This window comes from Acidovorax sp. BL-A-41-H1 (assembly GCF_051942715.1).
In genome coordinates this window covers 1,253,596-1,309,598 of the sequence record NZ_JBPVJQ010000003.1, presented here as the reverse complement: position 1 = coordinate 1,309,598, position 56,003 = coordinate 1,253,596, and the positions used below count along the sequence as shown (strand labels likewise).

Here is a 56,003-nt window from a genome sequence, read left to right as displayed (position 1 = left end):
GCCAAAGATCGTGCGCACCAGCTGCATCAGCACCAGGCTGATACCCCAGGTGGCCAGCAGCGTCTCCAGCGGGCGGCCATACAGGAAACGCAGCACGCTGCGCTCCAGCACGGCACCCACGCTGGCTGACGCAGCAAAGGCCAGAGGAACTGCGGCAACCAGGTACCAGTCAAACGCGCCCGGAAAATACTTCTGGAAGATGCCCTGCACTACATACGTGGCGTAGGCGCCGATCATCATCAGCTCGCCATGCGCCATGTTGATCACGCCCATCAGGCCATAGGTGATCGCCAGGCCCAGCGCCACCAGCAGCAGGATGGAGCCCAGGCTGATGCCCGAGAACGCAGCGCCCAGGCGCTCGCCCCAGGCCAGCTTGCCGTCGATGGCGCGCAGGGCCGACTGCAGCGCGGCCTTGACCTTGGCGTCTTCCTCGACCGTGGCGCGCTCGTTGAGAAGCAGGCGCGTGTCGGGCGTGGCGCTGAGCGACAGGGCCTGTGCGGCTGCAATGCGTTGCGCAGCGTCATCGCTGCCCAGCAGCGTGGCGGCACGCGCCAGCTCCAGCTGGGTCTTGATGCGGTCGCTGGTCTCCTGCGCCAGGGCCTTGTCCAGCAGGGGCAGCCGGCCGGCATCAGGCTCACGGGTCAGGGCCTTGGCAGCCGCCATGCGCTGGGCTTCATCCTTGCCAAACAGCGCCAGGCCCGCCAGGGCCGTATCGATCTCGCCGCGCATGCGGTTGTTGTTGATGATGTCTTCGGCATCCGCGGGTACCGGCACCTCGGCGCCCGTCACCGGGTCCTGGCCCTTGTCTTCACGCACGATGAGAGCCTTGCCACCGGCGATCTTCACTGCGTCATCGGCCAGCGCCTGCAAAAACGCTGCGGTGCGCTCGCCGGGCTCCGCCACGGCCTGCTGCACGGCAGTCACCCGGTCATCGGTCTCGCCAGCGGCCATGGCCATGGCCTGCTCGGCGGTCAACGCATGTGCCTGCGCTGTGGCGCACAGCAAGAGGCAGGCGAGCAGGCGAGAAAAAAAGGAGGAATACATGACGGAGGCTCTTGGAAGTCGCAGTGGGCCGCAGCACGAGCGCGGTGCGAAGGCGAGAGCCGCCGCGCAAGGGCCGCCCCGCCGCGCTGGCGGCGTCCCCCCTTCCACGCGCAGCGTGAGAGAGGGGGTGAAGGCGCGCTAGCGCCTCAGGGGGGTGTCACTTCTTTTCAGGCTCGTCCTTCTTCTTGTCATTGCCTTCGATGTACGGGCTCCATGGCTTGGCCTTCACGGGGCCAGGCGTCTTCCACACCACGTTGAACTGGCCGTCGGCCTTGATCTCGCCGATGAACACGCTCTTGTGGAGGTGGTGATTCTTCTCGTCCATCTTGCTCACGATGCCCGAGGGTGCCTTGAAGGTCTGTCCGGCCATGGCAGCAATCACCTTGTCGACATCGGTGCTCTTGGCCTTCTCGACCGCCTGCTTCCACATGTTGATGCCGATGTAGGTGGCTTCCATCGGGTCGTTGGTGAGCGGCTTGTCCTTGTGGCCGGCAATGCCCTTGGCCTTGGCGTAGTCGCTCCACTTCTTGATGAAGGCGGTGTTCTCGGGGTTCTTGATGGACTGGAAGTAGTTCCAGGCAGCCAGGTGGCCCACCAGCGGCTTGGTGTCCACGCCGCGCAGTTCTTCTTCACCCACGCTGAAGGCGACCACAGGCACGTCCTTGGCCTTCAGGCCGGCGTTGCCCAGTTCCTTGTAAAAGGGCACGTTGGAGTCACCGTTGATGGTGGACACTACGGCTGTCTTGCCGCCCTGGCTGAACTTCTTGATGTCGGCCACGATGGTCTGGTAGTCGGAGTGGCCGAACGGTGTGTACTTCTCGTCGATGTCGCTGTCCTTCACGCCCTTCGACTTCAGGTAGGCGCGCAGGATCTTGTTGGTGGTGCGGGGGTATACGTAGTCGGTACCCAGCAGCACCCAGCGCTTGGCGCCGCCGCCGTCCTTGCTCATCAGGTAGTCCACCGCAGGAATAGCCTGCTGGTTGGGCGCGGCACCGGTGTAGAACACGTTCTTGGACAGCTCTTCGCCTTCGTACTGCACGGGGTAGAACAGCAGGCCGTTGAGTTCCTCGACCACAGGCAGTACCGACTTGCGGCTCACCGAGGTCCAGCATCCGAAGATCACCGAGACCTTGTCCTGCGTGAGCAGCTGCTTGGTCTTTTCGGCAAACAGCGGCCAGTTGGAGGCGGGGTCCACGATCACGGGTTCGAGCTTCTTGCCCAACACGCCGCCCTTGGCATTGATCTCGTCGATGGCCATCAGCACCGTGTCTTTGAGCACGGTCTCGGAAATGGCCATGGTGCCCGACAGGCTGTGCAGGATGCCGACCTTGATCGTGTCCTGCGCATGGGCGGGCAGTGCAGACAGGCCAGCGAGTGCTGCGGCGGCCGCAAGGGCCTTGAGGGAATAACGACGTTGCATGTGCTTCTCCAGTGGGGTGGTCAAACCGTTTCGCCTGAAGGCCCTGTGGGCCGTGGTCTCAGGCGATGGAATGGATTCTGGAGAGAGGCACCGTTTACGGAAATACGCCGGGTGGCGTACACGGCGGCCGCCCGGGGCTGGCCAGCCGGTGCCGCCGACGGCCAGCGTACGTGCCGGCTTACGCGGGTGGGCTGGCGCTGTGGGCTGCCGTGCCGTCGCTGCCGACCCCGGGTGAGGCGCACATGCGGGGCAGATACATGCAGAACTCGGTCAGATCGACCGTCGAGGTGACTTCGGCCGTACCTCCGTGGGCCGTTGCAATCTCGCGCACCACATACAGGCCCAGGCCCAGGTTGGCCCCGGCCACCTGCGAGCCGGTTTCATCGTCTTCGCGCTCCTCGCGCACCAACGGATCAAACAGCCGCGGCAGCAGATGCGGCGCAATGGGCTTGCCCGTGTTGCGCACACCCACGCGCACATGGCTGGCCGTTCCATCGATCGCCACGACGATGGGCGAATCCGCAAAGCCGTACTTCAGTGCGTTGAATACCAGGTTGGACAAGGCCTGATGAATGCGCCGCTGATCCCATTCCACCGCCATGTCGCCGTGGCATTCAAGCCGCAGAGTGCGGCCCTTGGAGACCGTCTCGATCTCGTCCAGCGTTTCGCGGGCGAACTGGTCGAGCTGCATGTGCACGGGCGAAAGACTCAATCCGTTGCCCAGGCGATACGTGGTGAACTCCATGAGGTCGTCGAGCAATGCCTTCATCTGCCGCACGCTGCGCAGGATGAGCGGGGCAAACCGCACGTCATCTGGCCACTTGCGCATCTCGACGGAAGCGGCGCTTGCGATGGAGCTCAGGGGACCGCGCAGGTCATGACCCATCACGCCCAGAAACAGGTCGCGCGCACGGTCCAGCTCGGCAATGAAGACCTCTACCGACTCTGCCAGCGCCTGGTCCACGGCTTCGTTGAAGCGCATCATGTCGTCCAGGTCCTGCGGGGCCATCTGCCTGCCGGAATCCCGCCACAGGCGCAATACGGTAGCGCGCAACGCGCGATACTCTGCCACCATCTGCCCTACCTCGAAACCCTGCCGCTCGCGCTGGCGCGCGTGGCTGCGTGACGGAACCTGTGCCGATGTGGAGGCCAGCAGACTCTGCCCTTCGGACTTCGCCTTGCTCTCGCTTTCATCCTCTTTCACGGCCATGTTGCGCACGATTTCCTCGAGGATCTTCGTGCCGTGGTCCTCGAGTCCCATTGCGTCCAGGTTGCGGGCAGCCGGCAGTTGGTTCTTGGCGAAAGCCACCCATGCATGAAGGATGGATTCATGGTGCGCGGCGATGAAGGCGGCTAGTCTCATCGGCGCATTGTGCACGGCTGTGGCATGGCTCATCCGCCCGGATCGCTGTAGTAGCGCGGGCGCGGGGCCGGGCCACCGCAAAAACCCGGTGGCCCGGGCCAGCGCGTTCGCCTATGCTCTGCACATCGCTTCCTGATTTTCCTGACCTCGATTGCGGCGGCATGCCTGCCGCCGCCACAGCACCATGAGCACTACCCAAACGCCCGCCGTCTACGGCACCGAAGACCTGCTGATCAGCCTGTGCAACTCCGTCACGCGCGTATTGAACGTGGCCACGCACAGCCAGATCCACTACTCGGGCATGGTCCAGCGCATCAGCAAGACCTGCCTGAAGCCCGACATCGGCTGCTTTGTGCTGTTTGACGGCGGCTTCTCGGGCCTGGTCATCATCAACTTCTCGGCCCCGGCCGCGATGGAGCTGTATTCGAACTACCTGCTGAACATGGGCATGTCGCAAGACGACCTGGTGACCTCGTTCACGTCAGACGAAGTGAGCAACGTGATGGGCGAGCTGATGAACCAGGTGGTGGGCGACTTCACCGGCAAGGTGCGCCGCGAGCTGCAAACGCACATCACCCAGAACCAGCCCAAGATGCTGGTGCTGAACAAGCAGGTGATGCTGAGCGTGGACGCCAACCTCGACAAGCCCGAAGCCCGGCGCGTGACCTTCTACACCAGCAACAACAATATCTTCTACCTGGAACTGGCCATCGACCGCACCGAGTTCATCAAGCTCTACGACTTTGATGCACAGGAAACGCCCGATGTCGACGCGCTGATGGCCCAGTCGCAAGCGCCCGCTGCAGCACCCGAGCCGGCCCCGCAGGCTGGGCCATCAGATACGGACGAGCTGCTCAAGTCACTGGGCATGTGAGGATCGCAACCCGGGTGGCCGGCTTACAACGCAGCAGCCGGCTGCATGCGACGTGGGAAAATGCTATATAAGTAATAGCTGCCAGCCATTGATTTGCAAGCACTACAGCCTGTTTTGATCATTATTTAGCCGTGAAACGGCTGCCGCGGCCTGCGACAGCCCGGCACGGCACGGCACCGGTACGGCCCTCCTGCCGCCCGGTAGGGCAACTGCCGGCGGCCAGAAGCCGCGGCGCAACTCAGCCTTCAAACTGCGGATGCAGCTGCCGGATGCGGTTCATCGCCATGGCCGCCGCTGCCGTGCGCGTCTCCACCCCCAGCTTGGCAAACACGCGCTCCAGGTGCTTCTTCACTGTGGCTGGGCTGGCGCCCAGGATGTCGCCGATGTCGCGGTTGATCTTGCCCTTGACCACCCAGTACAGCACCTCGGCCTCGCGCGCCGTGAGCTTGAACGACAGGCTCATGGATTCGATGATCTTGGCGTCCGACACCTCGCGCATCACGATCAGCCAGTCGCCCCCCCCTGCGCTGTCACCGGCCTGCTGATGCAGCCGGAAGGTCAAGCGCCGTGCGCCCTGCTCCACAGCCAGGCGCGGCGGCTCGGCCAGCGATGCCGCCAGCAGCTCGGCTGCGTTGTCGGCCAGCACGTGGCGGCGCAGCCAGGCCTGCACGGGCTCGGGAGCCCATTGGCCAAATGCGGTGGGCGCACCGTCGGGCCCCACTTCGCCAAAGTAGCTTTGCAGCAGCTCCCGCGCCAGCGGGGTCTGCCACACGATACGCCCGTCCGACGCGCGTACGGTGATGCTGGCATAGCCAAAGGCATCGAGCGCATTGCGGGCTTCGCGCGCCTGGCGGGCGTCCTGCCGGGCCTTGCGGGCAGCGCCCAGATGCACCCCCATACGGGCCATCACCTCGCGCGGCTTGATGGGTTTGGTCACGTAGTCGATGCCACCGGCCTCCAGTGCGGCCACCAGGTGCTCCGTCTCGGTCAGCCCCGTCATGAAGATGATGGGGATGTGCGCGGTGGCGGGGTTGGCCTTGAGGCGCCGGGCGACTTCAAAGCCGTCCATGCCGGGCATCATGGCGTCGAGCAGCACGATGTCGGGCAGTGCCTGCGCGGCGCGCTGCAGGGCCGCCTCGCCGTGCATGGCCACCAGCACGGTGTAGCCCGACTCGTCGAGCGCGTCGTGCAGCACGGCAAGGTTGTCGGGCACGTCGTCCACGATCAGGACGACATCGCTGTCGGCGCGGTCAAGCATGTGGGAAGCCCCGGAGGCGGTTGCGGAGGAAACGTTCATGGGGTGGCGTCTTGCGCAAGGATCTGGCCCATGGCATCAAACTGGAACTGCTGGGCCAGCGCCCGCATGCGCTGCACAAAGGCCGCGTGTTCGGGGTGCTGGCGCTCGATGTCGGCCAGTGCATTGAGGATGCCCCGGTAGTAGCCCAGCGAGACCGACTGCGCCAGCTCCACCAGCGCTGCGGGAGGCGGGTATGCGGCCGATGCTTCGGAAGCGGCGGCGGGCAGTGCCACGGGCTGCATGGGCGCGGCGGTAGCCAGGCCCACCGGTTGCGCAGCGGCCGCGGTGCCTTCGGTCCACACCAGCTCCAGCCGCTGCTCCAGCCAGTCCAGCAGCTCGCTGTGGCGCATGGGCTTGACGATGAAATCCTCGGGGCGGATGCCCACGTCGTTGTCGAGCGCCTTGTCAAACGCGTTGGCCGACACGATGGCCATACGCGGGCCGGTGCCATCGGCTGCCGGGCCCCAGCCCTGCGCATGGATGCGGCGCAGGGTCTCCCACCCGTCGATGCCGGGCATGGCCAGGTCCATGAAGATGGCGTGCGGGCGGTAGCCGGTGGCCAGCAGGTCCAGCGCGTCATGCCCGCTGGCGGCTTGCCGCAGCTCAAAGCCCAGGGGCTCCAGCAGCTGGCGCAGCAGTTCGCGGTCGGGCTCTTCGTTGTCCACCACCAGGATGCGGCGGCGCTCGCCCGCGTAGCCGGTGCGCAGCCGCGGCGGCCGCACGGCGGGCAATGCGCTGTGCGGCAGCTTGCCCAGCGCGTCGGCATGCACCTCGGGCAAGAACAGCTTGACGTGGAAAATCGAGCCCGTACCCGGCGTGCTGGTCACCGTGAGCTCGCCGCCCATCAGCGCCGTGAGCATGCGGGCAATGGTGAGCCCCAGCCCAGCCCCGGGCGCGCCCGTGTTGCTGCTTTCGCCGCCCGCGCCCCCGCGCGTGAAGGGTTCGAAGATGCGTTCGATCTCGTCGGCCGTGAGGCCAGGCCCTGTGTCCTGCACATCGATGCGCGCCATCTCCCGGGCGTAGCGCACGCGCAGCGTGACGGTACCCTGCGCCGTGAACTTGATGGCGTTGCCCAGCAGGTTGATGAGTATCTGCCGCAGGCGCTTGTCGTCGGCCCGCACCACCTCGGGGATGACACCCTGCACGTCAAACTGGAAGGCCAGCCCCTTTGCCGCCGCCTGCAGCTCGAACAGGGCCGCCATCTCGTGCAGGCCGTCGGCAAAGCGCATGGGCGCCACATCCAGCGTGAGCTTGCCCGACTCGATGCGCGCGATGTCGAGCGTGCCCTCGATGAGCGACAGCAGGTGCTCGCCGCCGCGCTTGATCACATGCACTGCCTGCTTGCGGTGCGGTGGCACGCCCGCGTCTTCGCCCATCAGTTGCGCGTAGCCCAGGATGGAGTTGAGCGGCGTGCGGATCTCGTGGCTGATGGCGCTGATGTAGCGGCTCTTGGCCTGGTTGGCCTGGTCGGCCGCACGCTTGGCTTCCTCAGCCACCTGGCGCGCCTGCTCGGCCACGCTGCGGGCAGTCTGCAGGGCTTCGTCGGTCTGGCGGTGCAGTTCGATCTCGCGCATGAGCAGGCCGGTCTGGCGGTTGGATTCCTCTTGCGCCACCTGGCGGCTCTTGTGCGCCAGCACCAGCCACCACGCCACGATGCCCGAGATGACCAGCAGCGCCAGGTACGCCTTGAGCAGGCCCGAGCGCAAGGCCCCCTCCGGCGCAGCCAGCACTTCGGTGTCGGTCATGGCATGCGCGATGGTGTTGAGCTCCTGGTGGTACAGCAGGCCCATCACCGCCGCCAGCAGCGGCGCAATCACGAGCATCAGCAGCAGGAAGTGGCCCAGCCCGGTGTCGAGGTAGCGCCACACCGCCCGTGGCAGTACCCAGCGCAGCGCGGCAGACCACTGCACCGCCATGCTGGCGTGCGGCTTGCACAGGTCGCCGCAGCGCGCATCCAGCGTGCAGCACAGCGAGCAGATGGCGCCCCGGTAGGCGGGGCACTGGGCCATGTCGGGGCCCTCGTATTCGCGCTCGCAGACCACGCAGCGCTGCACAACCAGCCGCTGGTAGCTGTCGATGTCGGAAGCCCGCGCGCCGGGCACAGGCCCTGCCATGGGCACAGCCACCGGCGCGCTCTGCCGCGCGATGTAGTACTTGCCGCGCGTGGCCCAGGCGATCAGCGGCGCCGTCACAAAGGCCACCGCCATCGCAATCACAGCCGAGAACGCCTGCGGCAGCGGACCAAAAACGCCCAGGTGCGCGCTGATGGACACCACCGAGGCCAGCGCCATCGCGCCCACGCCCACGGGGTTGATGTCGTACAGATGGGCGCGCTTGAACTCGATGCCCTTGGGCGACAGGCCCAGCGGCTTGTTGACCACCAGATCGGCCACCACGGCCATCATCCAGGCGATGGCGATGTTGGAATACAGCCCCAGTACCTCGCCCATGGCGCGGAACACGTTCATCTCCATCAGCATGAAGGCAATGAGCGTGTTGAACACCACCCACACCACGCGCCCCGGGTGGCTGTGCGTAAGGCGCGAGAAAAAGTTGGACCACGCCAGCGAGCCCGCATAGGCATTGGTCACGTTGATCTTCATCTGCGAGATCACCACGAACAGCGCCGTGGCGGCCACTGCCCAGCCGTAGTCGGAAAACACATAGCCATAGGCCACCAGGTACATCTGGTTGGGGTCCACCGCCCGGTCGGCAGGCACCATCTGCGTGAGCGCCAGCCAGGCCAGCAGCACGCCACCCAGCATCTTGAGCACGCCCAGCACCACCCAGCCGGGCCCGCCTACCAGCACACCCAGCCACCAGCGCCCGCGCCTGCCCGGCGCTGGTGCAGGCATGAAGCGCAGGTAGTCGGCCTGCTCACCCATCTGCGTGATCAGCGCAATGCCCACGGTGAGTGCCGCACCAAACAAGGGCAAATCAAAACCAGCCCCCCGGCCAGATTCCCCACCGTAGTGCACCACACCCGCAAACGCACCAGGATCGCGCGCGAGTACGTAGCCGAACGGCACCACCAGCATCAGCAGCCACAGCGGCTGCGTCCACATCTGCAACCGGCTGATGACCGACACCCCGTGCGTGACCAGCGGTATCACCACGATGGAGCAGATCAGGTAACCCCAGGTGGGCGGGATGTCGAGCGCCAGCTCCAGCGCGTAGGCCATCACGGCCGCTTCGAGCGCAAAGAAGATGAAGGTGAAGCTGGCGTAGATGAGCGACGTGAGCGTGGAGCCGATGTAGCCAAAACCCGCGCCGCGCGTGAGCAGGTCCATGTCCACCCCGTAGCGCGCCGCATAGATGCTGATCGGCAGGCCCGCGATGAAGATGATGAGCCCCGTGGCCACGATGGCCCAGAAGGCGTTGATGAAGCCGTACTGCACCAGCAGCGTGGCACCCACGGCCTCCAGGATCAGGAACGACGCTGCGCCAAAGGCGGTGTTGGCCACCCGCCATTCAGACCACTTGCGAAAGCGCTGCGGCGTGTAGCGCAGCGCGTAGTCCTCCATGGTTTCGGTGGCCACCCAGCTGTTGTAGTCGCGCCGTACCTTCACCACCTGCTGGGGCGGCTGGGCTGCGGGCTCCTGCCCCTGCGCGGCCGGCCATGCGGCAGCTGGCGGCGCAGCGGCGGGGGTTTGCAAGGCGGTGGGGTCGGGGGTCATGGGCGGGCGGGCAAGCCCTGTTCCGTGCAGGTTCCATGCCACCGGTGGGGCCCGTGTGCGCCATGTGGCGTATGGCCGGGCATGGCGCTTGCTGCGTACGATGCCAAAGCGCTGGAAATGCGGCCGCGGTTTGCGGCTGCACGGACCATCGATCCACAGTGAGTGAAACGAAATGGAACTGACCCCCCGTGAGAAAGACAAGCTGCTGATCTTCACTGCAGCCCTGCTGGCCGAGCGGCGCAAGGCGCGGGGCCTGAAGCTCAACTACCCCGAAGCCGTGGCCCTGATCAGCGCCGCCGTGATGGAGGGCGCGCGCGACGGCAAGACCGTGGCGCAGCTCATGAGCGAGGGGCGCACCGTGCTCACCCGCGCCGATGTGATGGACGGCATCGCCGAGATGATTCCGGACATCCAGATCGAAGCCACCTTCCCGGACGGCACCAAGCTCGTCACCGTGCACCAGCCCATCGTCTGAACCGACACCCCACAGGACTGCCCCATGCTGCGCATCACCCCCACCCGCATCCGATCCACACTGGCAGCCGGCGCGCTGTGCCTGAGCACGGCCGCCGCCTTTGCCCACGAGGGCCATGCCCAGCACGGCAGCCACTGGCATGCCACCGACCTGTGGGGCTTTGTGGTGGTGGGCGTGCTGCTGGTCGCAGCCGCATGGCGCGGCCGCAAGTGATGGCACCGCACGGAGGCACACCATGATTCCAGGCGAACTGATCACCGAACCCGGCGAGCACCCGCTCAACACCGGCCGCCGCACCCTCACGCTGGTGGTGCGCAACACCGGCGAACGCCCCATCCAGGTGGGCTCGCATTACCACTTTGCCGAAACCAACAACGCCCTGGGCTTTGACCGCACGACCGCGCGCGGCATGCGGCTGAACATTGCGTCGGGCACCGCCGTGCGCTTTGAGCCGGGCCAAGAACGCACGGTGGAGCTGGTGGACTACGCAGGCGAGCGCCAGGTGTACGGCTTTCGCGGCCTCGTCCACGGCGCGCTGTAGCGTTTTCAGGCCGAATTGGCCTGTAGCGCTTGATTCATATGCACCTATTGCTATCAAAAGCATAGTAAACAAGTTTTCGCGGAGCACCCCCCATGGCAACCATTGGACGACGCGCCTATGCCGAAATGTTCGGCCCCACCGTGGGCGACCGCGTGCGCCTGGCCGACACCGAGCTGATCCTGGAGGTGGAGGGAGACCACACCCTGCGCGCAGGCAGCTACGGTGAAGAGGTGAAGTTTGGCGGCGGCAAGACTATCCGCGACGGCATGGCGCAAAGCCAGCGGACCAACGCACAAGGTGCAGCCGACACGGTGCTGACCAACGCCCTCATCGTCGACCACACCGGCATCTTCAAGGCCGACATCGGCCTCAAGGCCGGGCGCATTGCCGCCATCGGCAAGGCCGGCAACCCCGACACCCAGCCGGGCGTGGACATCATCATCGGCCCCGGCACCGAAATCATCAGCTGCGAAGGCAACATCGTCACCGCCGGCGGCATCGACAGCCACATCCACTTCATCTGCCCGCAGCAGATCGAAGAAGCGTTGGCCAGCGGCATCACCACCATGCTGGGCGGCGGCACCGGCCCCGCCACGGGCACGCTGGCCACCACCTGCACCTCGGGCCCCTTCAACATGGAGCGCATGCTGCAGGCGGCCGATGCCTTCCCGATGAACCTGGGCTTTCTGGGCAAGGGCAACGCCAGCCTGCCCGATGCGCTGCACGAGCAGATCGACGCAGGTGCGATTGGCCTCAAGCTGCACGAAGACTGGGGCACCACGCCCTCGGCCATCAGCAACTGCCTGGACGTGGCCGACGAGACCGACACGCAGGTGGCCATTCACAGCGACACACTCAACGAATCGGGCTTTGTGGAAGACACCATTGCGGCCGTGGCGGGCCGCGGCATCTGCGCCTTCCATACCGAAGGCGCGGGCGGCGGGCACGCACCCGACATCCTGCGTGTGGTGGGCGAAGACAACTTTTTGCCATCTTCCACCAACCCCACCATGCCGTACACGCACAACACGCTGGACGAGCATGTGGACATGCTGATGGTGTGCCACCACCTGGATGCCAGCATTGCCGAAGACCTGGCCTTTGCCGAAAGCCGCATCCGCAAGGAGACCATTGCGGCCGAAGACATCCTGCACGACCTGGGCGCCATCAGCATGATGAGCAGCGACAGCCAGGCCATGGGCCGCGTGGGCGAAGTCATCCTGCGCACCTGGCAGACGGCGCACAAGATGAAGGTGCAGCGCGGCAGCCTGCAGGGCGACAGCAGCCGCAACGACAACACGCGCATCAAGCGCTACGTGGCCAAGTACACGGTGAACCCCGCCATTGCCCATGGCATCAGCCATGAGGTGGGCTCGCTCGAAGTCGGCAAATGGGCCGACATCGTGATCTGGAAGCCCGCGTTCTTTGGCGTCAAGCCCGCGCTCATCCTCAAGGGCGGCCTGATCGCCATGGCCGCCATGGGCGACCCCAATGCGTCCATCCCCACGCCGCAGCCGGTGCACTACCGGCCCATGTTCGGCGCGTTCGGTGGGGCCATTGCCAAGACCTCGATCACCTTCGTGTCGCAGGCCGGGCTGGCCGCAGGGATTGGCGAGCGCTTTGGGCTGGCCAAGCAGCTCAGCGCCGTGCGCAACATCCGCAGCGTGCGCAAGCAGCACATGGTGCACAACAGCTACACGCCCAAAATGGAAATCGACGCGCAGACCTACACCGTGCGCGCCGACGGCCAGTTGCTGACCTGCGAGCCGGCCACGGTGCTGCCCATGGCGCAGCGGTACTTTTTGTTCTGAAGGCGGGGGTATGAGCGCCGTGCTGCAAGGCTTGCAGATCCGCCTCGATGACCTGCGCGACCCGCGCATCGAGGCATTCATGCAGGAGCACCTGCAAGACATGCACGCCACGTCGCCCCCCGAGAGCGTGCATGCCCTGGACATGGCCCAACTGCGCCAGCCCGAGATCCGGTTCTGGACGGCATGGATGCCGTCCGATACCGCGCCTGCACCCGGCGCGCTGGCGGGCACGGGCGCCCTCAAGCATCTGAGCGCAGGGCATGCCGAACTCAAATCCATGCGCACTGCCGCAGCAGCGCGCGGCCAGGGCGTGGGCCAGGCCGTGCTGGAGCACATCCTGGCGCAGGCAGCAAGCCTGGGCTACCAGCGCATCAGCCTTGAGACCGGCACACAGCCCTTCTTCGAGCCCGCATGGCAGCTGTACCTGCGCTACGGTTTCGCGGACTGCGCACCGTTCGGCGCCTACCAGCCCGACCCGAACAGCCGCTACATGACGCGCCTTCTGTAGGGCCAGGGCATCCACGCCACAATGCCCGCCTCGCCTTCAAGGCTCTGCAACACGCTCTTCACCATGATCCAGGTTTCCAAACTCCTTCCCCAAGGCCAGGGCCTCGCCCCGGTGCTGCTCAAGCGCGCCACCACGGTTGAACTGGACTGGGACGTCCGCCAGAAAAGCCGATTTGCCGCCACCGATTCGGCCGGGCGCGAGCTGGGCATCTTCCTGCCCCGCGGCACGCTGGTGCGCGGCGGCGATGTGCTGGTGGCCGAAGACGGCTCCATGGTCCGCGTGGTCGCAGCCCCGCAGCCCGTACTGGTCATCACGCACTGCCAGAACCACGGCACGCCGTTTGACCTGACGCGCGCGGCCTACCACCTGGGCAACCGGCACGTACCCATCGAGTTGCAGCCCGACCACCTCAAGATCGAACCCGACCATGTGCTGGCCGACATGCTGCGCGCCATGCACCTGATCGTGAAGGAACAGAACCTGGCGTTCGAGCCCGAAGGCGGCGCATATGCAGCCGGGCATGGCGGCGGGCACCACCACGGGGAGCACGGTCACGACCATGACCATTCGCACGACCCCGCGCACGATCACGGCCACAACCATGCATCCCCCGCAAAGGGCCACGCGGACGGGCACGCGCATGGCGATGCACCCTCAGCCGCCACGCCCCCGGCCCGTGGCCGCACCCTGTCCATCCCGGTGGTCGCCAGCGGGGGGCATGTGCACGGCCCGCACTGCAACCACGACCACTGAACGCCATGCAGATGTGCATTTCGCCCCCGTCCGTTCGGGCTGAGCTTGTCGAACCCGGGGCACGCACAGTGGCCACCCCAGCCGCCCGCCCTCAGCGACCCGCCTGACGAGACTTGCCCTGTGCGCCCAGACCGCCCCACCCCTCTGCCTGCAGCCAGCCTGCTGCAACTCATATGGCTCGCGTCCCCCGCGCTGCCCGTGGGCGGGTTTTCGTATTCCGAGGGACTGGAAAGCGCCATTGAGAACGCCGGTGTTGCCAGCGAGGCCGCCGTGGCCGACTGGCTGCTCGATCAGCTGCACCTGACGCAATCCCGGGGGGACATGGCGCTCATCGCCAAGGCCGTGGGTGCCTGGCGCCGCGCCGACTGGGCGCACGTGCGTGAACTGAACGACTGGGTGCTGCACACCCGCGAGACCAGCGAGCTGCGCCTGCAAAGCGAGCAGATGGGCCGGTCCATGGCCGACTGGCTGCGTAACCAGCACCAGGGCGACGCATCGCACATGCCTGCGGTGCAACACCTGGCCGCCTTGCCCCCTACCTACCCGGTGGCGTTTGCGCTCGCCGCCTCCATCACGCAAGCGCCGGTGCGCGATGTGTTGCTGGCCTACGCCTTCGGCTGGGCAGAGAACATGGTGCAGGCCGCGCTCAAGTCCATGCAGCTCGGCCAGAGCGCCGGCCAGCGCATCCTGGCCAAGCTGGCAGACGCCATACCCGCCGCAGCCGACCACGCCATCAGCCTGATGGACAGCGAGCGCCAGGCCTTCTCCCCCATGCTGGCCATCCTGAGTGCCCAGCACGAAGTGCAATATTCAAGACTTTTCCGCTCCTAGCGCTTGTCACGATTGCCCATGCAGCTATTGATTTGATAGTGAATGACACCATGACCACCACACTGCACCACATTCCGAATCGCACCAAAAACCTGCCCCCGCTGCGCGTAGGCATCGGCGGCCCCGTCGGCTCGGGCAAGACCACCCTGCTGGAAATGCTGTGCAAAGCCATGCGCGACGACTACGACCTGGTGGCGATCACCAACGACATCTACACCAAGGAAGACCAGCGCCTGCTGACGGTGAGCGGAGCCCTGCCCGCCGAGCGCATCCTGGGCGTGGAAACCGGCGGCTGCCCGCACACCGCCATCCGCGAAGACTGCTCCATCAACCTCGAAGCCATCGACCGCATGCTGGGCGAGTTCCCCAATGCCGATATCGTGTTCGTGGAAAGCGGCGGCGACAACCTGGCCGCCACGTTCAGCCCCGAATTGAGCGATCTGACAATCTACGTGATCGACGTCGCCGCTGGCGAAAAGATCCCCCGCAAGGGCGGTCCGGGCATCACCAAGAGCGACCTGTTCATCATCAACAAGACTGACCTGGCCCCCCATGTCGGCGCCAACCTGGATGTCATGCACGCCGACACCACGCGCATGCGCACCAACCCCCAGGGCCAGCTCAAGCCGTTTGCGATGACCAACCTCAAGACCCTGGATGGCCTGAACGCCGTCATCCAGTTCATCGAGACCCGTGGGATGCTGCAAAAGAGCCCGCGCGCAGTCGGCTAGAATTCGCGGCTTCGCACCCGGAGACTTGGGTGAGTGGTTTAAACCAGCAGTCTTGAAAACTGCCGACGGGCAACCGTCCGTGAGTTCGAATCTCACAGTCTCCGCCAGCTGCACCCCTCATTGAAAAAGCGCCCCAAGAGGCGCTTTTTCGTTGCTGTGCAGGCTCAGCGGGTGCGAACGCATTCCGCCTGCGGTCGATACGTCGGCGCTCAATGCTCGCCAGCTTCCTCGCTCAAAGATGTCCGTCCGGGCGACGTGCCTGAGCCATCAGACTGGTCTTGCTTGTCCTTCGGAAAGCACATCTTCGTGCCGTCCCATTGTTGGCCGCACCAGCAGTAGCCATCGTCGTTGATGATGCAGGTGCCCGTGCCGCAGCAGCGTGGGTCTTCCATGGTGTGCTCCGCTCAGGTGATGTGTTGGCCGCAGGGTACCGGACATGCGGATTCCTTGGGGCTTGGTGGGACACTGCAGACACGCGGCGCCCGACGGTTTTGCGTGCCAATGCGAAGCCTTCGTTCCCCAGGCGCCATGCAGGCAAAAAAAAGCCCGCTCTAGGCGGGCTTAACACTTGCATGGTGCAAGCGGGAGGGATGTCGAGGGGGTATCGACGGGTAAATAGTAGATGGGGCACTGGAAGCCCCCTGTAGGACAAGGCCGATTATTGGCTGGCGCGCAAGCAGGCACGGCGCAGCGCCCTGGATGGCGCCGCCCAGAAGGTGCGCCCACGGGCGTTATCCGCCAAACACCTTGGCGCGGTTGCGACCAGCGGCTTTGGCCGCGTACATGGCAGTGTCTGCCTGGCGCAAAAGCAGCAGGGTGTCCATCGGTTCAGCCCCCTCGGCGGGTGGAACCATGACGATGCCAATCGAGATGCCCACCCGCAACTGGTGGGCATCCACCGCGATGGGCTGGCTCACGGCTTCGACCAGGCGCTCGGCCAGGCGCAGGGCACCCTGCTCGTCTGCCACGCCGCGCTGCAGCAGCGCGAATTCGTCACCGCCCAGGCGCGCCACGCGGTCTTCCTCGCGTGCCACCTGGCGCAGGCGGGAAGCCACCTCGGCCAGCACCTGGTCGCCCACGGCGTGGCCAAAGCGGTCGTTCACGGGCTTGAAGCCGTCAAGGTCCATGTAGAGCACGGCCATACCCCGGCTGTGGCGCCGCAAGTCCGCGACGGCGGCGCGCAGGGCCTGCAGAAAAGCCGCCCGGTTCAGCAATGAGGTCAGCGCATCGTGGTCGGCGACATGGCGGATGCGCTGCTCGGCGGCGCGGCGCGCCGTGACGTCGGTGATGGTACGCAGCGCACCGCCGCCGGCGATGGGAATGGTCTGCACCTCCAGCACGGTGCCGTCGGGCCGGACCCGGTCGTACACGTGCAGGCGGTCAAGCCCGCCGTCCTTTTGCAGCATGGCCTGCACTTCGGGTGGAGACGGCACGAACTCGCCGCGATCGCGAAGGTAGGCGAGCACCTGCTCAAGGGTGGGGCGTGCTGCCATCAGCTCGGGCGACAGGTCCAGCAGCTCCAGCGCACGCCGGTTGTACAGCTCCACCACTCCGTCGTGGCTGATCTTGGCGATGCCCTGGTCCATGTGCTCCAGCGTAGCTTCCAGCACGATGGATTTCTCGCGCAGGCGGGCCTCGCTTTCGCGGGCACTGCGCTCGGCCTGTGCCAGCAGGTATTGCTGGCGCTTGAGCTCCGTGATGTCCACGTGGGCGTAGAAGACGGTTCCGTCGGCCGCGTCCTTGGCGATGACGCGGCACCATCGCCCGCGCGGCAGGGGCACCTCAAAGGGCGCCCCGGCAAAGCGCATGTTCTCGCGCAGGATGACGGCACCCGCACGGTGCTGGTCGTCATTGTCCAACCCGCCTGCGGCCCAGGCGCGGTGGTAGATCTCGTCAAAGGTAAGGCCCGTGACGCTGACACTGCGGCTCAGGCCGTACATCTGCACAAACGATGCATTCACCCACTGGATGGTGTGGTCGCTCGCGCAGACCATCAGGCCATCGGGGATGCGGTCGAACAGCTCGTGCCCGGCCAGCCCTGCCTTGGACGCGGACGCATCGCAGCCCGCGACCGGCAGGAAACGGACGGCAGCATCCATCTGCTCGGCTCGCCATACCCGCACGCGCCCACCTTCTGCCAGCGGCTGTGACGACGCGTGCAGATGCAGGCCGCGGTGCTCGAACTGGTAGGGCCGAAACTGCTGCCGGTGCCGCTCGATACCAGCGGCGATGTACCGGTCGATATGGCGGATTTCCTGCGCGTCCAGCCGGTGCGTGTAGAAACGCCGCAGGTTGGCAGCGTAGGGTTCCCCGACATGCACATGCCCTTCATGCTCCGGGAAAAATCGCAGGAATGTGTTGTTCCACGCCAGCGCGCGGTCGTCGGCATCAAACGCACACAGGGCAACGTCCAGCCCATCCAGCGCGTCGCCGAGGCTCTGGAGCGGACTGATAGCGGATGGCTGGAGCATGGCGTGCGGTGGCGGCAACATGACGGGAGCCGCCGGTCACCGCGGGGTGAGTCAGGTGGTTGGCGGGGCGGAACGAACGACATTTTGCCAGCGACCCCACGCACCGGGACACCCATGGGGCAGCTCGCCTGCCCGTTCCCATTTGTTGACGATTCGCCCGCTTGACGCGCAGTGCAACGCGCCAGGTTACGGATGGACACCCACGCCCCGCCTTCGTCCGCTATGGTGATGGCGTTTGTTGAACGAAGCGGCAGCATTCGCAGCAGCCTGACTGCTTACGAGATCACCAGGAAGTCACAGAGAGCACAAGGAACCCAACGACCATGACGACACGCCTTCGCACCACTGCCAGCGCCATCAGCGTGGCTGCTGCCCTTGCACTCACCGGCTGCGCCGGCTACGGGCAGCCGCCCGCCGCTGCCACCCCAGTGGCGCAGGCTCCATCCGGCCCGACCGCAACCCCTGCCCCGGTGGACGTTCCTGCAATGGCTGCGCCCTGCAACGCCCAGCCCGCGCAGTTTGCGGTGGGGCAGAGCAGCACGGCCACGGTGATGGAATCGGCCAGAGTGCGTTCAGGTGCGCAAATGGCCCGCATCCTGCGGCCAGGCCAGATGATCACCAAGGAGTTCAATGCCCAGCGCCTGAACCTGGAGGTGGACGGCACGGGGCGCATCATCGCCGTGCGCTGCGGGTAGGCGGGGGTGCCCGGCGCGGCCTGACGTTTCATTCAGGCATCGGCAATGCGCACGCCTGCCGGCCTGTGCGCGTCCATTCACTCAGTCTGCGAGAAACAGCTCCTGCAGGTCGCTCAGAAAGTCGAACCCCCGCTCGGTCGGCCGCACGCGCGCCATGTCGCGCTCAATCAGGCCCTTGCGCTCGGCGTCTTCCAGCGCCCGGGCGATGGACGTGAGCGGCAGCCCGGTGCGGGCCGCAAAGTCCTGCAGCGCAAAGCCTTCGCGCAGGCGCAGGGCGTTGAGCATGTACTCAAATGGCAGGTCGCTGCGGCGTACTTCTTCATCCTGCGCCACCGCGTGCCCTGCCAGGGCGTTGTCCATGTAGCGGCGCGGGTCGCGAAAGCGCACCTGGCGCACCACGCGGTGCGCAAAGCTCAGCTTGCTGTGGCCCCCCGCGCCAATGCCCAGGTAGTCGCCAAACTGCCAGTAGTTGGTGTTGTGAAAGCACTGGTGGCCGGGCCGCGCGTAGGCTGAGATCTCGTAGCGTGCCAGCCCCGCCTGGCCTGTCATCTCGGTGATGCGGTCGAGCATGGCGTAGGCCTGGTCGTCCTCGGGGATCACGGGCGGAAACTTGGCGAAGTAGGTGTTGGGCTCGATGGTGAGGTGGTAGATCGAGATGTGCGGCGGGCTGAGCGCCAGCGCGGTCTGCATGTCCTCTTCCAGCTCCTGCAGCGTCTGGCCCGGCAGGCCATACATGATGTCGAGGTTGAAGGTATCAAAGGCCTCGGCGGCCTCCTGCACGGCGGCCAGGGCCTGCGCGCGGTCGTGCACGCGGCCCAGCGCTTTCAGGTGGCGGTCGTTGAAGCTCTGCACTCCCACCGACAGCCGCGTGACGCCCGCCGCGCGAAAGGCGCGGAACCGGTCTTTCTCGAAGGTGCCGGGGTTGGCCTCCAGCGTGATCTCGCAGTCAGCTTCCAGTCGCAGCCGCGCGCGGATGTCGCCGATCAGCCGGTCGATGGCGGCGGGCGAGAACAGGCTGGGCGTGCCACCGCCAATGAAGATACTGTGCACGGTGCGGCCCCAGATGAGGGGAAGCGCGGCTTCCAGGTCGGCCATCAGCGCATCGATGTAGCGCTGCTCGGGTACGGCAGCCTGCGGGGCATCGGCGGCATCGCCAGCGGTCGGACCATCACCGCGGTACTCGTGCGAATTGAAGTCGCAATACGGGCACTTCTTGAGGCACCAGGGCAGGTGGACGTACAGCGACAACGGGGGCAGGCTGGTCAGCTGCAGCGTGCCAGCCCGCATGTAGTGCTGGATGTCGCGCACCACAGCAGGCGCGTTGTCGGCGTCGGGTGCAGCAGCGGCGGGAATGATGGGAATGGACATGGGAAAAATCCGGTGGGGGAAGCGCCTGGAATCTTGCCGATCACTGCCTGTCGCACGCGTCAGCGGGGATTAGCAACTCCGGTAGTTGGCGCAGGCCGGTCAGGCCAGCCAGCGCTCACGCATCAGTGCCAGCATCTGCTGCGCTGCGCGGCCGCGGTGGCTGTGGGCGTTCTTGACCTCGGTGGGCAGTTCGGCAAAGGTCTTGCCGAATTCGGGCAGGAACATGACGGGGTCGAACCCGAAGCCATTGCTGCCCTGCCGCTGCCGGGTAATCTCGCCCACCACGCGGCCGACCGCAATGAGCGGCTCGGGGTCTTGCGGGCTGCGAACGGCCACGAGGGTGCTGACCATGGCGGCACGGCGCTGGTCCACGCCCTGCATCTGCTCCAGCAGCGCCTGTACGTTGGTGTCGTCGCCCTTTTCGTAGCCAAACTGCGTGGCGTAGAACGCCGTGTCCACACCGGGCAGCCCGCCAAATGCGTCCACGCACAGGCCTGCATCGTCGGCCAGCGCGGGCAGGCCGGTGTGGGCACTGGCAAAGCGGGCCTTGGCCAGCGCGTTTTCAACAAAGGTGCGAAACGGCTCCTCGGCCTCGCCCACGCCCAGATCGGCCTGGCGCACGAGTTCTACCCCCAAGGGGGCAAACATGGCCTGCAGTTCGGCCAGTTTGCCGCGATTGTTCGATGCCAGAACGATTTTCATGGTCAAAATGGCCTGTAGCCCTTTTATTGATTGCCCTGAAAGCTATTATTTTTATAGCATTCAGGATGACTGAACCAGGGCCTTACGCTGCAGCTCCACCAGCTCGGCAATGCCCTTTTCGGCAAGACCCAGCAACTGGTCCATCTCGCGGCGCGAAAACGCAGCACCTTCGGCCGTGCCCTGCACTTCCACGTAGTGGCCCGCGCCCGTCATCACCACGTTCATGTCGGTATCGCAGCCCACGTCTTCCACGTATTCCAGGTCGAGCACTGGCGTGCCCTGGACAATGCCGACCGAGATGGCGGCCACGGGCTGCAGCAACGGCGTCTGCGTGATCTTGCCCGCCGCCAGCAAGCCCGCCACCGCATCATGCGCCGCCACCCAGGCCCCGGTGATGGCGGCCGTGCGGGTGCCACCGTCGGCCTGGATCACGTCGCAGTCGAGCTGGATGGTGCGCTCGCCCAGCAGCTTGAGGTCGAACACCGCGCGCAGCGACCGGCCGATCAGACGCTGGATTTCCTGCGTACGCCCGCTTTGCTTGCCACGTGCGGCCTCGCGGTCGCTGCGGGTGTGGGTGGCGCGCGGAAGCATGCCGTATTCGGCCGTTACCCAGCCTTCACCGCTGCCGCGCTTGTGCGGTGGCACGCGCTCTTCCACCGAAGCCGTGCACAGCACCTTGGTGTTACCGAATTCGATGAGCACCGAACCTTCGGCATGCATCGTGTAATGCCGCGTGATGCGCACGGCGCGCAGGGCGTCCAGGGGGCGATTGGCGGGTCGGGTGAAAGGGACAGGGGTGTTCACGGATGTGGACGCTGTTGGGCGCAAATGAGCAGATAAGAAGGGAGGGCGCGGGTTCCATCCAAATACGGGCAGTGGAACGCAGCGGGTGGGCCAGCAAACCGGTTCTGGCTCGGATCACCAAAAATGCAGAGCTAACCGACGCGGCGCCCGGGTGCGCGAACAGCCGCGACGGTTGGCCCGTGGGACTCAGGCCTTGCGCGCAGCGGACCGGCGAATGGCTTCGTTGATTTCCGCAATCGATCGCTCGATCGCAGCATCGTCGAGGTCGTCCACCAGGCCATCGAGCGGCCCCGCCTGGATGGTGGATGCAAACACGTCGTCACTGATGCTGTCGGTGGAGACCCCTTGCGTGGACTCGAACGCATCGGGCGTTTCCCACTCCAGGGCGACCACGGTCACGTTGTCACTGCTGTCACCCGCCACGCGCAGGGCATCCTCGACGAGATCCGGAACAGCGTGCGATACCGAATTGCGCGACAGCTGCTTGGCAATGTCTTCATCGCTGAGCGTGCCCCACAGGCCGTCAGAGCACAGCAAAATGCGGTCGCCCTGCTCCAGGTACACGGGCCCCGTGATGTCGTAGATGGGCTTGGTGGGCGAGCCCAGGCAGGTGAACAGCACATTGCGGTTGATGCGGTCCAGGCCCGGCGGCGGCGCATTGCGCAGCTCCATATACGAATGGTCGCGCGTGCGCGTGAGCAGCTCGCCATCGCGCACCATGTACAGGCGCGAGTCCCCGCAGTGGATCCAGGTGGCCGTGCCGGATTGCAGCACCGCAGCCACCAGCGTGGTGCGTGGCGTGTCGAGCATTCCGCGGTCGGTGGCGTAGCGCAGGATCTGGTGGTGGGCGGCCAGCAACGCACCCGACAGAAACTCCTGCACGTCTTTCAGCTGGGGCTTGGCCTCGCGCTGGAAAAGCGCCGAGATGGTCTGCAGGGCAATCTGCGCCGCAACTTCCCCCTCGGGGTGGCCGCCCATGCCGTCAGCCAGCACAAAAAGACCTGATTCGCGCGTGTAGCAATAGCCCATGCGGTCTTCGTTCTTCTCGCGCCCGCCGCGGCGGCTGATCTGGAATACGGAGAATTTCATAGCGGCTCACGCCCACAGGCATGCCCCAAAGGCACTGTCAATGAACACATGCCTGGCCCCACCCGATCAGCATGATGCGGGTTCATCGGGGCTTGGCTCCGATTCCGGTGGCTTCGCCCACCTTTTGTACGTTCTTCTTGGTGTCTGACACCAACGTGTCGAGCTGCAAGCGCATCTTCTCGGCCACGGTGAGCTTGGTGTAACGGCGCTCGCCTTCGCGGCTGAGTTCTTTTTGCAGCGCAAACACCGACTGCGGGCGCGACAGCGGGTCCAGGGCCATGCACCACTCGACCACCTCGATCAGGTTGTCGGAGTAAACGCCGCGCAGCTTGGTGAGCGCGAGCGAAAGGCGGTCCTTTTCGACGCGCTGCGGTGCTTCATTGGGCGGAAAGCCCTGCATGCAGGCGTAAATGCAGGCGCCAATCGCATAAATGTCCGTCCAAGGGCCCATCTGCGAATCGCGCCGGTACATCTCGGGCGCTGCAAAGCCGGGGGTGTACATCGGCCGGATGAAATTGCCTTCCTTGGACAGCACCTCGCGCGCAGCGCCGAAGTCGATCATCACGGCCTTGTTGTCGTCGGTGATGAAGATGTTGGCGGGCTTGATATCAAGGTGCAGCATCTTGTGCTGGTGCACGATGCGCAGCCCGCGCAAGACCTCGTCGAACAGCGAGCGGATGGTGGACTCCCGGAAGACCTTCTGGGTCTTCAGGTCGCGCGCGGTGATGATGAAATCCTGCAGGGTCGCGCCCTCCAGGTAGTTCATCACCATGTAGACGGTTTCGTTCTCGCGAAAGAAGTTGAGCACGCTCACCACGGAGGCATGCGAGATTTGCGCGAGGGAGCGCCCCTCTTCAAAAAAGCTCTTGAGACCGAGGCGGTACAGGGACAGCTTTTCGGACGGGACTTTGGGCAGGAGCTCGCCGGGTGCGCGGGTGGCCAGCGAGGACGGAAGGTATTCCTTGATCGCGACCTGCTGGCCTTCGCTGTCGATGGCCAGATACACCACGCCAAAGCCCCCGGAGGACACCCGGCGAACCACGCGGTATCCACCGATGAGGGTGTCGGGCGGCAGGGGCGCCGGCTTGATTTTTGACATATTTTGCGAAGATGACTCGGCTGTGGGGCGGAACCCGGATAATCGCCGGATCCCAGCTACATCAAAAGTCTAATGCCAGTTTACAGCATGACCGGATACGCCAGCGTACAGCACGGCGCGTCTGCCGCTGGCTCGGAAACCGATGCCCGCACGCCCGGTTCACGCCGGCTCGGGCTGGAAATCCGCTCGGTCAACAGCCGGTTTCTGGACCTCTCTTTCCGCCTTCCCGACGAGCTCCGCGCGATGGAGCCAGCCCTGCGCAGCCTGCTGACGGCCCAGCTCAAGCGCGGCAAGGTGGAGGTGCGCGCAGCCATCGAAAGCGATGACAGCAACGCGCTGCAAGACCCGCCTGCGCGCGTGCTGCAGCGGCTCAATTCGCTCCAGGACTCCGTACGCTCCTGGCTGCCCAGCGCCGCCCCGCTGTCGGTGGCCGACGCATTGCGCCTGTGCGCCAACGCCCAGACTGGCACCGAAGACTGGAGCGCGGCAGTGCCCGCACTGGCACAGGAGGCACTCGATGCCCTGATTTCTGCCCGCGAGCGTGAAGGCAAACGCCTGGCGGTCATGCTGCTGGACCGTGTCAAACAGTTGCGCGCCCTGGCGCAGCAGGCCACGCCGATGATCCCCCTGCTGGTCGAACAGCAGCGCCTGCGCTTCATGGAGCGCTGGAAAGAAGCCATGGCCCTGACCGACGGCACCACCCTGCCCGAGGCCGCCCGCGACCGTGCGCTGACTGAAGCCACGGCCTTCGCCATCCGCATCGATGTGGCTGAAGAGATTACCCGGCTGGATTCGCACCTGGACGAAATCGAGCGGCTGCTGAAAAAGGGCGGAGAAGTCGGCAAACGCCTGGACTTCCTGATCCAGGAACTGCACCGCGAGGCCAACACATTGGGCTCCAAGTCGGCAGCGCTGGACCTCACGCGTGTAAGCGTCGACATGAAGGTGCTGATCGAACAGATGCGCGAACAAGTGCAAAACATCGAATAAGCTCACCTTTTGATAGCGAACAGCGCATATTCCATATGGACTATCCCGGAAATCTTATCGTAGTGGCAGCCCCCAGCGGCGCTGGCAAATCCAGCCTCGTGAAGGCATTGCTGGAACTCGACTCGCACGTTCACCTGTCGATCTCGCACACTACGCGTGCACCTCGCGGCCAGGAAAAGCATGGGCGCGACTACTACTTTGCGTCGCAGTCCGAGTTCGACGCCATGATTGAAGGCGGCGCATTTGTGGAGTGGGCGCTGGTGCACGGCAACCGCTACGGCACATCCAAAAAAGCCATCGAGGAGCGCATCGCACAGGGGTCCGACGTGATCCTGGAGATCGACTTCCAGGGCGCCCTGCAGATCCGCAAGGCATTTGCCAACGCCATCCTGGTGTTCATCCTGCCGCCGAGCTGGGAAGAACTGCGCTCCCGTCTTGAGCGCCGCGGCGAGGACTCACCCGAAGTGATTGAAGTACGCCTGAAGAACGCTGCCACCGAGATGGCACAGGTCGCGAAATTCGACTTCGTTATAATCAACGAGTTGTTTGAGCGCGCCCTTTTCGATCTGAAAGCGGTAGTCCACGCCCAGCGACTCAAGTACGCCGCCCAGCGCCGCGCCCGAGCCGACACCTTTCAGTCGCTCAATATCACCTGAATCCCCGGAGTAAGACGATGGCACGCATCACTGTAGAAGACTGTCTGGAAAAAATCCCCAACCGCTTTCAGCTGGTGCTGGCGGCCACCTACCGTGCCCGCATGCTGAGCCAGGGCCACGCCCCGCGCATCGAAAGCCGCAACAAGCCTGCCGTGACCGCCCTGCGCGAGATCGCTGATGGCAAAGTGGGCTTGGAGATGCTCAAGAAGGTTCCGGGTTGAAGCTTTCCCGGGCAGGCACGTCCCCAAAAATGGCACCGCGCATGCGGTGCTTTTTTTTGCCCAACGTCGGGCAAATCCTCTTGCGCGCTACATTTAGGGTATGAACGCGGTGCTCCACTCACCCTCGGCCACACCGCCGCGCCCCGGCGAATCTGCAGCGCCGGCCAGCGGCAGCCTGTCTGCGGCGGCCGCTGCCGCCAATGCGGCAGCTGCGAGCTTTGCGGCGCTGACGGACAGCCTCGATTATCTGGACGCGGCCAGCATCGAGCAGGTGCGCCAGGCATACCGCTTTGCAGACGAGGCGCACCTGGGGCAGTTGCGCAGCAGCGGCGAACCCTACATCACCCACCCGATTGCAGTCGCTGCGCAATGCGCCACCTGGAAGCTTGATGCGCAGGCCCTGATGGCCGCCCTGCTCCACGACGCCATGGAAGACTGCGGCGTCACCAAGGCTGACCTGATTGACCGCTTTGGACTGCCCGTGGCAGAGCTGGTGGATGGACTGACCAAGCTCGACAAGCTGCAGTTCAACACGCGCGAAGAGAACCAGGCCGAGTCGTTCCGCAAGATGCTGCTGGCCATGGCCCGTGACGTGCGCGTGATCCTGATCAAGCTGGCCGACCGCACCCACAACATGCGCACGCTGTCGGATATGCCGCGCAGCAAGTGGGGACGCATCTCGTCGGAAACGCTGGAAATCTATGCACCCATCGCCCACCGGTTGGGGCTGAACCAGACCTACCGGGAACTGCAGGACCTCGCCTTCCGCCACCTGCACCCCTGGCGGTACGCCACGCTGTACAAGGCCGTCAACAAGTCGCGCAACCGCAGGCGCGATCTGGTTCAAAAGGTGCAGGCCGAGGTCGATGCCGCCTTCTCCAAGATCGGCATGAAGGTCCGCTTGGCCGGACGGGAAAAAACGCTCTACGCCATCTACCAGAAGATGGATCACAAACACCTGAGCTTTGCCCAGGTGACCGACATCTACGGCTTTCGCGTCATCGTTCCCACCGTGACCGACTGCTACACGGCCATGGGCGTGCTGCACCAGATGTACAAGCCGGTGCCGGGCAAGTTCAAGGACCACATCGCCATTGCCAAGCTCAATGGCTACCAGTCTTTGCACACCACGCTGGTCGGCCCTTCGGGCGTGAACATCGAGTTCCAGATGCGCACCGACGAGATGCATGTCATCGCTGAGGCCGGCGTGGCGGCGCACTGGCTCTACAAGGCGCAAGATGCGGACGGGACGTCTGCCGAACGGCTGGGCACCAAATGGCTGCAGTCGCTGCTTGATATCCAGAATGAGACGCGTGACGCAGCCGAGTTCTGGGACCACGTGAAGGTGGACCTCTTCCCGGACGCGGTCTACGTCTTCACACCCAAGAGCCAGATCATGGCGTTGCCGCGCGGCGCGACGGTGGTGGATTTCGCCTATGCCATCCATAGCAACGTGGGTGACCGCACTACGGCTGCGAAGATCAACAACGAGCAGGTGCCGTTGCGCACGGAGCTCAAGAACGGCGACGTGGTGGAAGTGATCACCGCACCGGTGTCCACGCCCAATCCGGCCTGGCTGGGCTTTGTGCGCACCGGACGGGCGCGATCAAAAATCCGCCACTACCTCAAGACGCTGGCACAGGCCGAATCCGAAGGCCTGGGAGAAAAGCTGCTGACGCAGGCCATTCGCGCTGAAGGCATGGAACAGCTTCCGCCCGTGAATACCGAGACGCAACCGATGTGGGAGAAGCTTCTGCGGTTCACCGGAAACCGGACGCGCAGCGAGCTGATGACCGATCTGGGCCTGGGCAAGCGCATTGCCAGCATCGTCGCGAAGAGGCTGATGGTGCTGATGGCCGAGCATGGCTACCGCCCCGACGCCCTTCTGCTGAGCCGTGAGCGGTATACGTCGCATGAAAACGTCTCTCAAGGCGCGGTCACGCTGGACGGCAGCGAAAACGCATCGGTCCAGTACGCCACCTGCTGTCGCCCGGTGCCCGGTGACAGCATCGTCGGCTACCTCGGCCGCGGCGAAGGTCTGGTGGTGCACAACGCGCACTGCGGCGTGGCGAAACGCCTGCAACACAAGGACAGCGAACGGTTCATTGCAGTGGACTGGTCAGACGAACCGACCCGCATGTTCGAAACGGGCGTCGTGGTAACCGTTAAAAACGGCAAAGGCGTACTGGCCCGCGTGGCTGCAGAGCTTGCCAGCTCGGAGTCGGACATTACCCATGTCGACATGGACGACGAGGTCGCCCTCGACACCATCGATCTGCGCTTCATCGTGGCCGTTCGCGACCAGAATCATCTGGAACTGGCGTTGCGAAACCTCCGCCGTACGGCCGCCGTCATCCGTGCCGTGCGACTGACTCCACAGGCCTGAGCACACCCGGGCGACTGAAAGCTCGAGACACTCGCGTCAACGATCCTACCCCAGCGATCCTTGGGGCGCCGGATATTGGACGTCCGTCACTTCAAGATGCCTTGTGCCTCCCGGAGTCGGAAGCGCCACCTCATCACCAATTCGCGCCTTGAACAACGCCCTCGCCACCGGAGCGATCCAGCTGACCTGAGAAGCTGCGCTGTCGGCCTCGTCGATGCCCATGATGGTGATCGTGCGCTCCACACCACCGTCTTCGCAATAGGTCACAGTTGCACCAAAGAAAATCTGGTCACTGCCGTGATGTACGGATGGGTCAACCACCTCCGCGATCTCCAGGCGCTTCGTCAGAAACCGGATACGCCGGTCGATCTCTCGCAGGCGCTTCTTGCCGTAAAGATAGTCTCCGTTCTCTGACCGGTCCCCGTTGCTCGCGGCCCAGTGGACGGTCTCAACAATTTTGGGGCGCTCTTCATCGATCAGATGAAAAAGCTCATCTCGCAATGTGCGATAGCCCGTGGGGGTGATGTAGTTCTTGCCACCGGGCGGAGAGGGCAAGATCGTCTCGCCGTCATCGTCCTCGGCTTCCGACTCTTTTGTGAACGCTTTGCTCAAGTGGCTACCTCCGGCGTGCATCGTAATAGGGGGCCCATAACAGCACCCCCACTGACACGGACCCTTCGGGTGGCGATCCGCCGCATCTACTGCGCCGGATGTGGCGGAGGATCCTGGACAGGCGGCCGAGCCGGGCCCGGCACCGGATCTCCCACGGGAGGCGCGGGAAGCCAGATGGGTGGATCGTCACCCAGCGGAAACGGGGGCACGGGTGCAGGAGCAGGCACGGAATTTTGCATGGGGCGGACCACCTAAGGAACAGGAGGACCAAGCTAATCCAAGACACGCGGTCCCCATGCAGGCGCCGGGCTTGCGGCTTTATAGGACGCAGAGCAATTGAACCGCTTGGAACTTCAAGAGCCACCCCTTTGTGAACCAGCTTTTAACCGAATCAGAAAAGGAAAAAGCCCTGAGTCTTTTCAGACTCAGGGCTTACCTGTTGGTGCGGCTGGCAGGAATCGAACCCACGACCCCTTGGTTCGTAGCCAAGTACTCTATCCAGCTGAGCTACAGCCGCCAAGCTTTGAATTATAGCATGCTTTTTTGAGGCGACCCTAAAAAAAGCAGTTTGTGGTTTCCGAACCTTACGTTCATCTGCACACTGCGCCGCATTCAAGCGATTGCCTAGATTCTAACGCCATCCCGAACCCGAAAAATCCGGAACATCTGCCAAAACCAAAAAATGCCCGCGAGCCACTGGTAGGGCGTGTTGGACTTGAACCAACGACCAAAGGATTATGAGTCCTCTGCTCTAACCAACTGAGCTAACGCCCCAAGCCTGTGCTCATCGAGCACCGCTGCAGACACCGCGGGATTGTAGGGCCTTACTTGCGATGGCTTAGCGCGTTTGAGACCAGCTTGGACGTGATATCGACAATCTGGATCATGCGGTCATAGGGCATGCGAGTAGGGCCAATCACGCCAAGCGTCCCCACCACTGTGCCGTCCACCTCGTAGGGCGCACTCACGATCGACAGCTCTTCAAAGGGCACTACCTGGCTTTCGCCGCCAATGTAGATCCGCACACCCTCTGCCTGGCTGGAAATATCAAGCAGGCGAAGGATCTGGGTTTTTTGCTCGAAGAGGTCGAAGGCTCGGCGCAGGTTACCCATATCACTGGAAAAGTCGCTCACCGCAAGCAGATTCCGCTCGCCGGAGATCACCACATCACCCTGCTCCTGGGACATGGCCTCGGTCCCCACGTTCACAGCGGCCTGCATCAAGGACGCTATTTCGCCGCGTAGAAGATCGACCTCTGACTTGAGCCGCTCGCGGACCTGCTCCATGGCCATGCCTGCATAGTGCGCGTTCAGGAAGTTGGACGCCTCGATCAGCTGGGACTGCGAGTGATCCACATCGGTGAAGATCACCCTGTTTTGCACATCGCCTTCTGGAGAAACGATGATCACCAGGAAGCGGCGCTCAGAAAGACGCAGAAACTCGATATGCCGAAAGACCGACGCGCGACGAGGCGCCATGACCACGCCGACGAATTGTGAAAGACTCGACAGCAGATGAGCCGCATTGGCGATCACCTTTTGTGGCTGCTCTGGCGCTATCTGTGGCGGGCTCAAGCCGTCGCGCTGCACCGTGAGCATGGTGTCGACGAAAAGCCGATACCCGCGGGCTGTCGGAATGCGGCCCGCCGAGGTGTGGGGGCTGGCTATAAGCCCCAATTCCTCGAGATCGGCCATGACGTTACGGATGGTCGCAGGAGAGAGGTCGAGCCCCGATGCACGCGACAACGTGCGCGACCCTACGGGCTGGCCGTCGGCAATGTAGCGCTCAACAAGCGCTTTCAGCAACAACTTGGCACGGTCATCGAGCATGGGGTAATTTTAAGGTTGTAATGCCCAGTGGGCCCTGCAAGCATCTCATGGGAGGGTGGCCAGTTCCGCGGTGCGTAGACAAAGCCCTGCCGGGCTATGCCTTCAGACCTCACGCCACTCTTTCCCGGATACGGACGCCCGTCATCCGCTTAGTGTTGTAATTTATTGATGACAACCAATTTCCGCCATGTTGCACTGATCGGCAAGTACCAGGCTTCCAGCTCGGGGCTATCCGGCGACACCGCATGCCAGGCTCTTTCCGGTATTGCCGCTTTTCTCACACGCCAAGGGTGTACGGTGTCTGTCGAATCGGGTACCGCCGCCAGCACAGGGCTCGACCAGTATCCATCGCTTTCTGTTGACGACATCGGTGCGCACTGCGATCTGGGTCTGGTCGTCGGCGGTGATGGCACGATGCTCGGTATCGGGCGGCAACTGGCGAGGCACGGCACGCCACTGATTGGCATTAACCAAGGCAGACTGGGCTTCATCACGGATATCCCTCTGGACGCGTACGAGCACACTTTGACGCCGATGCTGCATGGGGAGTACGAAGAAGACTTGCGCCCCCTCATGCATGCTCGGGTGGTGCGCGACGAACGCGTGGTTTTTGAAGCATTGGCCATGAACGATGTCGTGGTGAACCGCGGTGCGACGTCCGGCATGGTGGAGCTTCGGGTCGAGGTGGGCGGCCAGCTGGTGGCGAACCAGCGGGCCGATGGATTGATCATCGCGTCTCCCACCGGATCCACAGCCTATGCGCTTTCAGCAGGGGGGCCCATGCTGCATCCGTCAATCCCAGGGTGGGTTCTGGTGCCTATCGCCCCGCACACCTTGTCCAACCGCCCCATTGTGCTGGCAGACGCCAATGAAGTGGCTGTAGAGGTGGTCAGCGGACGTGACGTCAGCGCCAACTTCGATATGCAGTCGCTGGCATCGCTGCTGCACGGCGACCGCATTCTCGTCAAACGGTCGGAACACTGCGTGCGCTTTCTGCATCCACAGGGCTGGAATTATTTCGCGACACTGCGAAAAAAATTGCGCTGGAACGAAGGAGGTTCCTGACCATGGGTTTGAGGCGGATCACATTGCGGGATTTCGTTATCGTTGAGTCTCTTGAGCTGGAACTGAGCGGCGGTTTCACCGTCCTTACCGGTGAAACCGGCGCAGGCAAATCCATTTTGATTGATGCGGTGCAACTGGTGCTGGGGGCCCGTTCGGACGCTGGAGTTGTACGGGAGGGCGCAGCGCGGGCGGAAATTGCAGCTGAGTTCGAGTGCACAACCCATGTGCAGCCATGGCTCGAAGAGGCCGGAATTGCGGTCGAGGACACGTTGCTCTTGCGTCGGAGTGTAGACACGCAAGGGAAGAGCCGGGCATGGATCAACGGTACGCCCGCAACCGCCACGCAGCTGCGCGCACTGGGCGACCTGTTGCTGGACATCCATGGGCAGCATGCCTGGCAAAGCCTGACCAAAGCGGAGTCGGTCCGCGGTCTGTTGGACGCGTTTGCTGGTGCCGATGCCACCGCGACATCCAGACTGTGGGCGCAGTGGCGCGCCGACCAGAAGGCATTGCTCCACGCCAGGCAGGCTCAGGCTACCCTGCAGCAGGAGCGCGACCGTCTGCAGTGGCAGATCGGGGAACTCGACAAACTCGCCCCCGCCGAGAGCGAATGGGAAGACCTGGATGCGCAGCACAAACGCCTGTCGCACGCCCAGGCGCTGCTGCAGGCTGCTGAGACATCCCTCCAGGCCCTTGAGGAGGACGAGACCGGCGCCTTGGCAAGCCTGACCCGCGCGCAGAGCCACCTGCGGGATCAGGAGCACGTTGAGCCCGACTTTGTGGGCTACGGAGACATTTTGTCGTCCTGCATCGCTCAGGCAAGCGATGTCGCCCACTCGCTGCAGCTGTATTTGCGCCGCGCCGATATCGACCCCGACCGACTGGCTGAACTGGACGCGAGGCTATCGCTGTGGATGTCCATGGCCCGCAGGTACAAACGTACGCCAGCAGAGCTGCCGTCGCTCCTGGAAGGCTGGAAACAGGAACTCCACAAGCTTGACGCAGCGGCCAATCTTGACGCTCTTGAGAAAGCCGAGGCTGCCAGCGCAGCGGGTTATCAGAAAGCCGCACGCGCGCTATCACTGGTGCGCACCAAGGCGGCGCCGCGGTTGTCCGCAGCCATCACCCAGGCTATGCAGGGACTGGGAATGACAGGGGGTAAATTTGAGGTGACGCTGTCCAGACTGGCAGAGCCAGCGCCCCACGGCGCGGATGAAGTGACTTTTCTGGTGGCAGGCCACCCCGGCATGACACCCAAGCCGATAGGGAAGGTGGCATCCGGAGGCGAGCTTTCGCGGATTTCACTGGCCATCGCTGTGACTACCTCCCAGCTAGGAGTAGCGCCCACATTGATCTTCGACGAGGTCGATTCAGGCGTTGGCGGAGCGGTGGCAGAAACGGTGGGGCGGCTGATGCAACAACTCGGCCGGGACCGCCAGGTCCTGGCAGTCACCCACCTCCCGCAGGTGGCGGCGTGTGCAAACCACCATTTGCGCGTCTCAAAAAGCAGCAGTGGGCAGGGAACCACCAGTACGGTCCGTCCCGTCAGCGATGAAAGCCGGGTGAACGAAATCGCCAGGATGCTGGGGGGCGAGCGCTCCACGGAAACCACCATTGCGCATGCGCGCGAAATGCTGACGGGCGCAGCGCAGCCTCAAGGGGTTCCGTGACATGGCTTTGGAAATCGTCCTCGTCACTGGCATGTCCGGCTCTGGCAAGTCCGTCGCGCTGCATGCACTGGAAGACGCCGGCTATTACTGCGTAGACAACCTGCCGCCCGAGCTCCTGCCTGCCTTTGTCGCGCTGGAGCACAGGCACCACGGAAACCGACTGGCCATCGCGATGGACGTGCGCAGCGCCACTTCCCTCCATCAGGTGCCTCAGGCGCTTCAACGCATGCGCAGCCAGGGCATCGCTGTTCAATCGATCTTTCTCGATGCAACGATCGACACCCTGGTGCGAAGATTTTCCGAAACGAGGCGCAGGCACCCGCTATCGCACGATGATCTCCAACAAGGCCGCCGCGCGCTGGTCCAGATCATTCAGCTTGAGAGAGAGTTGCTGGCCGAACTGAGGGAGCAATCCCACGTCATCGATACCAGCACGATCCGCGCGTCCCAATTGCAGAGCTACGTCAAGAAGCTTATGACGGTTTCCACAGGCCAGCTCACGCTGGTCTTTCAGTCATTTGCCTTCAAACGTGGCATCCCGATGGACGCGGATTACGTCTTTGACGTAAGGATGCTGCCGAACCCGCACTACGAAACCGCACTGCGCGAGCAGACCGGGCTGGACGAAGCGGTACAGCATTATCTGGAGCAACAACCGGATGTGTTGCTGATGCAGCAGCACATCGAACAATTCCTTGGACACTGGCTCGACATGCTCGACCGAAATCACCGCAGCTATGTCACCGTCGCCATCGGATGCACTGGCGGGCAACACCGGTCGGTGTACTTGGTGGAGCGCATCGCCGCAGCCTTTGGCGATCGCTGGACTGCGCTCAAGCGCCACCGCGAACTCGATGGACGATGACAGAATAAAACTACAGCAGCCCCTGCTGGCGCGTGTCGTATAGCAGCTTGCGAATCGGCGCCGGCAGGCCGATACCCGACCATTGGGCTTCGCCGAACCAGGCCCCTTCGGCACCGTTGGTGACGGCGAGATCGCCACTTGCAACCACCGCATGAAGATGCAGGTCGCGATGCGTCAGGATGTGCAGCGACGCCGGGAGTTCCCAGGTGCGTACATCGGCGACACCAGCAGCGAGAGGGGCGAGGAACTCATCAAGCTGCTGGCGGCCAGGAAATACCGGCACGCAGTGCATTCCCGCCCATATCCCTGACGGCGGACGACGCTCCAGCCACACCCTCGTATCGGCGCTCAACAAGACCAAAAGCCACCAAGACTCAGCCCTCCGAATGAGCTTGCGCGTCTTGACGGGATACTTCTCAGGATTGCGCTGCGCAAAGGCAGAGCATGTGTCCGCAAGCGGGCAGCGATCACAACGGGGTGCCTTGGGGGTGCAGATTGTCGCCCCCAAATCCATCAGCCCTTGCGTGTAGCGAGGCATCGTCAGGGTGAGGTCAGTCGACGGAAGCAGTTCGGTTGCACGGTCCCAGAGCAGGTTTTCGTTACGACTCACAGCCAGATCGTTACCGAAGGCCAGCAGGCGCGTGAGGACCCGCCGTACGTTGGCGTCGAGGATCGCAGTGCGTTCTGAAAAGCAGAATGCCGCGATGGCGCCCGCCGTGGACCTTCCGATGCCCGGAAGCGTCATGAGCAATTCGGCAGTCTGGGGAAACGCGCCGCCATGTTGCTCAACCACCGCTCTAGCACATTTGTGAAGATTGCGGGCTCTGCTGTAGTAACCCAGACCGCTCCACAGACCCATCACTGCGTCTTGGTCGGCAGCAGCAAGCGCTGCCACATCCGGAAACCGCGCCAGGAAGCGTGCGTAGTAGTCAAGCACCGTGGCCACCTGGGTTTGCTGCAGCATGATCTCGGAGAGCCACACCCGGTAGGGGTCCCTCATTTGCTGCCACGGCAAGTGGTTTCTGCCGTGCTGCTCCTGCCACGCCACCACTTTTGCGGCAACGTCGCCACCCGTGACCACGGTCATGTGGGAATGGGGGTCTCAGCCGGGTGCATGTTTTCCGGAACAACCGGGAGCGCAATGAGCTGGCCCGTCAACTCTTGCAACCGGCGCTCCAGAAGTACGAGCTCACTCTCGCCCGCTTCAATTTCCGAGATCCTCTCTACCAGGCCGCTGGCAGCCTGCTGGATACGGTCCACCGCTTCAATGCGGCGCGCAAAGCTTTTGCGCCGTTCGCGCAGCTGTGCGTCGAGCTGGGCTGTGGCAGATTTGCTCCACAGTTCAAGGTCGTTCGCAGCGGATTCATACACCGTGCGAAGACGCATGGCCAGGGCACGGACCAGCCGCTCGGCAAATTCCGGTTGCGCGAGCTTCAGGGCATTCCCGAGTCCGAGGTACTGCAGATGGCTTTGCTCGATCTGGTTCAAATCCTGGGCGAAATGCTCGAGCTGGGGCGCGGGTGGAACCTGCAGGGAGAAACCAAACTCGGCATTGAGCTGCCGGAAAGTTCCGCCCAGCATCGCCTGGATCTCGGTGCCGGAAGCCTGGGCCTTGTCCATGGTGCTGCGCAGCTTGTCAAAGGTGTCCACGTAGATTTGCTTGACACCGAGCTTGAGCCCTTTCTTCTGAAGGGACTGAGCCAGATCGGCGAGTTCCGCCTTGAGGGCCTTGGCGCCCAGTTGCTGGAACACATCGCGCAACAGTTTCAGGTGCACGGCGCGGACGGCCTGGATCTTGGCGGTGCTGAGGTCAAACTCGCGCTGCTCCTGCTCGATGCGGTGCCGCATGGACTCGATGACCGAGGCGTTCTTGCCGCGCAGCGAGCGAAGCTCGGCCATCTGGTCGTCAAGATCGCGGCGGCGGATATTGATGACACGGGCTGTCTCGGTGCGCAAGCTGGCTACACCGTTGGCAACTGCAGCCCTCAAAATGGCCTGACGCCGACCCATGATCCCCTGGGCCAGCACCTCTTCCAGTACCGGAAGGCCGCTGCTTTCCAGTAAAACATCGTCCGCCGTGATTTTGGCGACCAGGCCTTTCTGAGCCGATACCGGAACCACCCGCTCGATCGGCACCCCCAGCATTTCCGCGGACGTGATGCGCTGACGCTGCATCTGCGCATGCACCTGCTCGGCGGAATTCAGCGTATCCCACAACGTGTCGATCTTGTTCAAAACAACAAGCCGGCCATCCATGCTCTCGGGTTCCATGGCCAGATGCTCGCGCCAGATCGCGAGATCAGAGCGAGTCACACCGGTATCTGCGCCAAGGATGAATACGACCGCATGCGCCTGAGGTATCAGGTTGACTGTGAGTTCAGGCTCTGCGCCCACTGCATTCAGGCCCGGCGTATCAAGAATGACGAGCCCCTGCTTGAGCAAAGGGTGCGGTATGTTGATGATGGCGTGGCGCCACATGGGCACTTCCACCAGCCCTTGCGCATCCGGCACCGGGTTCTCATCGGTAAGGTCGTCATGCCAGAAACCCAGTGCACGTGCACTGTCCAGCGAAACCTTGCGGACCTCAGCGACCTTTTCCAGCGCTTTCGCAATCTGGTCGGCGTCGGCCACATCCAGCGGAATTTCCTGCCAGCGGTCGCGCTTGGTGCGCCATTCGGCAAGGCTCTGCATCTGCAGCCGTGTCTCGATCGGAAGCAGGCGCAGCGATGGCGCGACACCCACCTCGTAGCCGAGCTCGGTCGGGCACATGGTCGTGCGGCCTGCGCTGGCCGGCATGATGCGGCGTCCGTACCCGGCAAAGAAGATGGCGTTGATCAACTCCGACTTGCCGCGGGAAAACTCAGCGACAAAAGCAACCATGACCTTGTCACTGCGAACCTGGTCTTCAAGCCGTTGAAGCCGTTCCTGCAGAGCCGCATCCATGAGCTCATGGGAGGACATCCATTCAGCCAGCCGCTTGAGCTGCTGGGCGAACTCGCGCCGCCACATGCCGTGCTGATCGAACTGTTCGTTGAATGAAGGGCCCACTTTGCTCCCGGAGGTCTAGGTCATGCCCCAAAAGCAGGCACCTACAAAATATAGCATCGACCGCCCCGAACAAGGCGCAGCCGGGACAAACCATGCTCCCATGGTTCACGCACGCTGGCAGACCGGGCAGAAAAACGTACTGCGCTGGCCCTGACGCAGCATGCGTATGGGGGCATTGCATGCGTGGCACGGTTCACCCTCCCTGCCGTAGACACGCGTCTGAGTTTGAAAGTGACCAGCAGCGCCATCGGCGCTTGAGAAATCTCGCAGCGTGGTGCCGCCCATCTCTACCGCACGAGTCAGCACACTGATGATGGCCTCGTACAGGCGGCGCACCCGCTCGGGTCCGATCCTCGCAGCAGGAGTGGTCGGTCGGATGCCCGCGAGAAAGAGCACTTCAGACGCGTAGATGTTGCCGACACCCACAACCACCCGACCACTGAGCAAAAGGGTCTTGATAGGCACGCGGCTTGACTTGAGGCCCGCTTGAAACAGTGGAAGGAAAAAGGTGTCTGCCAGCGGCTCCATGCCCAGCCCGCCCAGCAGCTTGACCGCCACCGCATCCAACTCGCTAACGGCATAGACCACCGCTCCAAACCGGCGCGGATCGTGCAGGCGCAGGGTGCCCTTGTCGGTGACCAACTCAAAATGGTCATGCACGCCCGCGTCGGGCAACTGATCGCCAAAGCGGATGCTGCCGGACATGCCGAGATGGATGAGCAGCATCCCATTGCTCAGGTCCATCAGCAGATACTTTCCGCGGCGGCGCAGGCCAAGGACCTGCCGCCCTGCCAGCGACGCCGGGTCGCACCCCAGCGGCCAGCGCAGCGGTTTTCCCATGCGGACCGTTTCGCTCCGGGCCCCGGTGACGGCCTGCACCAGGCTGCGCCGCGTTACTTCCACTTCCGGCAACTCAGGCATACAAAGACCCACGGATCGCGTTGAAAAGCTTCGATTATTATGGGTTGATGGCGTTACCACACAGCTTTCGGAATGCCGTCCTTGTGACGGTTGCAGCGGTCGTTTCTTACCCCGCGCTCGCGCAGACAGGAGGCCGTGTCCGCACTCCCGAGCCGCCGCCCCGTGCCGTAGAGAGTTCGGCACTCGACGCAGAACTGTTTTACGAAATTTTTCTGGGCGAGGTCAGCAGCCGCTCTGGCGACCCCGGAGCGGGATATGCATTCATGCTGGAGGCTGCGCGGCGCAGCGGAGATGGGCGGCTGTATCAGCGCGCTGCCGACATTGCGCTGCAGTCTCGTTCGGGCGAATACGCCCTGGCTGCAGCCCGCGCATGGAAAGAGGCGCTCCCCGATTCGCGCGAAGCCAACCGATACGTTCTGCAGATTCTGATCGCGCTGAACCGTGTTGGCGAAACGCAGGATCTCCTGCGCCAGGAGCTGGCCCAGTCATCACCCAAGTCAAAGATGACACTGCTTGCGGCGTTGCCCCAGATGTTCGGACGCGCAAGCGACAAGGTGCTGGCAGCGAAAGTCGTCGAAGGAGCGCTTGCGAGCGAGCTCGCGCACCCCGCAAACGGACCCGTCGCCTGGACAAGTATCGGACGGCTGCGACTGGCTGCAGGGGACAAGCAGGGTGCTCTGGACGCTGCTCGGAGAGCCCAGGGTCTCGACAAAGCGAGCGAAAGCGCGGCCCAGCTTGCGCTGGAATTGCTTGATGAAAACGTGGCCGAAGCCGAGCCACTGGTTTCCCAGATGCTGGCAAGCCCGAACACACCCGAACTGCACATGGCGTATGCGCGAGTGTTGCTTGGCCTGCAAAGGTATTCGGAAGCCGGCAAGCAGGTCGAGCTGGTCACGCGGAACCACCCGGATGTGCCAGAAGCATGGCTGATACAGGCCACGCTGCAACTCCAGGAGAACCGTGTCCCCGAAGCCGAGGCTTCTGCCAAACGGCTGATGGAGACGCTGGCTGGCGCGGGCAATGCAGAGATTCGCCAACGCGGCCTGACACAGGCCTATCTTCTGCAGGCGCAGATTGCAGAAAAAAAGGGCGACTTCGCCGCAGCGGAGTCCTGGCTGGGCCGGATCGAAAACGTGAGCGAAGTCTTCAGCGCCCAGAGCCGCCGCGCGTCGTTGCTGGCCCGCCAGGGCAAGGTCGCACAGGCCAGGGAGCTACTGCGCACACTACCGGCATCGACCGAACAGGACAGGCGCATGAAACTCATGGCCGAGGTCCAGCTGCTGCGGGACCTGCGTCTGTATGAAGAAGCGTACAAGGTGCAAGTGGAACTGGTGGCCCTGTCCCCCACCGATACTGAGCTGGTGTATGACCAAGCCATGCTGGCTGAAAAAACGGGCAGGGTTGAACTCATGGAACAGTTGCTGCGCCAGGTGATCGCCCGCAAGCCCGACCACCACCACGCGTACAACGCGCTCGGCTATTCGCTGGCCGAGCGCGGACAGCGCCTTCCGGAAGCCAAGCAACTCATCGTGAAGGCGCTGGAGCTGGCGCCCGGCGACCCGTTCATTACCGACAGCCTCGGTTGGGTCGAGTTCCGCATGGGCAACAAGGCTGAAGCAAAACGCCATCTGGAAGCTGCGTACGCCAAGCGGCCGGATGTCGAGATCGCGGCCCACTTGGGCGAAGTGCTTTGGAGCCTTGGCGACCGGGAGGCTGCCCTCCGCATCTGGAGGGAAGGCCAGCGGCTGGCGCCCGATAACGACGTGCTCAAGGAGACGCTGCAGCGGCTGGGGGCAAAGCTTTGACCGGTGCGTACTACCTGTCTCGCGGTGGGTGGGACGGCCATTCACTACCCAGCGTTCGCGGTACAGCACGGCGCCTTATTGTCGTTTCGTTCATTGCGATGCTTTCCCTGGTGGTTACTGGCTGTGCGTCACGGGCTCCTGCAATCGCTTCCGATACGAACTTCTGGACCGGCAGGCTCGCCCTTCAGGTGGAAGGTCGCGACGCGCAGTCGTTTTCGGCGCTGTTCGAATTGCGGGGCGATGATCAGCGCGGAGAGCTGGTGTTGCTGAGCCCCCTGGGCAACCGGGTGGCGCAACTGACGTGGACAGATGGGCGGGCAGAACTGGTGAGCAGCGAGGGACGCAGAAGCTCCAGCTCGCTGGACACATTGGTCGAAGACGTTGCCGGCACCCCGGTGCCGATCGCGGCGCTGTTCGAGTGGCTTAAGGGGCGCCCCATGGCCGTACCAGGGTGGGAAGCCGACCTCTCTGCGTCTGCCGAAGGGCGCGTGACCGCAAGGCGTCACTCGCCACCGCCGGCTGCAAGCCTGCGCATTGCACTGACCCGTTAAACCCTGCTCCCAACGCATCCGCAGGATGCCCTACTGCAATGCAATCCCTGTACGACGTGCCCGCGCCGGCCAAACTCAACCTGTTCCTGCACATCACGGGGCGCAGGCCCGATGGCTACCACCTGCTGCAATCCGTCTTCATGCTGGTCGATTGGGCCGACACACTGCATTTCGAGCGCCGCAAAGACGGCCTTATCACCCGCGAAGACCTCAGCTGGGCTCTGCCTCAGGACGACCTGACCGTACGCGCCGCCCAGGCCCTGCGCCAGGCAACGGGTTGCGGCGAAGGAGCACACATTGGCATCCACAAGAGCGTGCCTGCGCAGGCAGGAATGGGCGGCGGCTCATCGGATGCAGCCAGCACCTTGCTGGCGCTCAACCGTTTGTGGAATCTGGGACTCACGCTCCCGCAACTGGAAAAGCTCGGGCTGAGGCTCGGTGCCGACGTGCCGTTTTTTTTACGCGGCCACAACGCCTGGGTCGAGGGAATTGGTGAGACAATCACTCCGCTTGAGAATGCACACGCGTTGCCGAATGCACGGTTCGCAGTAGTGAAACCGGTAGCCGGACTGGATACGAAATCGATTTTTTCGCACCCGGATCTAAAACGCGATTCAGATAGTGCTACAATCTTAGGCTTTGCTGCAGCACACTTTGACTTCGGTCGAAACGATCTGCAACCAGTCGCAGAAGCCCTCTGCCCCGAGGTATCGGAAGCCCTGAGATGGCTCGGTTCCCGCGGAATGCAAGGCAGGATGACTGGTTCGGGAAGTGCGGTGTTTGCGCAAATGCAACATGCAGCTGATCTCAGCGGAGCCCCCGAGGGCTGGCAGATCAGGTCATGTGAAAATCTGGTGATTCATCCTCTGGCAGGGTGGGCAGCAGAAGAAAATTAAGGTTGGTTGCCTTCGGCAATCGACCTGTGTAGGGGAGTCGCCAAGCTGGTTAAGGCACCGGATTTTGATTCCGGCATGCGAAGGTTCGAATCCTTCTTCCCCTGCCAAATTCTTTTCGCACACGGGCTTTTTTTCAGACCTGCTGGGACGCTCATGCAAGCCAACCACCCCGACTTCATGGTTTTCACCGGCAATGCCAATCCAGGCATGGCAGCTGAAATTGCCCAACACCTCGGTACCTCTCTGGGTGCTGCCGACGTGGGTCGCTTCTCGGACGGTGAAGTCACCGTCGAAATCAAGCAAAACGTGCGTGCCCGTGACGTTTTCGTTGTGCAGTCCACCTGCGCACCGACCAACGAAAACCTCATGGAACTGCTGATCATGGTCGATGCGCTCAAGCGTGCATCGGCGGAACGCATCAGCGCCGTGATCCCCTACTTTGGCTATGCCCGCCAGGATCGCCGCCCCCGCTCCACGCGCGTGCCCATCACCGCCAAGGTGGTGGCCAACATGCTTCAGGCCGTAGGCGTGGCCCGCGTGCTGACGATGGACCTGCACGCCGACCAGATCCAGGGCTTTTTCGACATTCCCGTAGACAACATCTACGCCTCGCCGGTGTTGCTGGGTGACCTGCGCCAGAAGAACTACGAAGACCTGATCGTGGTGTCGCCCGACGTGGGCGGTGTGGTGCGCGCCCGCGCGCTGGCCAAGCAGCTCAATTGCGACCTCGCCATCATCGACAAGCGCCGCCCCAAGGCCAACGTGTCGGAAGTGATGCACGTCATCGGCGAGATCGAAGGCCGCAACTGCGTGATCATGGATGACATGATCGACACCGCCGGCACGCTGGTGAAGGCCGCCGAGGTGCTCAAGGAACGCGGTGCCAAGAAGGTGTACGCATATTGCACGCACCCTATTTTTTCCGGTCCCGCCATCGAGCGCATCGCCCAGGGCTCTGCACTCGACGAAGTGGTCGTGACCAACACCATCCCGCTGAGCGACAACGCCCGGGGATGCACCAAGATTCGCCAGCTCTCCGTGGCACCGCTGATCGCCGAAACGATCCAGCGCATTGCCAAGGGTGAGTCGGTGATGAGTCTGTTCTCGGACCAGGACAACCTGTTCTGACACTGCTCCGCAAGGAGCGTGTCGGCCGGATTGCACGCAGGCCTCCTTCGGGAGGCTTGTCTGTTCGGGAACATCACGCAGGCCTGCCGCCGTTTTGGGCAAGCAGGCTTTTTTAAATCGGGGTCGGACTGGTCGCGGTCGATCCCATTCAGGAGCTAACCATGAACTTCGTCGCTTTTGAGCGCGCCAAGCAGGGTACGGGTGCGAGCCGCCGTCTGCGCAATTCGGGCAAGACGCCTGGCATCGTGTATGGCGGTTCTGCCGAACCCCAGCTGATCGAGGTGGACCACAACGCACTGTGGCACGCCCTCAAGAAGGAAGCTTTCCATTCCAGCGTGCTGGACATGGAAGTGGCCGGCACCACCAGCAAGGTTCTGCTGCGTGACGTGCAATACCACCCCTACAAGCAACTGGTGCTGCACATCGACTTCCAGCGCGTGGACGAGAAGACCAAGCTGCACATGAAGGTGCCACTGCACTTCTCCGGTGCTGAAGAATCGCCCGCCGCAAAGGTGGACAACTGCATGGTCAACCCCGTCGTGAACGAACTCGACGTGACCTGCATGCCTTCGGACCTGCCTGAATTCATCGCTGTGGACCTGTCCAAGCTGGAAAAGGGCAGCTCGCTGCACCTCAAGGACATCAAGCTGCCCAAGGGCGTTACGCCCAAGGTCCGCGGTGGCCAGAACAACAACCCCGTGCTGGTGTCCGTCGTGCCTCCAGTCGTGGTCGTCGAGACCCCCGTGGCCGCTGCACCTGCTGCCGACGCCAAGGGCAAGGGCAAGGGCAAGAAGTAATCTGCGCCCGCAGGGCACGCCGGCACTGCCGGTGTGCTGCCGGTTCACCGCAAGGAGAACCGGCGCTTCACCCGAAACGGCTCACGCAAGTGGGCCGTTTCTGTTTGCGCCGTCGAATCACGCCGCCCACGATGGCATGCATCGCACCTTGCCGCCCGCTCGACCGGGCAACTGCCAGGGAAACCGATAGCTCGCTCGCGGTGTCTGCCGACCCGGGTACGCATACCTTCACACACAGATAATCCGTCGCATGATCAAGCTGTTTGTTGGCCTGGGAAACCCCGGCCCCGATTACGAGGCAACGCGGCACAACGCGGGTTTCTGGTGGATTGATGCGCTGGCACGCGAACTGAAGACGACGCTGGTGCCCGAGCGCAGCTACCACGGGCTGGTGGCGCGCACCACGGTGCATGGGCAAAGCGTGTGGCTGCTAGAGCCACAGACCTTCATGAACCTGTCGGGCAAGTCAGTGGCTTCGCTGGCGCGGTTTTTCAAGATCCTGCCGGAAGAAATCCTGGTCGTGCACGATGAACTGGACATCGAGCCGGGCCAGGTCAAGCTCAAGAAGGGCGGCAGCCACGCGGGCCACAACGGCCTGCGCGACATCCATGGGCAACTGGGCTCGCCCGACTACTGGCGGCTGCGCATTGGCATCGGGCACCCGGGCGTGAAGAGCGAGGTCGCCAACTGGGTGCTGAAAAAGCCCTCACCCGACCAGCGCACCCTGATCGAGGACAGCATCGCGCACTCGCTCAAGGCATGTCCGGCCCTGCTGGCTGGCGAAATGGACAAGGCCACGCTGCTGATTCACACCACCAAGCCGCCAAGGCCCAAGCCGCCGCGGCCAGAAGCTGCCCCGACTCTGGGTTGATGCAACACGCTGCCTCTCACCGGGCTGGTTGCTGCAAATGGCCCGAACCCCCTATTGCTACACATTTCATAGCAATACAGGCAAATAAACTGTGGGCTTGTGGCCATTTTGGCCATTTTGGCCATTTTGGCCCAAAAATAGTCAAAAAACATGGTGGTGGCGCCCTGGAGAGACAGGGATCGCCAGCCACGCTGCCCGCGGGCAGCGATCTTCCCCCTGCTACGCCGAACCCTGCACCTTGGGCTGCAGGCGCTGAAACTTCTGCCACAGCGTCTCGCGGCTTTCCACGTGGGCCGGGTTGACGGGGATGCAGGCCACGGGGCAGACCTGCACGCACTGCGGTTCGTCGAAATGGCCCACGCACTCGGTGCACTTTGACGGGTTGATCTCATAGATCTCCTGCCCGAGGTAGATCGCATCGTTCGGGCATTCGGGCTCGCAGACATCACAGTTGATGCACTCGTCGGTGATCATCAGCGCCATGTCGTTCCTTCGTGCGCAGGCGTGCCGGCGATGGTGGTGCAGGGCGGGAGGGTCCTCATGCACCGTATTATCTGCCGCGGCAGTCTGCACGCCGAAGGCCAAACAGCAACACAACACCGCTGGCGGGGTGTTTTCCCGTTATGCTGTGTATACACATTAATTTTCGGCGTCCTCTCCTTCACACGTACCGGCATCCATGGGCTTGTTCTTCCTCAAACGGTTCATCACCTTGGTGGCAACCTTGGTCGGCGCATCCATCGTCGTGTTTCTGGTGCTGGAGATCCTGCCCGGCAACGCGGCGCAGATCCTCATGGGGCCGGATGCCGCGCCCGAAGCCGTCGCAGCCCTTGCGACCAAGCTGGGGCTGGACCAGCCCGCCGGCCTGCGCTACTGGCAGTGGGTGAGCGGCCTGGTGGTGGGCAACATGGGCGACAGCTATGCCTACAGCTCGCCGGTGGCCGAACTGGTGCTGGAGCGCCTGGCCGTCACCGTACCGCTGGCACTGATGGCCATGGCCATTACCACTGTGCTGGCACTGGCAGCGGGCGTGTATGCGGCGTCACGCCACAACCGGCTGGGCGATGTCGGCGTGATGGGTCTCGCGCAGATCGGCATTGCCATCCCCAACTTCTGGTTCGCCATCCTGTTGATCCTGCTGTTTTCGGTAAAGCTGCAGTGGTTCTCTGCGGGCGGCTTTCCGGGCTGGACAGAAGACGCAGGGGGTGGCCCGCTGGTAGCCATCCAGGCTCTGCTGTTGCCCGCCATTGCGCTGGCCGTGGTGCAGGCTGCCATCCTGGCACGCATCACCCGCTCGGCTGTGCTGGAGGTGCTGCGCGAGGACTTTGTGCGCACTGCCCGGGCCAAGGGCCTGTCGCAGCGCGCGGCGATGTGGGGCCATGTGCTGCGCAACGCCATGATTCCCGTGGTCACCGTGATGGGCTTGCAGTTTGCCAACCTGCTGGCGGGCACCATCGTGGTGGAAAACGTGTTCTATCTGCCGGGCCTGGGCCGGCTCATCTTCCAGTCGATCTCCAACCGTGACCTGATCGTGGTGCGCAACTGCGTGATGCTGCTGGCCGCCATGGTGGTCATCGTGAACTTCGTGGTGGACATCCTTTACGCGGTGATAGACCCCCGCGTCAAAGCCAGCGATATCTGAACACTGCCAGCCACTGCCTTCCATGAGCACCCTGCCCTCTTCTACCGCCACAGCGGCATCGTCCGCCAGCACCACCAGCCCCGGCTGGCTGCGGCGCGCGGCCCGGCACCGCAGCTTTGTGATCGGCGCGGTGCTGTCGCTGCTGCTGATCCTGGCAGCGGTGCTGTCACTGGTCTGGACGCCCTGGTCGCCCTACGAGATGGACCTGGCCGCCAAGCTGCAGCCGCCCAGCGCCCGAAACTGGCTGGGCACCGACCCCTTCGGGCGTGATGTGGCGTCGCTGCTGCTGGTAGGAGCCCGCAACTCGATCCTGGTGGGCGTGATCGCGGTGGGCATTGGCCTGACCATTGGCACGGCACTGGGGCTGCTGGCGGCAGCCAAGCGCGGCTGGGTCGAAGAGCTCATCATGCGGCTGGCTGACTTCACGTTTGCCTTCCCGGCCATCCTCTCGGCCATCATGCTCACGGCGGTGTTTGGCGCGGGCATCGTCAATTCGATCATCGCGATCGGCATCTTCAACATCCCCACGTTTGCACGCGTCACCCGGGCCTCGGCCAACGCGGTGTGGTCGCGTGAGTACATCCTGGCATCGCGGGCCTGCGGCAAGGGCAGCTGGCGCATCACCATCGAGCACGTGTTGCCCAACATCCTGTCGGTGCTCATCGTCCAGGCCACCATCCAGTTCGCCATCGCCATCCTGGCCGAGGCCGCCCTGTCGTACCTGGGCCTGGGCACGCAGCCGCCACAGCCCTCGTGGGGCCGCATGCTGAGCGAGGCGCAGACGCTGATGTTCCAGGCACCGCTGCTGGCCGTGTGGCCCGGCGTGGCGATTGCGCTGGCCGTGCTGGGGCTGAACCTGCTGGGCGATGGCCTGCGCGATTTGCTCGACCCCCGCCTTTCACGCAAGCGCTGACAGCCCCCGCCAGGATGACCACCAGATCCCCACGATGTCCCTCTTAGAAGTCTCCAATCTCCGCATCACCCTGCAGACCCACCGGGGCCCGGCCGATGCCGTGCGCGGCGTGAGCTTTTCGCTGGCGCGCGGCGAGACGCTGGGGCTGATCGGCGAGTCGGGCTGCGGCAAGTCGATCACGGCCATGTCGCTGATGGGCCTGCTGCCCGAGAGCGCACAGGTCAGCGGCAGCATCCGCTTTGACGGCCAGGAGGTGGTGGGCCTGCCCGATGCGCAGCTGTGCCGCATCCGGGGCAACCGCATCGGCATGGTGTTCCAGGAGCCCATGACGGCCCTGAACCCCGTGCACACCATTGGCCAGCAGGTGGCCGAGCCTTTGCGGCTGCACCGCGGCATGGGCGCGGCAGCGGCCCGGGCGGAGGCCATTGCACTGCTCGACCGCGTCGGCATCCCCAGCGCTGCGCAGCGCTTTGATGCCTACCCGCACCAGTTCTCGGGCGGGCAGCGCCAGCGCATCACCATTGCCATGGCGCTGGCCTGCGGGCCCGATCTGCTGATTGCCGACGAGCCCACCACGGCGCTAGACGTGACCATCCAGCAGCAGATCCTGGACCTCATCAGCGACCTGGTGGCCGAGCGCAACATGGCGCTGATCCTGATCTCGCACGACCTGGGCGTGATCTCGCAGAACGTGGACCGCATGATGGTCATGTACGGCGGCAGCGTGGTCGAAAGCGGCTCCACCGCCTCGGTCTTCTCGGCCATGGCACACCCCTATACACGCGGCCTGTTTGCGGCGCGCCCGCAGCTGGGCGCGGTACACACTCCGGGCCAGCGGCCGCGCCTGTCCACCATTGCGGGCACCGTGCCCGAGCTGGTGGACCTGCCCGCCGGCTGCCCCTTTGCCGGGCGCTGCAGCTACACGGCCGACGCCTGCCACCACGAGCGCCCCGAGGCCACGCTGGTCGCATCCGATGCCGACGGCGACCATGTGGTGCGCTGCCTGCGCCGCGAAGCCATTGACGAAGCCATGGCAGCCACAGCAGCCGCTGCAGTGGAGATCGCGGCATGAACAAATCGAATCCCCCGGACACGACGATGCCGCTGCTGCAGGTGGCCGACCTGGTGCGCGAATACACACTGCCGCGAGAACACCTGTTTCGCCCGCCGGGCAAGGTCCATGCGCTCAATGGCGTGAGTTTTTCCGTGTCTGCCGGCCGCAGCATTGGCGTGGTGGGCGAATCGGGCTCGGGCAAGTCCACCCTGGCGCGGCTGGTGATGGCGCTGGACGCGCCCACAGCGGGCACGGTGCACCTGCTGGGCCGCAACCTGCACGCCTTGCCACCCGCCGAGCTGCGCCACGCGCGGCGCGATTTCCAGATGGTGTTCCAGGACCCGTATGGTTCGCTGGACCCGCGCCAGACGGTCGAGCGCATCGTGACCGAGCCCCTGCAGGCGCAGGGCGAGGCCAGCCGCGCCGCCCAGCACGAACAGGCGGCGCAGGTGCTGGCGCAGGTCGGCCTGCGCACCACCGACCTGGGCAAATACCCCCACGAATTCTCGGGCGGCCAGCGCCAGCGCATCGCCATTGCGCGCGCGCTCATCACGCGTCCCCGGCTCATCGTGGCGGATGAGCCCGTGAGCGCGCTGGACGTATCGGTGCAGGCACAGGTGCTCAACCTCATGCAGGACCTGCAGCAGCAATTCGGCATCACCTACATGCTCATCAGCCACGACCTTGCGGTGGTCAACCACCTGTGCGATGAGGTGGTGGTGCTGTACCAGGGCCGCATCGTCGAGCGCGGCTCGCCGGCAGAGCTGTTTCGCAATGCGCAGCATCCCTACACCCGAACCCTGGTGGCAGCAGTGCCGCAGGTGCAGCCGGGGCGCGCGCGGGCACGTCGCGCAGCGGTCGCCGCTGCAGCGGCTGCAAAAAACGCGTAACCCAATGCGCGCGCGATGGTGTACAAAGCTTTTGCGCGCCCGGTAGCCATTGCGCCGGGGCCTTGTCTGGTTTTTGTTGTCTGGTTTTTTGTCTGGAGAGTCCGTACATGCTGAACCGCCGCACCGTCCTTGCCACTGGCGCCATCGCCGTGCCCCTGTCCACCCCGCTTGGCGCCCTGGCGCAGGGCCGCAAAGATGCGGTCACGCTGGCGATGACGCTGGAACCCCCGGGCCTGGACCCGACCGCAGGCGCGGCCTCGGCCATTGCCGAGATCGTCCAGTACAACATCTTCGAGACGCTGACCAAGATCAACGCCGACGGCACCGTGGCACCTCTGCTGGCCGAAAGCTGGGAAGTCTCGCCCGACCTCAAGACCTACACCTTCAAGCTGCGCCGCGGCGTGAAGTTCCAGAACGGCGAGCCCTTCAATGCCAACACCGTCAAGTTCGCGTTTGACCGTGCCGGTGGCGAAAAGAGCACCAACAAGGACAAGCGCACCTTTGCCGGCCTGACCACCCAGGTGGTGGACGACTACACCGTGGTGCTGCTCAACAAGGAGATCGACCCCGACCTGCTGTTCGTGCTGGGCCAGGCCACGTCGATCATTGTCGAACCCAAGAGCGTGGATACCAACGCCACCAAGCCAGTGGGCACCGGTCCCTACCAGCTGCAGGCCTGGAACAAGGGTTCGTCGGTGGTGCTGACGGCGTGGGACGGCTACCGCGATGCCAAGGCCATCAAGATCAAGCGCGCCACCTTCCGCTTCATTGCCGACCCTGCGGCCCAGGTCGCGGCCCTGCTGGCAGGCGACGTGGATGCATTCCCCCGCGTCACGCCGCGCAGCGTGGCCCAGTTCAAGGCCAACCCCAAGTTCCAGGTGGTGGTGAGCGGCTCGCGCGCCAAGACCATCCTGGCCATGAACAACGCCAAGAAGCCCCTGGACGACGTGCGCGTGCGCCGCGCCATTGCGGCCGCCATCGACCGCAAGGCCGTGATCGAAGGCGCGGGCGACGGCTACGGCGCCCCCATCGGCAGCCACTACGTGCCCGGCGCGTTCGGCTACGTGGACACCACGGGCATCAACCCGTTCGACATCGAAAAGTCCAAGCGGCTGCTGGCCGAAGCCGGCATCAAGACCCCGCTGGAACTCACGCTGACGCTGCCCCCGCCACCGTACGCCCGCCAGGGCGGCGAAGTGATTGCGGCGCAGCTGGCCAAGGTCGGCATCATCGCCAAGATCCAGAACGTGGAATGGGCGCAGTGGCTGTCAGGCACGTACGGCAACAAGAACTACGACCTGACCATCATCAGCCACGTAGAGCCGTTTGACCTGGGCAACTTTGCCAAGCCCGACTACTACTGGGGCTACAACTCGCCCAAGTTCAACGACCTGTTCAACCAGATCAAGAACTCGGCCCGCCCCGCCGACCGCGCGCGGCTGCTGGGCGAGGCCCAGCGCCTGCTGGCCAACGAGTCCGTGCATGGCTTCCTGTACTCCAACCAATGGATCACGGTGGCCAACAAGAACCTCAAGGGCCTGTGGAAAGACATGCCCGTGTTCGTGAACGACATCTCGGCACTCTCCTGGACGTGACGTCCCCCGCGGGCTGCGCCGACGCGTTCGGTGCAGCCCGAGCAGCCTCCTGTACACCCCGGCAGGACGCTATCAATGTGATAGCTACAGGTGCAATTAAAACGTGCACTTGCGGCCTTTTTAACCATAAATCTGCCTCAATGACCGCCCTGCACGACCTGCCCGCCCACGCACTGCTGGCCGCCTACCGCCAGCGCACCCTGTCCCCGGTGGAGGTCACGCAGGCCGTGCTGGCCCACATGGAGCGGTGGGAGCCGCATATCCGCGCCACCTACCTGCTGCGCCCCGAGACGGCACTGGCGCAGGCCCGCGCCTCCGAGGCGCGCTGGCTGCGCGGCGAACCCCAGGGCCTGCTGGACGGCGTGCCCGTCACCATCAAGGACAACATTGCCACCGCGGGCGACCCCACGCCGCTGGGCACGGCCGCTGTCGAGCTGGTGCCCGCAGCGGCCGACGCGCCACCGGCTGCCCGCATGCGCGAGACAGGCGCTGTCATGGTCGCCAAGACCACCATGCCCGACTACGGCATGCTGTCGTCCGGGCTGTCCACCTTCCACCCCTTGTCGCGCAATCCGTGGGATGTGACCAAAGGCCCCGGCGGCTCCAGCGCGGGCGGCGGCGCGGCGGCGGCGGCCGGTTATGGCCCGCTGCACATCGGCACCGACATTGGCGGATCGCTGCGCCTGCCGGCCAGTTGGTGCGGCATCTTCAGCCTGAAACCCAGCCTCGGCCGCATCCCCATCGACCCGCCCTACACCGGCCGCGCCGCGGGCCCCATGACGCGTACGGTGGCCGACGCCGCGCTGATGATGGAGGTGCTGAGCCAGCCCGACGCGCGCGACAGCATGAGCCTGCCGGCGCAGGACATCGCCTGGGGCGAATTTGACCGGGGCGTGGAACGGCTGCGCGGCCTGCGCATCGGCCTGCTGATGGAAGCCGGTTGCGGACTACCGGTGGACCCCGAGGTGAAGGCCGCCATCGAGCAGGCCGCGCGGCTGATCGAAAGCGCGGGCGCCACCGTCATTCCCATGCAGCCTTTCATGACCCAGACCATGCTCGACGGCATGGACCATTTCTGGCGCATGCGCTCGCACATTGATCTGCAGGCCCTGCCCGCTGAGCGGCGCGACAAGGTGCTGCCCTACATCCGCACCTGGGCCGACAGCGCCGCAGGAATGAGCGGCACCGAGGTTTTCATCGCCAGCCACCAGTTCCACCTGACCCGCGTGGCCACGGTCAAGGCGTGCAGCGCGTTCGACTACGTGATCTCGCCCGTGGCGCCCAACGTGGCCTTCCAGGCCGAGCTGCCCTCGCCCACCAATGACCCGCTGCGCCCTCTGGAACACATCGGCTTCACCGTGCCGTTCAACATGTCCGAACAGCCCGCCGCGTCGGTCAACTGTGGCTACACCGCCAGCGGCCTGCCCATCGGCCTGCAGATCGCCGGTGCGCGCTTTGACGACCTGGGCGTGCTGCAGGTGTCGCGCGCGTTCGAGCTGATCCGCGGGGCCCAGCAGCCCTGGCCACAACCCCCAGCCGCCTAGGGATGTCCGGCATAACTCCCTGCGGTCTGTGGCAGCACGGTCTCGGGCAGTCCGCTGCGTTGCTTTTTTTGCCAATAGCCCGGCTATTGGCTGCAAAAAGACGCCTTGCGGCCCCTCCCGATCCGCACTACCACCGACTCGCGAGGGTTATGCCGGACATCCCTAGGTCTGCCGCGCCTTTTGCCACAATGGCGCTTTACCCACCACAACGCGGCGCAGCGCATGGACATCCTCATCATGGCGATCCTCATCGCCACCGGCACCTACATGCTCAATGCCAAAGAGCAGCGCAGGCGCATCGCCTTGCTCGGCAGCCATCTGTCCAACTTCCAGATCGAAAAGCTCATGGAGGCGCTGACCGATGGCTACCTGCGCGCGCTGGGTGAACCTACCGACGAGCGCCGCACCCAGATCTGGAATCTGCTGAGCACCACCGAATCGCAGCTGAGCGAGCAGCTCACCCGGCTGGCAGCGGATTTTTCGAAAGTGAACGAGGAGCAGGCCCGCGTGAGCCGCCTGGGCATCGCGCTGCCGTTTGCCGAAAAAGCGTTACCCAGCTTTACGTTTGATATGCGCCGCGCGCTGGCCATCCACGCCCAGGGCGTTGCCAACGTGGTGCAGAACACCGGCCACCTCTCCCCCAAGGACCGCGCCTACATGATGACGGCCGAGCTTTTTCTGATGCAACACACCTGCCACTGGTACTGCAAGTCCAAGACCATTGCCACCGCCCGCATGCTGGCGCGTCACAAGACGCCGCATGAGCAGCTGGTGGCATCGGTATCGCCCGCCACGCGCAAGGCGTACCTGGCACTCATTCAGGGCGGCTGATGCCGGCTCGCTTTCGCAGTCACAAGCCGCTCGCGCAGAACTTGTCGATGCGCTGTGCGATGCTTTTCCAGGCCTGGCCCAAACAGTGCGGACCGGTACAACGCGACTCCATCCAAGTGCTGCCCTGACGCCCACTATTGCGCCCATGCCACTGCGCCCACCGACCGACAGCCTCGGCAACCCCGTCACCCTGCACGACAGCGCCAGCCTGCCCGCTCTGAACGACTTCGTCGAAGGCTTTATCGCCTGCGAAGCCCGCGCCGTGAACGTGCTGCTGCACGCGGCAGAAGACCCCAGCGCGCTGGTGCAGGCCTATTGCGCAGCGCTGCACATGTTTGCCGAATCGGCCCAAGGCCCTGCCAACGCTCGCCCGTTCATCGACCGCGCGCTGGCGAATGCCCCGCACGCCACCAACCGCGAACAGCGCTTTGTGGCTGCCGTGGCGGCCTGGGTAAATGGTGACCTGCCCCGCGCGATGGCCCTGCATGAAGAACAGGCCCGGCTGCACCCGCGCGACCTGGCTTCGCTCAAGCTCGGCCAGTACCACCTGTTCAACCGCGGAAACTCGCCCGGCATGCTGCGCATTGCGCTGCAGGCCGCGCCAGCCGCTGCCGACGTGCCCTACCTGCACGGCATGCTAGCCTTTGGCTGGGAGCAATGCCACCGCCTGCCCGAGGCCGAGGCCGCCGCCCGCCAGGCCATTGCCCTGTGCCGCAAAGAGCCCTGGGCCCACCACGCACTGGCGCATGTGATGCTGACGCAGGGCCGCATCTGCGAGGGCACCGATTTCATGGCCAGCGTGAGCGACACCTGGACCGGCCTGAACTCGTTCATGGTCACGCACAACTGGTGGCACCAGGCGCTGTTCCTGCTGGAGCAGGACCGCCACGCGGAGGTGCTGGCGCTCTACGACAGCCAGGTCTGGGGTGTGGTCAAGGAATACACCCAGGACCAGATCGGCGCGGTGTCACTGCTGGCCCGGCTGGAGCTGGCGGGTGTCGATGTGGGCGCTGCGCGCTGGGCCGACGTGGCAGACCACCTGGCCCCGCGCCAGGCCGACCATGTGCTGCCCTTCCTGGACCTGCAGTACCTGTACGGCCTGGCGCGCGCCGGGCGCCTGGACGCCGCACGCACGCTGAGAAACAACATCGAAGCCCACGCGGCCAGCCGCACCGAGGCGCATGAGCGCACGGTGTGGCAGCAGGTGTGCGTACCTGCCGCCCACGGCCTGCTGGCGCACGCCCAGGGCGACTGGCCAACAGCGGCTGAGAAACTGGGCACAGCACTTCCACGGCTGGTGGAGATCGGCGGCAGCCATGCGCAACGGGATTTGTTCCAGCAGATCTGGCTGGATGCACTGCAGCGCAACGGCCAGTGGGCGGCGGTGCAGAATCTGCTGCAGCCGCAGGTGAATGCGCAGCCGGAATCGGTGCGGCTGGCGCGACAGTTGGGGGTAGTGAACGCCGCGCTGGGCTTGCCTGCGTAGAACGGCCTCACACGCACATCGCAACGGCGTGGCTGGAAAGGCCGTGCGCCTCAGCGCACCAGCAGCTTCTTCTGGTCGTACACCGGCTGTGCAGGCAGGTCGGCCAGGTGCCGCACATCGGCCCAATCCAGCACTTCCACTGCATCGCCATTGACCCGCACGCGGTTGAAACCGGCATTGGGGATATCGCTCTGACGCGGGCCGTCGAGGCCCGTACCGCGGGCGGTGCGCCAGATCATGTCGAGCACGCCGCCGTGGGTGACGACCATCACCGTCTGGCCTGTGTACTGCACGGCGATGCGGCGCACGGCATCCATCACGCGGGTGTGGAACTGGCGCGTGGTTTCGCCGCCGGGCATGCCGTAGTCGGCCTCAAAGCGCAGCCACTGCTCCCACGCGTCGGCGTGCTGTTCCTTGATGTCATCCACCCGCATGCCGTCCACCACGCCAAAGCTCTGCTCGCGCAGGTTGCTGTCGGTCAGGGTGTCGATGGTGGCCTGCGGGAACAGCACTTCCAGGCTGGGCTGCGCCGTCTGGCGGGTGCGCACCAGGTCGCTGCAGACCAGGTGGTGGACCGTGGGCCGGTCTGCCGCCAGGCGCTCGGCCAGGCGGCGGGCCTGTTCATGGCCGGTGGCGTTCAAAGGCACATCGACATGGCCCTGGAACCGCAGCTCCCGGTTCCAGTCGGTTTCGCCATGGCGGATGAGGATGAGTTCGGTCATCCCGCCATTATCGAATGCATACACATTATTGCAAGCAAAATCTGCTCAAAGCGCTTGTTCCATAAGCCTGTGCAGCTATCTTTTTGATATCACAAGACGGCCGTGGCGCGGCCCTCACCCACCTGCAAATCAGCGCATCGGTACGACCAGAACCTTGCGCCGGGGCTGGCACCCCGGGCCCTCGTACGGCGCGCTGTCGCGCTCCCAGCCCGGGCCGGGAGACACCTGTGCGCACACCCGTGCACCATCGACCGTGCTGCGCCAGTAGTACCAGGGGGCAGGCGCTGCAGACACCGCGAAGGCCAGGCTCCAGCCCGCCAGGGCGATCGCGGTAGCGGCCACCCTGCTACCCCCGCGGCGTGGCGCGGGCCCTGTGATGGCGGGCGGCAAGCGCAGCCGTTGCATGACGGTCATTGCATCACTTGCGGCCAAAGGGCAGGTCGGCGGCCTTGCCGTTGAGCACCACCCTGCCGTCTTCCATGCGTACCGCGCTGGTCAGGTGGGAGGCTTCCTGCTGGATGTAGCCCTGCGCCTCGGCCATGCCAACGAGGGCGTCGATCTCTTCGGGCTTGGGGGCCTGCTGGCCTGCGGCCTGGGCCAGGCGCGGCAGCCAGGCCTTGGGCAGGCGCATGCTGGCGTGCACCGCGCTGCTCTTGAGCAGCGCCGGGGCCCAGGCTCCTTCGGCGATCTGCGCTGCATCGGGCACGCGCTTGAGCTCGACCCCGTACTCCAGCTCGCCCTGCTCGCCATCCACCTTGGCCGACAGCTTCATGGCATAGGCGGGCAAGGCCGCCACGAACTTGGGTACAGCGTCCATCAACGAGGCGATCCAGGGTGCTTCCACCGCCGCCACTGCGGTGGACGGGTCGGTCTTGTAGGCGTCGAGCAGTGCCTTTTGCACCAGCTTCACGGCTTCGACGTCGATGCGGCTCACGGTTTCGTTCAGCTCCAGCGATTCCAGCGCCACAGGGCCGACGCTGCCCTTGCCCTGCATGGCGGTCACCCAGCCCAGGTGTGCGCCGTTGCGTGCGATGGTGACGCCGTATGACAGGTCCCGCAGGGCCACCATAGGCTCGGGCGCAGCAGGTGCCACACCCGGTGCTGCACCGGCTGCCCGGGTGATCGCCAGCTTGCCGATGGTGCCCTTGCCACTGCCGGGTGCCAGCAGCCACAGCCCGTCTTCCAGCTGCAGGTTGAATTCGCCCTTCATGCCCTGCAGCGCAACGGCAAGGCGCTGTGTCGGCGCGGTTGCCACTGCAGGCGCATCGTCGTCTTCACCCTTGTCTGCCACGTCCATCGTGAACTCGGGCCAGTCAAAGTCACCGCTCACACGGCTGACGCCAGCATTCACCTTCATCCGGTAGGCCAGCGATTGCCAGCGCACCATTTCTTCACCGTCGCCGACCTCGCCAGCGGGCAATGCCAGTACGAAGTCGTGGCTGCCGGTGAGGTGGCGCACCGT

General features: G+C 64.4%; 52 protein-coding genes and 4 tRNA genes (2 of these 56 only partly in view). 33 read left to right on the top strand and 23 right to left on the bottom strand.

The annotated features are described in order from the left end of the window. From urtB to ACTPOI_RS06885, 3 genes are all read right to left on the bottom strand, one after another. A protein-coding gene (gene urtB, locus ACTPOI_RS06895; protein ID WP_440107692.1) for an urea ABC transporter permease subunit UrtB crosses the window boundary here: on the bottom strand, window positions 1-1,044 show its 5' portion. 537 nt of this gene lie to the left of the window's left edge; 1,044 of the gene's 1,581 nt are visible here — the first part of the coding sequence; the start codon lies at window positions 1,042-1,044; the stop codon falls past the left edge of the window. A 157-nt stretch (window positions 1,045-1,201) separates the two neighbouring features. Further along, a complete protein-coding gene (urtA, locus tag ACTPOI_RS06890; protein WP_440107690.1) occupies window positions 1,202-2,464 on the bottom strand; it encodes an urea ABC transporter substrate-binding protein in 1,263 nt (420 codons plus the stop codon). Window positions 2,465-2,642: 178 nt separating this feature from the next. Further along, on the bottom strand, window positions 2,643-3,827 hold the full coding sequence (locus tag ACTPOI_RS06885; RefSeq protein ID WP_440107688.1) for an ATP-binding protein: 1,185 nt from the start codon (window positions 3,825-3,827) through the stop codon (window positions 2,643-2,645). 184 nt (window positions 3,828-4,011) lie between these two features. Here ACTPOI_RS06885 and ACTPOI_RS06880 point away from each other — a divergent pair, with 184 nt between their 5' ends. Then, a complete protein-coding gene (locus ACTPOI_RS06880) occupies window positions 4,012-4,701 on the top strand; it encodes a DUF3334 family protein (protein WP_440107686.1) in 690 nt (229 codons plus the stop codon). Window positions 4,702-4,939: 238 nt separating this feature from the next. On the opposite strand, the gene ACTPOI_RS06875 is transcribed toward ACTPOI_RS06880, so the two are convergent. Together ACTPOI_RS06875 and ACTPOI_RS06870 are read right to left on the bottom strand one after the other, a co-directional pair. Continuing rightward, window positions 4,940-5,998, bottom strand: a complete 1,059-nt coding sequence (locus tag ACTPOI_RS06875) for a response regulator (protein ID WP_440107684.1) — start codon at window positions 5,996-5,998, stop codon at window positions 4,940-4,942. Continuing rightward, complete coding sequence (locus ACTPOI_RS06870) at window positions 5,995-9,675, bottom strand: hybrid sensor histidine kinase/response regulator (RefSeq protein WP_440107682.1); 3,681 nt, start codon at window positions 9,673-9,675, stop codon at window positions 5,995-5,997. The genes ACTPOI_RS06875 and ACTPOI_RS06870 overlap by 4 nt, the downstream gene beginning before the upstream one ends. A gap of 172 nt (window positions 9,676-9,847) precedes the next feature. On the opposite strand from ACTPOI_RS06870, the gene ACTPOI_RS06865 reads away from it, so the two are divergent. The 9 genes from ACTPOI_RS06865 to ACTPOI_RS06825 all read left to right on the top strand — a co-directional run bounded on the left by ACTPOI_RS06865 (window position 9,848) and on the right by ACTPOI_RS06825 (window position 15,432). Further along, complete coding sequence (locus ACTPOI_RS06865; protein ID WP_069103535.1) at window positions 9,848-10,150, top strand: urease subunit gamma; 303 nt, start codon at window positions 9,848-9,850, stop codon at window positions 10,148-10,150. Window positions 10,151-10,174: 24 nt separating this feature from the next. Next, entirely contained in the window at window positions 10,175-10,363 is a 189-nt protein-coding gene (locus tag ACTPOI_RS06860) for a hypothetical protein (RefSeq protein WP_440107679.1), read from the top strand. Window positions 10,364-10,385: 22 nt separating this feature from the next. Beyond that, window positions 10,386-10,691: an urease subunit beta gene (locus ACTPOI_RS06855; protein WP_440107677.1), complete on the top strand. Its 306-nt coding sequence runs from the start codon at window positions 10,386-10,388 to the stop codon at window positions 10,689-10,691. Between the two features lie 92 nt (window positions 10,692-10,783). After that, window positions 10,784-12,502, top strand: coding sequence for an urease subunit alpha (gene ureC / locus ACTPOI_RS06850; RefSeq protein ID WP_440107675.1), 1,719 nt, complete (start codon window positions 10,784-10,786; stop codon window positions 12,500-12,502). A 10-nt stretch (window positions 12,503-12,512) separates the two neighbouring features. Beyond that, window positions 12,513-13,010, top strand: a complete 498-nt coding sequence (locus tag ACTPOI_RS06845; RefSeq protein ID WP_440107673.1) for a GNAT family N-acetyltransferase — start codon at window positions 12,513-12,515, stop codon at window positions 13,008-13,010. Between the two features lie 63 nt (window positions 13,011-13,073). Continuing rightward, on the top strand, window positions 13,074-13,763 hold the full coding sequence (ureE, locus tag ACTPOI_RS06840; RefSeq protein ID WP_440107671.1) for an urease accessory protein UreE: 690 nt from the start codon (window positions 13,074-13,076) through the stop codon (window positions 13,761-13,763). Window positions 13,764-13,883: 120 nt separating this feature from the next. Continuing rightward, window positions 13,884-14,594, top strand: a complete 711-nt coding sequence (locus ACTPOI_RS06835; RefSeq protein WP_440107669.1) for an urease accessory protein UreF — start codon at window positions 13,884-13,886, stop codon at window positions 14,592-14,594. 50 nt (window positions 14,595-14,644) lie between these two features. Continuing rightward, a complete protein-coding gene (ureG, locus tag ACTPOI_RS06830) occupies window positions 14,645-15,325 on the top strand; it encodes an urease accessory protein UreG (RefSeq protein ID WP_440107667.1) in 681 nt (226 codons plus the stop codon). Window positions 15,326-15,344: 19 nt separating this feature from the next. Beyond that, window positions 15,345-15,432: transfer RNA gene (locus tag ACTPOI_RS06825), tRNA-Ser, on the top strand. 102 nt (window positions 15,433-15,534) lie between these two features. Here the strand turns inward: ACTPOI_RS06825 and ACTPOI_RS06820 are convergent. Together ACTPOI_RS06820 and ACTPOI_RS06815 are read right to left on the bottom strand one after the other, a co-directional pair. After that, complete coding sequence (locus ACTPOI_RS06820; RefSeq protein ID WP_440107665.1) at window positions 15,535-15,717, bottom strand: hypothetical protein; 183 nt, start codon at window positions 15,715-15,717, stop codon at window positions 15,535-15,537. A gap of 339 nt (window positions 15,718-16,056) precedes the next feature. Then, window positions 16,057-17,796, bottom strand: coding sequence for a diguanylate cyclase domain-containing protein (locus tag ACTPOI_RS06815; protein ID WP_440107663.1), 1,740 nt, complete (start codon window positions 17,794-17,796; stop codon window positions 16,057-16,059). Between the two features lie 323 nt (window positions 17,797-18,119). Between ACTPOI_RS06815 and ACTPOI_RS06810 the strand changes: the two genes are divergently transcribed. Then, window positions 18,120-18,491, top strand: a complete 372-nt coding sequence (locus tag ACTPOI_RS06810; protein WP_440107661.1) for an I78 family peptidase inhibitor — start codon at window positions 18,120-18,122, stop codon at window positions 18,489-18,491. 81 nt (window positions 18,492-18,572) lie between these two features. Here the strand turns inward: ACTPOI_RS06810 and hemW are convergent, their stop codons facing one another. The 5 genes from hemW to ACTPOI_RS06785 form a co-directional block, all read right to left on the bottom strand. Then, window positions 18,573-19,859 (bottom strand): radical SAM family heme chaperone HemW, encoded by a 1,287-nt coding sequence (hemW, locus tag ACTPOI_RS06805; protein ID WP_440107659.1) that lies wholly within the window; start codon window positions 19,857-19,859, stop codon window positions 18,573-18,575. A 99-nt stretch (window positions 19,860-19,958) separates the two neighbouring features. Further along, a complete protein-coding gene (gene rdgB, locus ACTPOI_RS06800; protein WP_440107657.1) occupies window positions 19,959-20,561 on the bottom strand; it encodes an RdgB/HAM1 family non-canonical purine NTP pyrophosphatase in 603 nt (200 codons plus the stop codon). A gap of 60 nt (window positions 20,562-20,621) precedes the next feature. Continuing rightward, on the bottom strand, window positions 20,622-21,365 hold the full coding sequence (gene rph, locus ACTPOI_RS06795; protein ID WP_440107655.1) for a ribonuclease PH: 744 nt from the start codon (window positions 21,363-21,365) through the stop codon (window positions 20,622-20,624). 186 nt (window positions 21,366-21,551) lie between these two features. Then, entirely contained in the window at window positions 21,552-22,454 is a 903-nt protein-coding gene (locus ACTPOI_RS06790) for a PP2C family protein-serine/threonine phosphatase (protein WP_440107653.1), read from the bottom strand. 82 nt (window positions 22,455-22,536) lie between these two features. After that, complete coding sequence (locus ACTPOI_RS06785; protein ID WP_069103550.1) at window positions 22,537-23,553, bottom strand: serine/threonine protein kinase; 1,017 nt, start codon at window positions 23,551-23,553, stop codon at window positions 22,537-22,539. Window positions 23,554-23,625: 72 nt separating this feature from the next. Between ACTPOI_RS06785 and ACTPOI_RS06780 the strand changes: the two genes are divergently transcribed. The 4 genes from ACTPOI_RS06780 to ACTPOI_RS06765 all read left to right on the top strand — a co-directional run bounded on the left by ACTPOI_RS06780 (window position 23,626) and on the right by ACTPOI_RS06765 (window position 27,806). Then, the gene (locus ACTPOI_RS06780) at window positions 23,626-24,543 is read left to right on the top strand and encodes a YicC/YloC family endoribonuclease (protein ID WP_440107650.1); all 918 of its coding nucleotides are present in this window, start codon (window positions 23,626-23,628) and stop codon (window positions 24,541-24,543) included. 35 nt (window positions 24,544-24,578) lie between these two features. Further along, window positions 24,579-25,199, top strand: coding sequence for a guanylate kinase (gene gmk / locus ACTPOI_RS06775; RefSeq protein ID WP_440107648.1), 621 nt, complete (start codon window positions 24,579-24,581; stop codon window positions 25,197-25,199). Window positions 25,200-25,216: 17 nt separating this feature from the next. Further along, a complete protein-coding gene (gene rpoZ, locus ACTPOI_RS06770; RefSeq protein WP_069103553.1) occupies window positions 25,217-25,420 on the top strand; it encodes a DNA-directed RNA polymerase subunit omega in 204 nt (67 codons plus the stop codon). Window positions 25,421-25,520: 100 nt separating this feature from the next. Continuing rightward, complete coding sequence (locus tag ACTPOI_RS06765) at window positions 25,521-27,806, top strand: RelA/SpoT family protein (RefSeq protein WP_440107646.1); 2,286 nt, start codon at window positions 25,521-25,523, stop codon at window positions 27,804-27,806. Between the two features lie 45 nt (window positions 27,807-27,851). On the opposite strand, the gene greB is transcribed toward ACTPOI_RS06765, so the two are convergent. The 4 genes from greB to hrcA form a co-directional block, all read right to left on the bottom strand. Then, on the bottom strand, window positions 27,852-28,418 hold the full coding sequence (gene greB / locus ACTPOI_RS06760; protein ID WP_440107644.1) for a transcription elongation factor GreB: 567 nt from the start codon (window positions 28,416-28,418) through the stop codon (window positions 27,852-27,854). A gap of 440 nt (window positions 28,419-28,858) precedes the next feature. After that, window positions 28,859-28,935, bottom strand: a tRNA-Arg gene (locus tag ACTPOI_RS06755). Window positions 28,936-29,115: 180 nt separating this feature from the next. Next, window positions 29,116-29,192 (bottom strand) — tRNA-Ile (locus ACTPOI_RS06750). Between the two features lie 50 nt (window positions 29,193-29,242). Beyond that, window positions 29,243-30,247 (bottom strand): heat-inducible transcriptional repressor HrcA, encoded by a 1,005-nt coding sequence (gene hrcA, locus ACTPOI_RS06745; RefSeq protein ID WP_291520096.1) that lies wholly within the window; start codon window positions 30,245-30,247, stop codon window positions 29,243-29,245. Between the two features lie 168 nt (window positions 30,248-30,415). Here hrcA and ACTPOI_RS06740 point away from each other — a divergent pair, with 168 nt between their 5' ends. From ACTPOI_RS06740 to rapZ, 3 genes are read left to right on the top strand one after another with little or no spacing between them, the layout of a single operon-like run. Further along, window positions 30,416-31,312, top strand: a complete 897-nt coding sequence (locus ACTPOI_RS06740) for an NAD kinase (protein ID WP_440107641.1) — start codon at window positions 30,416-30,418, stop codon at window positions 31,310-31,312. 2 nt (window positions 31,313-31,314) lie between these two features. Next, a complete protein-coding gene (recN, locus tag ACTPOI_RS06735; protein WP_440107639.1) occupies window positions 31,315-32,982 on the top strand; it encodes a DNA repair protein RecN in 1,668 nt (555 codons plus the stop codon). A gap of 1 nt (window position 32,983) precedes the next feature. Next, a complete protein-coding gene (gene rapZ, locus ACTPOI_RS06730) occupies window positions 32,984-33,847 on the top strand; it encodes an RNase adapter RapZ (RefSeq protein WP_440107637.1) in 864 nt (287 codons plus the stop codon). A 10-nt stretch (window positions 33,848-33,857) separates the two neighbouring features. Here the strand turns inward: rapZ and mutY are convergent, their stop codons facing one another. The 3 genes from mutY to mutM all read right to left on the bottom strand — a co-directional run bounded on the left by mutY (window position 33,858) and on the right by mutM (window position 37,816). Continuing rightward, on the bottom strand, window positions 33,858-34,934 hold the full coding sequence (mutY, locus tag ACTPOI_RS06725) for an A/G-specific adenine glycosylase (RefSeq protein WP_440107635.1): 1,077 nt from the start codon (window positions 34,932-34,934) through the stop codon (window positions 33,858-33,860). Then, window positions 34,931-36,895 (bottom strand): dynamin family protein, encoded by a 1,965-nt coding sequence (locus ACTPOI_RS06720; protein WP_440107633.1) that lies wholly within the window; start codon window positions 36,893-36,895, stop codon window positions 34,931-34,933. The genes mutY and ACTPOI_RS06720 overlap by 4 nt, the downstream gene beginning before the upstream one ends. 105 nt (window positions 36,896-37,000) lie before the next feature. Continuing rightward, window positions 37,001-37,816 (bottom strand): bifunctional DNA-formamidopyrimidine glycosylase/DNA-(apurinic or apyrimidinic site) lyase, encoded by an 816-nt coding sequence (gene mutM / locus ACTPOI_RS06715; RefSeq protein WP_440107631.1) that lies wholly within the window; start codon window positions 37,814-37,816, stop codon window positions 37,001-37,003. Window positions 37,817-37,863: 47 nt separating this feature from the next. Here mutM and ACTPOI_RS06710 point away from each other — a divergent pair, with 47 nt between their 5' ends. The 7 genes from ACTPOI_RS06710 (at window position 37,864) to pth (ending at window position 43,864) form a co-directional block, all read left to right on the top strand. Further along, on the top strand, window positions 37,864-39,621 hold the full coding sequence (locus ACTPOI_RS06710) for a tetratricopeptide repeat protein (RefSeq protein WP_440108281.1): 1,758 nt from the start codon (window positions 37,864-37,866) through the stop codon (window positions 39,619-39,621). A gap of 98 nt (window positions 39,622-39,719) precedes the next feature. Further along, the gene (locus tag ACTPOI_RS06705; protein WP_440107629.1) at window positions 39,720-40,172 is read left to right on the top strand and encodes a lipoprotein insertase outer membrane protein LolB; all 453 of its coding nucleotides are present in this window, start codon (window positions 39,720-39,722) and stop codon (window positions 40,170-40,172) included. A gap of 38 nt (window positions 40,173-40,210) precedes the next feature. Then, window positions 40,211-41,068 carry a 4-(cytidine 5'-diphospho)-2-C-methyl-D-erythritol kinase gene (ispE, locus tag ACTPOI_RS06700; RefSeq protein ID WP_440107627.1) on the top strand — a complete coding sequence of 286 codons (858 nt, stop codon included), beginning with the start codon at window positions 40,211-40,213 and terminating at the stop codon, window positions 41,066-41,068. Between the two features lie 30 nt (window positions 41,069-41,098). Further along, window positions 41,099-41,175, top strand: a tRNA-Gln gene (locus ACTPOI_RS06695). Window positions 41,176-41,221: 46 nt separating this feature from the next. Next, the gene (locus ACTPOI_RS06690) at window positions 41,222-42,196 is read left to right on the top strand and encodes a ribose-phosphate pyrophosphokinase (protein WP_069103566.1); all 975 of its coding nucleotides are present in this window, start codon (window positions 41,222-41,224) and stop codon (window positions 42,194-42,196) included. A 161-nt stretch (window positions 42,197-42,357) separates the two neighbouring features. Beyond that, a complete protein-coding gene (locus tag ACTPOI_RS06685) occupies window positions 42,358-42,993 on the top strand; it encodes a 50S ribosomal protein L25/general stress protein Ctc (protein WP_440107624.1) in 636 nt (211 codons plus the stop codon). A gap of 250 nt (window positions 42,994-43,243) precedes the next feature. Further along, complete coding sequence (pth, locus tag ACTPOI_RS06680) at window positions 43,244-43,864, top strand: aminoacyl-tRNA hydrolase (RefSeq protein WP_440107622.1); 621 nt, start codon at window positions 43,244-43,246, stop codon at window positions 43,862-43,864. Window positions 43,865-44,083: 219 nt separating this feature from the next. On the opposite strand, the gene ACTPOI_RS06675 is transcribed toward pth, so the two are convergent. Next, window positions 44,084-44,347: a YfhL family 4Fe-4S dicluster ferredoxin gene (locus ACTPOI_RS06675; RefSeq protein WP_440107620.1), complete on the bottom strand. Its 264-nt coding sequence runs from the start codon at window positions 44,345-44,347 to the stop codon at window positions 44,084-44,086. Between the two features lie 196 nt (window positions 44,348-44,543). Here ACTPOI_RS06675 and ACTPOI_RS06670 point away from each other — a divergent pair, with 196 nt between their 5' ends. From ACTPOI_RS06670 to ACTPOI_RS06635, 8 genes are all read left to right on the top strand, one after another. After that, on the top strand, window positions 44,544-45,506 hold the full coding sequence (locus ACTPOI_RS06670; RefSeq protein ID WP_440107618.1) for an ABC transporter permease: 963 nt from the start codon (window positions 44,544-44,546) through the stop codon (window positions 45,504-45,506). Window positions 45,507-45,528: 22 nt separating this feature from the next. Then, entirely contained in the window at window positions 45,529-46,419 is an 891-nt protein-coding gene (locus ACTPOI_RS06665; protein WP_440107616.1) for an ABC transporter permease, read from the top strand. 34 nt (window positions 46,420-46,453) lie between these two features. Beyond that, entirely contained in the window at window positions 46,454-47,491 is a 1,038-nt protein-coding gene (locus tag ACTPOI_RS06660; RefSeq protein ID WP_440107614.1) for an ABC transporter ATP-binding protein, read from the top strand. Then, the gene (locus ACTPOI_RS06655) at window positions 47,488-48,363 is read left to right on the top strand and encodes an ATP-binding cassette domain-containing protein (RefSeq protein WP_440107612.1); all 876 of its coding nucleotides are present in this window, start codon (window positions 47,488-47,490) and stop codon (window positions 48,361-48,363) included. Before ACTPOI_RS06660 ends, ACTPOI_RS06655 begins: the two co-directional genes overlap by 4 nt. A 107-nt stretch (window positions 48,364-48,470) precedes the next feature. Further along, on the top strand, window positions 48,471-49,958 hold the full coding sequence (locus ACTPOI_RS06650; protein ID WP_440107610.1) for an ABC transporter substrate-binding protein: 1,488 nt from the start codon (window positions 48,471-48,473) through the stop codon (window positions 49,956-49,958). A 140-nt stretch (window positions 49,959-50,098) separates the two neighbouring features. Next, window positions 50,099-51,502 (top strand): amidase, encoded by a 1,404-nt coding sequence (locus ACTPOI_RS06645; RefSeq protein WP_440107608.1) that lies wholly within the window; start codon window positions 50,099-50,101, stop codon window positions 51,500-51,502. Window positions 51,503-51,724: 222 nt separating this feature from the next. Next, window positions 51,725-52,333 carry a hypothetical protein gene (locus ACTPOI_RS06640; RefSeq protein ID WP_440107606.1) on the top strand — a complete coding sequence of 203 codons (609 nt, stop codon included), beginning with the start codon at window positions 51,725-51,727 and terminating at the stop codon, window positions 52,331-52,333. 145 nt (window positions 52,334-52,478) lie between these two features. After that, window positions 52,479-53,819 carry a tetratricopeptide repeat protein gene (locus ACTPOI_RS06635; protein ID WP_440107604.1) on the top strand — a complete coding sequence of 447 codons (1,341 nt, stop codon included), beginning with the start codon at window positions 52,479-52,481 and terminating at the stop codon, window positions 53,817-53,819. A 50-nt stretch (window positions 53,820-53,869) separates the two neighbouring features. Here ACTPOI_RS06635 and ACTPOI_RS06630 read toward each other — a convergent pair whose 3' ends face one another. The 3 genes from ACTPOI_RS06630 to ACTPOI_RS06620 form a co-directional block, all read right to left on the bottom strand. Then, window positions 53,870-54,541: a histidine phosphatase family protein gene (locus ACTPOI_RS06630; RefSeq protein WP_440107601.1), complete on the bottom strand. Its 672-nt coding sequence runs from the start codon at window positions 54,539-54,541 to the stop codon at window positions 53,870-53,872. A 129-nt stretch (window positions 54,542-54,670) separates the two neighbouring features. Continuing rightward, on the bottom strand, window positions 54,671-54,955 hold the full coding sequence (locus tag ACTPOI_RS06625; protein ID WP_440107599.1) for a hypothetical protein: 285 nt from the start codon (window positions 54,953-54,955) through the stop codon (window positions 54,671-54,673). A 4-nt stretch (window positions 54,956-54,959) separates the two neighbouring features. Next, window positions 54,960-56,003, bottom strand: the 3' portion of a protein-coding gene (locus ACTPOI_RS06620) for a YdgA family protein (RefSeq protein ID WP_440107597.1). Its footprint extends 429 nt past the window's final position; only the last 1,044 of its 1,473 coding nucleotides appear in the window; its start codon lies beyond the right edge, outside the window; its stop codon occupies window positions 54,960-54,962.

What these genes read in the sequence shown, in the direction of transcription:
- hemW (WP_440107659.1), bottom strand. Translation starts at nt 19,859, where the DNA reads ATGTCCATTCCCATCATTCCCGCCGCTGCTGCACCCGACGCCGACAAC.
- urtA (WP_440107690.1), bottom strand. Translation starts at nt 2,464, where the DNA reads ATGCAACGTCGTTATTCCCTCAAGGCCCTTGCGGCCGCCGCAGCACTC.
- ACTPOI_RS06710 (WP_440108281.1), top strand. Translation starts at nt 37,864, where the DNA reads ATGGCGTTACCACACAGCTTTCGGAATGCCGTCCTTGTGACGGTTGCA.
- ACTPOI_RS06685 (WP_440107624.1), top strand. Translation starts at nt 42,358, where the DNA reads ATGAACTTCGTCGCTTTTGAGCGCGCCAAGCAGGGTACGGGTGCGAGC.
- ACTPOI_RS06865 (WP_069103535.1), top strand. Translation starts at nt 9,848, where the DNA reads ATGGAACTGACCCCCCGTGAGAAAGACAAGCTGCTGATCTTCACTGCA.
- rdgB (WP_440107657.1), bottom strand. Translation starts at nt 20,561, where the DNA reads ATGAAAATCGTTCTGGCATCGAACAATCGCGGCAAACTGGCCGAACTG.
- ureG (WP_440107667.1), top strand. Translation starts at nt 14,645, where the DNA reads ATGACCACCACACTGCACCACATTCCGAATCGCACCAAAAACCTGCCC.
- mutM (WP_440107631.1), bottom strand. Translation starts at nt 37,816, where the DNA reads ATGCCTGAGTTGCCGGAAGTGGAAGTAACGCGGCGCAGCCTGGTGCAG.
- ureC (WP_440107675.1), top strand. Translation starts at nt 10,784, where the DNA reads ATGGCAACCATTGGACGACGCGCCTATGCCGAAATGTTCGGCCCCACC.
- ACTPOI_RS06645 (WP_440107608.1), top strand. Translation starts at nt 50,099, where the DNA reads ATGACCGCCCTGCACGACCTGCCCGCCCACGCACTGCTGGCCGCCTAC.
- rapZ (WP_440107637.1), top strand. Translation starts at nt 32,984, where the DNA reads ATGGCTTTGGAAATCGTCCTCGTCACTGGCATGTCCGGCTCTGGCAAG.
- ACTPOI_RS06875 (WP_440107684.1), bottom strand. Translation starts at nt 5,998, where the DNA reads ATGAACGTTTCCTCCGCAACCGCCTCCGGGGCTTCCCACATGCTTGAC.
- ACTPOI_RS06845 (WP_440107673.1), top strand. Translation starts at nt 12,513, where the DNA reads ATGAGCGCCGTGCTGCAAGGCTTGCAGATCCGCCTCGATGACCTGCGC.
- ACTPOI_RS06665 (WP_440107616.1), top strand. Translation starts at nt 45,529, where the DNA reads ATGAGCACCCTGCCCTCTTCTACCGCCACAGCGGCATCGTCCGCCAGC.
- ACTPOI_RS06870 (WP_440107682.1), bottom strand. Translation starts at nt 9,675, where the DNA reads ATGACCCCCGACCCCACCGCCTTGCAAACCCCCGCCGCTGCGCCGCCA.
- ACTPOI_RS06675 (WP_440107620.1), bottom strand. Translation starts at nt 44,347, where the DNA reads ATGGCGCTGATGATCACCGACGAGTGCATCAACTGTGATGTCTGCGAG.
- ACTPOI_RS06740 (WP_440107641.1), top strand. Translation starts at nt 30,416, where the DNA reads ATGACAACCAATTTCCGCCATGTTGCACTGATCGGCAAGTACCAGGCT.
- hrcA (WP_291520096.1), bottom strand. Translation starts at nt 30,247, where the DNA reads ATGCTCGATGACCGTGCCAAGTTGTTGCTGAAAGCGCTTGTTGAGCGC.
- ACTPOI_RS06640 (WP_440107606.1), top strand. Translation starts at nt 51,725, where the DNA reads ATGGACATCCTCATCATGGCGATCCTCATCGCCACCGGCACCTACATG.
- ureE (WP_440107671.1), top strand. Translation starts at nt 13,074, where the DNA reads ATGATCCAGGTTTCCAAACTCCTTCCCCAAGGCCAGGGCCTCGCCCCG.
- mutY (WP_440107635.1), bottom strand. Translation starts at nt 34,934, where the DNA reads ATGACCGTGGTCACGGGTGGCGACGTTGCCGCAAAAGTGGTGGCGTGG.
- ACTPOI_RS06885 (WP_440107688.1), bottom strand. Translation starts at nt 3,827, where the DNA reads ATGAGACTAGCCGCCTTCATCGCCGCGCACCATGAATCCATCCTTCAT.
- ACTPOI_RS06625 (WP_440107599.1), bottom strand. Translation starts at nt 54,955, where the DNA reads ATGACCGTCATGCAACGGCTGCGCTTGCCGCCCGCCATCACAGGGCCC.
- ACTPOI_RS06635 (WP_440107604.1), top strand. Translation starts at nt 52,479, where the DNA reads ATGCCACTGCGCCCACCGACCGACAGCCTCGGCAACCCCGTCACCCTG.
- ispE (WP_440107627.1), top strand. Translation starts at nt 40,211, where the DNA reads ATGCAATCCCTGTACGACGTGCCCGCGCCGGCCAAACTCAACCTGTTC.
- ACTPOI_RS06790 (WP_440107653.1), bottom strand. Translation starts at nt 22,454, where the DNA reads ATGAAATTCTCCGTATTCCAGATCAGCCGCCGCGGCGGGCGCGAGAAG.
- rpoZ (WP_069103553.1), top strand. Translation starts at nt 25,217, where the DNA reads ATGGCACGCATCACTGTAGAAGACTGTCTGGAAAAAATCCCCAACCGC.
- ACTPOI_RS06860 (WP_440107679.1), top strand. Translation starts at nt 10,175, where the DNA reads ATGCTGCGCATCACCCCCACCCGCATCCGATCCACACTGGCAGCCGGC.
- pth (WP_440107622.1), top strand. Translation starts at nt 43,244, where the DNA reads ATGATCAAGCTGTTTGTTGGCCTGGGAAACCCCGGCCCCGATTACGAG.
- ACTPOI_RS06820 (WP_440107665.1), bottom strand. Translation starts at nt 15,717, where the DNA reads ATGGAAGACCCACGCTGCTGCGGCACGGGCACCTGCATCATCAACGAC.
- ACTPOI_RS06650 (WP_440107610.1), top strand. Translation starts at nt 48,471, where the DNA reads ATGCTGAACCGCCGCACCGTCCTTGCCACTGGCGCCATCGCCGTGCCC.
- ACTPOI_RS06630 (WP_440107601.1), bottom strand. Translation starts at nt 54,541, where the DNA reads ATGACCGAACTCATCCTCATCCGCCATGGCGAAACCGACTGGAACCGG.
- ACTPOI_RS06880 (WP_440107686.1), top strand. Translation starts at nt 4,012, where the DNA reads ATGAGCACTACCCAAACGCCCGCCGTCTACGGCACCGAAGACCTGCTG.
- recN (WP_440107639.1), top strand. Translation starts at nt 31,315, where the DNA reads ATGGGTTTGAGGCGGATCACATTGCGGGATTTCGTTATCGTTGAGTCT.
- gmk (WP_440107648.1), top strand. Translation starts at nt 24,579, where the DNA reads ATGGACTATCCCGGAAATCTTATCGTAGTGGCAGCCCCCAGCGGCGCT.
- ACTPOI_RS06660 (WP_440107614.1), top strand. Translation starts at nt 46,454, where the DNA reads ATGTCCCTCTTAGAAGTCTCCAATCTCCGCATCACCCTGCAGACCCAC.
- ACTPOI_RS06690 (WP_069103566.1), top strand. Translation starts at nt 41,222, where the DNA reads ATGCAAGCCAACCACCCCGACTTCATGGTTTTCACCGGCAATGCCAAT.
- ACTPOI_RS06855 (WP_440107677.1), top strand. Translation starts at nt 10,386, where the DNA reads ATGATTCCAGGCGAACTGATCACCGAACCCGGCGAGCACCCGCTCAAC.
- ACTPOI_RS06785 (WP_069103550.1), bottom strand. Translation starts at nt 23,553, where the DNA reads ATGTCAAAAATCAAGCCGGCGCCCCTGCCGCCCGACACCCTCATCGGT.
- ACTPOI_RS06670 (WP_440107618.1), top strand. Translation starts at nt 44,544, where the DNA reads ATGGGCTTGTTCTTCCTCAAACGGTTCATCACCTTGGTGGCAACCTTG.
- ACTPOI_RS06705 (WP_440107629.1), top strand. Translation starts at nt 39,720, where the DNA reads ATGCTTTCCCTGGTGGTTACTGGCTGTGCGTCACGGGCTCCTGCAATC.
- ACTPOI_RS06810 (WP_440107661.1), top strand. Translation starts at nt 18,120, where the DNA reads ATGACGACACGCCTTCGCACCACTGCCAGCGCCATCAGCGTGGCTGCT.
- ACTPOI_RS06655 (WP_440107612.1), top strand. Translation starts at nt 47,488, where the DNA reads ATGAACAAATCGAATCCCCCGGACACGACGATGCCGCTGCTGCAGGTG.
- ACTPOI_RS06780 (WP_440107650.1), top strand. Translation starts at nt 23,626, where the DNA reads ATGCCAGTTTACAGCATGACCGGATACGCCAGCGTACAGCACGGCGCG.
- ACTPOI_RS06815 (WP_440107663.1), bottom strand. Translation starts at nt 17,796, where the DNA reads ATGCTCCAGCCATCCGCTATCAGTCCGCTCCAGAGCCTCGGCGACGCG.
- ACTPOI_RS06765 (WP_440107646.1), top strand. Translation starts at nt 25,521, where the DNA reads ATGAACGCGGTGCTCCACTCACCCTCGGCCACACCGCCGCGCCCCGGC.